Annotated in this window: 51 protein-coding genes and 1 tRNA gene; 30 read left to right on the top strand and 22 right to left on the bottom strand. The window is 73.8% G+C overall.

Annotation, left to right across the window (positions count from 1 at the left end; translation table 11 throughout):
• Window positions 1-57: 57 nt before the first annotated feature.
• Window positions 58-774, top strand: coding sequence for an alpha/beta fold hydrolase (locus tag ACGIF2_RS16700; protein ID WP_396048198.1), 717 nt, complete (start codon window positions 58-60; stop codon window positions 772-774).
• Window positions 775-888: 114 nt separating this feature from the next.
• Entirely contained in the window at window positions 889-1,617 is a 729-nt protein-coding gene (locus tag ACGIF2_RS16695; protein WP_396048196.1) for a DUF6544 family protein, read from the top strand.
• Window positions 1,618-1,698: 81 nt separating this feature from the next.
• On the opposite strand, the gene ACGIF2_RS16690 is transcribed toward ACGIF2_RS16695, so the two are convergent.
• Window positions 1,699-1,902: a DUF1918 domain-containing protein gene (locus tag ACGIF2_RS16690; RefSeq protein WP_396048194.1), complete on the bottom strand. Its 204-nt coding sequence runs from the start codon at window positions 1,900-1,902 to the stop codon at window positions 1,699-1,701.
• Between the two features lie 218 nt (window positions 1,903-2,120).
• Between ACGIF2_RS16690 and ACGIF2_RS16685 the strand changes: the two genes are divergently transcribed.
• Window positions 2,121-4,088, top strand: coding sequence for a hypothetical protein (locus ACGIF2_RS16685; protein WP_396048192.1), 1,968 nt, complete (start codon window positions 2,121-2,123; stop codon window positions 4,086-4,088).
• Window positions 4,089-4,235: 147 nt separating this feature from the next.
• Window positions 4,236-4,472 (top strand): hypothetical protein, encoded by a 237-nt coding sequence (locus ACGIF2_RS16680; RefSeq protein ID WP_396048190.1) that lies wholly within the window; start codon window positions 4,236-4,238, stop codon window positions 4,470-4,472.
• A 93-nt stretch (window positions 4,473-4,565) separates the two neighbouring features.
• Here ACGIF2_RS16680 and ACGIF2_RS16675 read toward each other — a convergent pair whose 3' ends face one another.
• The 4 genes from ACGIF2_RS16675 to ACGIF2_RS16660 all read right to left on the bottom strand — a co-directional run bounded on the left by ACGIF2_RS16675 (window position 4,566) and on the right by ACGIF2_RS16660 (window position 9,632).
• A complete protein-coding gene (locus tag ACGIF2_RS16675; protein ID WP_396048188.1) occupies window positions 4,566-6,515 on the bottom strand; it encodes a glycoside hydrolase family 127 protein in 1,950 nt (649 codons plus the stop codon).
• A 71-nt stretch (window positions 6,516-6,586) separates the two neighbouring features.
• The gene (locus ACGIF2_RS16670; protein WP_396048186.1) at window positions 6,587-7,402 is read right to left on the bottom strand and encodes a carbohydrate ABC transporter permease; all 816 of its coding nucleotides are present in this window, start codon (window positions 7,400-7,402) and stop codon (window positions 6,587-6,589) included.
• Window positions 7,399-8,319: a carbohydrate ABC transporter permease gene (locus tag ACGIF2_RS16665; protein ID WP_396048184.1), complete on the bottom strand. Its 921-nt coding sequence runs from the start codon at window positions 8,317-8,319 to the stop codon at window positions 7,399-7,401. The genes ACGIF2_RS16670 and ACGIF2_RS16665 overlap by 4 nt, the downstream gene beginning before the upstream one ends.
• A gap of 44 nt (window positions 8,320-8,363) precedes the next feature.
• On the bottom strand, window positions 8,364-9,632 hold the full coding sequence (locus ACGIF2_RS16660) for an extracellular solute-binding protein (RefSeq protein WP_396048182.1): 1,269 nt from the start codon (window positions 9,630-9,632) through the stop codon (window positions 8,364-8,366).
• 308 nt (window positions 9,633-9,940) lie between these two features.
• On the opposite strand from ACGIF2_RS16660, the gene ACGIF2_RS16655 reads away from it, so the two are divergent.
• Window positions 9,941-10,996 (top strand): LacI family DNA-binding transcriptional regulator, encoded by a 1,056-nt coding sequence (locus tag ACGIF2_RS16655; RefSeq protein WP_396048180.1) that lies wholly within the window; start codon window positions 9,941-9,943, stop codon window positions 10,994-10,996.
• 225 nt (window positions 10,997-11,221) lie between these two features.
• Here the strand turns inward: ACGIF2_RS16655 and ACGIF2_RS16650 are convergent, their stop codons facing one another.
• From ACGIF2_RS16650 to ACGIF2_RS16640, 3 genes are all read right to left on the bottom strand, one after another.
• The gene (locus ACGIF2_RS16650; protein WP_396048178.1) at window positions 11,222-11,929 is read right to left on the bottom strand and encodes a tyrosine-protein phosphatase; all 708 of its coding nucleotides are present in this window, start codon (window positions 11,927-11,929) and stop codon (window positions 11,222-11,224) included.
• A gap of 110 nt (window positions 11,930-12,039) precedes the next feature.
• Window positions 12,040-12,115: transfer RNA gene (locus ACGIF2_RS16645), tRNA-Thr, on the bottom strand.
• A gap of 116 nt (window positions 12,116-12,231) precedes the next feature.
• Window positions 12,232-13,839 (bottom strand): alpha/beta hydrolase, encoded by a 1,608-nt coding sequence (locus ACGIF2_RS16640; protein WP_396048176.1) that lies wholly within the window; start codon window positions 13,837-13,839, stop codon window positions 12,232-12,234.
• A gap of 146 nt (window positions 13,840-13,985) precedes the next feature.
• Between ACGIF2_RS16640 and ACGIF2_RS16635 the strand changes: the two genes are divergently transcribed.
• A complete protein-coding gene (locus ACGIF2_RS16635; protein WP_396048174.1) occupies window positions 13,986-14,504 on the top strand; it encodes a PadR family transcriptional regulator in 519 nt (172 codons plus the stop codon).
• Window positions 14,501-15,880 carry a DHA2 family efflux MFS transporter permease subunit gene (locus ACGIF2_RS16630; protein WP_396048172.1) on the top strand — a complete coding sequence of 460 codons (1,380 nt, stop codon included), beginning with the start codon at window positions 14,501-14,503 and terminating at the stop codon, window positions 15,878-15,880. Before ACGIF2_RS16635 ends, ACGIF2_RS16630 begins: the two co-directional genes overlap by 4 nt.
• Window positions 15,881-15,902: 22 nt before the next feature.
• On the opposite strand, the gene ACGIF2_RS16625 is transcribed toward ACGIF2_RS16630, so the two are convergent.
• Both ACGIF2_RS16625 and tmk read right to left on the bottom strand, forming a co-directional pair.
• The gene (locus tag ACGIF2_RS16625) at window positions 15,903-17,039 is read right to left on the bottom strand and encodes a DNA polymerase III subunit delta' (protein WP_396048170.1); all 1,137 of its coding nucleotides are present in this window, start codon (window positions 17,037-17,039) and stop codon (window positions 15,903-15,905) included.
• Window positions 17,036-17,686, bottom strand: a complete 651-nt coding sequence (gene tmk, locus ACGIF2_RS16620; RefSeq protein WP_396048168.1) for a dTMP kinase — start codon at window positions 17,684-17,686, stop codon at window positions 17,036-17,038. Before tmk ends, ACGIF2_RS16625 begins: the two co-directional genes overlap by 4 nt.
• Window positions 17,687-17,791: 105 nt before the next feature.
• Between tmk and ACGIF2_RS16615 the strand changes: the two genes are divergently transcribed.
• Window positions 17,792-19,561 (top strand): GAF domain-containing SpoIIE family protein phosphatase, encoded by a 1,770-nt coding sequence (locus ACGIF2_RS16615; protein ID WP_396048166.1) that lies wholly within the window; start codon window positions 17,792-17,794, stop codon window positions 19,559-19,561.
• Between the two features lie 13 nt (window positions 19,562-19,574).
• Here the strand turns inward: ACGIF2_RS16615 and ACGIF2_RS16610 are convergent, their stop codons facing one another.
• Window positions 19,575-20,579, bottom strand: coding sequence for a Gfo/Idh/MocA family protein (locus ACGIF2_RS16610; protein WP_396048164.1), 1,005 nt, complete (start codon window positions 20,577-20,579; stop codon window positions 19,575-19,577).
• A gap of 142 nt (window positions 20,580-20,721) precedes the next feature.
• Here ACGIF2_RS16610 and ACGIF2_RS16605 point away from each other — a divergent pair, with 142 nt between their 5' ends.
• On the top strand, window positions 20,722-21,867 hold the full coding sequence (locus ACGIF2_RS16605) for a glycerol dehydrogenase (protein ID WP_396048162.1): 1,146 nt from the start codon (window positions 20,722-20,724) through the stop codon (window positions 21,865-21,867).
• A gap of 67 nt (window positions 21,868-21,934) precedes the next feature.
• Here ACGIF2_RS16605 and topA read toward each other — a convergent pair whose 3' ends face one another.
• Entirely contained in the window at window positions 21,935-24,757 is a 2,823-nt protein-coding gene (gene topA / locus ACGIF2_RS16600; protein ID WP_396048160.1) for a type I DNA topoisomerase, read from the bottom strand.
• A 219-nt stretch (window positions 24,758-24,976) separates the two neighbouring features.
• The gene (locus ACGIF2_RS16595) at window positions 24,977-25,936 is read right to left on the bottom strand and encodes a phosphatase PAP2 family protein (protein ID WP_396048158.1); all 960 of its coding nucleotides are present in this window, start codon (window positions 25,934-25,936) and stop codon (window positions 24,977-24,979) included.
• A 132-nt stretch (window positions 25,937-26,068) separates the two neighbouring features.
• Here ACGIF2_RS16595 and ACGIF2_RS16590 point away from each other — a divergent pair, with 132 nt between their 5' ends.
• The 8 genes from ACGIF2_RS16590 (at window position 26,069) to ACGIF2_RS16555 (ending at window position 34,682) form a co-directional block, all read left to right on the top strand.
• Complete coding sequence (locus tag ACGIF2_RS16590; RefSeq protein WP_396048156.1) at window positions 26,069-26,818, top strand: response regulator transcription factor; 750 nt, start codon at window positions 26,069-26,071, stop codon at window positions 26,816-26,818.
• Window positions 26,815-28,428 (top strand): ATP-binding protein, encoded by a 1,614-nt coding sequence (locus ACGIF2_RS16585; RefSeq protein WP_396048154.1) that lies wholly within the window; start codon window positions 26,815-26,817, stop codon window positions 28,426-28,428. The genes ACGIF2_RS16590 and ACGIF2_RS16585 overlap by 4 nt, the downstream gene beginning before the upstream one ends.
• Window positions 28,429-28,673: 245 nt before the next feature.
• Complete coding sequence (locus ACGIF2_RS16580; protein ID WP_396048152.1) at window positions 28,674-29,273, top strand: response regulator; 600 nt, start codon at window positions 28,674-28,676, stop codon at window positions 29,271-29,273.
• 436 nt (window positions 29,274-29,709) lie between these two features.
• On the top strand, window positions 29,710-29,904 hold the full coding sequence (locus ACGIF2_RS16575) for a hypothetical protein (protein ID WP_396047886.1): 195 nt from the start codon (window positions 29,710-29,712) through the stop codon (window positions 29,902-29,904).
• Entirely contained in the window at window positions 29,901-32,138 is a 2,238-nt protein-coding gene (locus tag ACGIF2_RS16570) for a TOMM precursor leader peptide-binding protein (RefSeq protein WP_396047888.1), read from the top strand. The genes ACGIF2_RS16575 and ACGIF2_RS16570 overlap by 4 nt, the downstream gene beginning before the upstream one ends.
• A gap of 154 nt (window positions 32,139-32,292) precedes the next feature.
• Window positions 32,293-33,429 carry a sensor histidine kinase gene (locus ACGIF2_RS16565; RefSeq protein ID WP_396047890.1) on the top strand — a complete coding sequence of 379 codons (1,137 nt, stop codon included), beginning with the start codon at window positions 32,293-32,295 and terminating at the stop codon, window positions 33,427-33,429.
• A complete protein-coding gene (locus ACGIF2_RS16560; protein WP_396047892.1) occupies window positions 33,426-34,031 on the top strand; it encodes a response regulator in 606 nt (201 codons plus the stop codon). Before ACGIF2_RS16565 ends, ACGIF2_RS16560 begins: the two co-directional genes overlap by 4 nt.
• Window positions 34,032-34,133: 102 nt before the next feature.
• A complete protein-coding gene (locus ACGIF2_RS16555; RefSeq protein WP_396047894.1) occupies window positions 34,134-34,682 on the top strand; it encodes a GtrA family protein in 549 nt (182 codons plus the stop codon).
• Window positions 34,683-34,704: 22 nt separating this feature from the next.
• Here the strand turns inward: ACGIF2_RS16555 and ACGIF2_RS16550 are convergent, their stop codons facing one another.
• Both ACGIF2_RS16550 and ACGIF2_RS16545 read right to left on the bottom strand, forming a co-directional pair.
• The gene (locus tag ACGIF2_RS16550) at window positions 34,705-35,478 is read right to left on the bottom strand and encodes a hypothetical protein (protein ID WP_396047897.1); all 774 of its coding nucleotides are present in this window, start codon (window positions 35,476-35,478) and stop codon (window positions 34,705-34,707) included.
• Between the two features lie 123 nt (window positions 35,479-35,601).
• Window positions 35,602-36,150, bottom strand: a complete 549-nt coding sequence (locus ACGIF2_RS16545) for a potassium channel family protein (RefSeq protein ID WP_396047899.1) — start codon at window positions 36,148-36,150, stop codon at window positions 35,602-35,604.
• A gap of 95 nt (window positions 36,151-36,245) precedes the next feature.
• Between ACGIF2_RS16545 and radA the strand changes: the two genes are divergently transcribed.
• Window positions 36,246-37,709, top strand: a complete 1,464-nt coding sequence (gene radA, locus ACGIF2_RS16540) for a DNA repair protein RadA (protein WP_396047902.1) — start codon at window positions 36,246-36,248, stop codon at window positions 37,707-37,709.
• 134 nt (window positions 37,710-37,843) lie between these two features.
• On the top strand, window positions 37,844-38,926 hold the full coding sequence (gene disA, locus ACGIF2_RS16535; protein ID WP_396047904.1) for a DNA integrity scanning diadenylate cyclase DisA: 1,083 nt from the start codon (window positions 37,844-37,846) through the stop codon (window positions 38,924-38,926).
• 32 nt (window positions 38,927-38,958) lie between these two features.
• On the opposite strand, the gene ACGIF2_RS16530 is transcribed toward disA, so the two are convergent.
• Window positions 38,959-39,558, bottom strand: a complete 600-nt coding sequence (locus ACGIF2_RS16530; protein ID WP_396047906.1) for a hypothetical protein — start codon at window positions 39,556-39,558, stop codon at window positions 38,959-38,961.
• A gap of 140 nt (window positions 39,559-39,698) precedes the next feature.
• On the opposite strand from ACGIF2_RS16530, the gene ACGIF2_RS16525 reads away from it, so the two are divergent.
• Together ACGIF2_RS16525 and ACGIF2_RS16520 are read left to right on the top strand one after the other, a co-directional pair.
• Window positions 39,699-40,640, top strand: coding sequence for an A/G-specific adenine glycosylase (locus ACGIF2_RS16525; RefSeq protein WP_396047943.1), 942 nt, complete (start codon window positions 39,699-39,701; stop codon window positions 40,638-40,640).
• 60 nt (window positions 40,641-40,700) lie between these two features.
• A complete protein-coding gene (locus tag ACGIF2_RS16520; protein WP_396047908.1) occupies window positions 40,701-41,057 on the top strand; it encodes a cupin domain-containing protein in 357 nt (118 codons plus the stop codon).
• Between the two features lie 7 nt (window positions 41,058-41,064).
• On the opposite strand, the gene ACGIF2_RS16515 is transcribed toward ACGIF2_RS16520, so the two are convergent.
• On the bottom strand, window positions 41,065-41,574 hold the full coding sequence (locus ACGIF2_RS16515; protein WP_396047910.1) for an amino-acid N-acetyltransferase: 510 nt from the start codon (window positions 41,572-41,574) through the stop codon (window positions 41,065-41,067).
• A gap of 254 nt (window positions 41,575-41,828) precedes the next feature.
• On the opposite strand from ACGIF2_RS16515, the gene ACGIF2_RS16510 reads away from it, so the two are divergent.
• The 4 genes from ACGIF2_RS16510 (at window position 41,829) to ACGIF2_RS16495 (ending at window position 47,873) form a co-directional block, all read left to right on the top strand.
• A complete protein-coding gene (locus ACGIF2_RS16510) occupies window positions 41,829-43,664 on the top strand; it encodes a glycerol-3-phosphate dehydrogenase/oxidase (RefSeq protein ID WP_396048150.1) in 1,836 nt (611 codons plus the stop codon).
• 152 nt (window positions 43,665-43,816) lie between these two features.
• Window positions 43,817-44,554: an MIP/aquaporin family protein gene (locus tag ACGIF2_RS16505; protein WP_396047915.1), complete on the top strand. Its 738-nt coding sequence runs from the start codon at window positions 43,817-43,819 to the stop codon at window positions 44,552-44,554.
• Window positions 44,555-44,607: 53 nt separating this feature from the next.
• Window positions 44,608-46,134 carry a glycerol kinase GlpK gene (gene glpK / locus ACGIF2_RS16500; protein WP_396047917.1) on the top strand — a complete coding sequence of 509 codons (1,527 nt, stop codon included), beginning with the start codon at window positions 44,608-44,610 and terminating at the stop codon, window positions 46,132-46,134.
• A 197-nt stretch (window positions 46,135-46,331) separates the two neighbouring features.
• Window positions 46,332-47,873: a DUF222 domain-containing protein gene (locus tag ACGIF2_RS16495; RefSeq protein ID WP_396047919.1), complete on the top strand. Its 1,542-nt coding sequence runs from the start codon at window positions 46,332-46,334 to the stop codon at window positions 47,871-47,873.
• 106 nt (window positions 47,874-47,979) lie between these two features.
• Here the strand turns inward: ACGIF2_RS16495 and ACGIF2_RS16490 are convergent, their stop codons facing one another.
• The 4 genes from ACGIF2_RS16490 to ACGIF2_RS16475 form a co-directional block, all read right to left on the bottom strand.
• A complete protein-coding gene (locus ACGIF2_RS16490) occupies window positions 47,980-48,732 on the bottom strand; it encodes an SDR family NAD(P)-dependent oxidoreductase (RefSeq protein ID WP_396047921.1) in 753 nt (250 codons plus the stop codon).
• A 243-nt stretch (window positions 48,733-48,975) separates the two neighbouring features.
• The gene (locus tag ACGIF2_RS16485) at window positions 48,976-49,500 is read right to left on the bottom strand and encodes a hypothetical protein (protein ID WP_396047923.1); all 525 of its coding nucleotides are present in this window, start codon (window positions 49,498-49,500) and stop codon (window positions 48,976-48,978) included.
• Between the two features lie 199 nt (window positions 49,501-49,699).
• Window positions 49,700-50,500, bottom strand: a complete 801-nt coding sequence (locus ACGIF2_RS16480) for an ABC transporter permease (RefSeq protein WP_396047925.1) — start codon at window positions 50,498-50,500, stop codon at window positions 49,700-49,702.
• The gene (locus tag ACGIF2_RS16475; protein WP_396047927.1) at window positions 50,493-51,479 is read right to left on the bottom strand and encodes an ABC transporter ATP-binding protein; all 987 of its coding nucleotides are present in this window, start codon (window positions 51,477-51,479) and stop codon (window positions 50,493-50,495) included. The genes ACGIF2_RS16480 and ACGIF2_RS16475 overlap by 8 nt, the downstream gene beginning before the upstream one ends.
• A gap of 89 nt (window positions 51,480-51,568) precedes the next feature.
• On the opposite strand from ACGIF2_RS16475, the gene ACGIF2_RS16470 reads away from it, so the two are divergent.
• The 4 genes from ACGIF2_RS16470 (at window position 51,569) to ACGIF2_RS16455 (ending at window position 53,839) form a co-directional block, all read left to right on the top strand.
• Entirely contained in the window at window positions 51,569-52,306 is a 738-nt protein-coding gene (locus ACGIF2_RS16470; protein ID WP_396047929.1) for a TetR/AcrR family transcriptional regulator, read from the top strand.
• Window positions 52,307-52,427: 121 nt separating this feature from the next.
• Complete coding sequence (locus tag ACGIF2_RS16465) at window positions 52,428-52,739, top strand: putative quinol monooxygenase (protein WP_396047931.1); 312 nt, start codon at window positions 52,428-52,430, stop codon at window positions 52,737-52,739.
• A gap of 72 nt (window positions 52,740-52,811) precedes the next feature.
• Window positions 52,812-53,456: a DUF998 domain-containing protein gene (locus ACGIF2_RS16460; RefSeq protein WP_396047933.1), complete on the top strand. Its 645-nt coding sequence runs from the start codon at window positions 52,812-52,814 to the stop codon at window positions 53,454-53,456.
• Window positions 53,457-53,515: 59 nt separating this feature from the next.
• Entirely contained in the window at window positions 53,516-53,839 is a 324-nt protein-coding gene (locus tag ACGIF2_RS16455; RefSeq protein ID WP_396047935.1) for a PGPGW domain-containing protein, read from the top strand.
• 95 nt (window positions 53,840-53,934) lie between these two features.
• Here ACGIF2_RS16455 and ACGIF2_RS16450 read toward each other — a convergent pair whose 3' ends face one another.
• A complete protein-coding gene (locus tag ACGIF2_RS16450; RefSeq protein WP_396047937.1) occupies window positions 53,935-55,260 on the bottom strand; it encodes an MFS transporter in 1,326 nt (441 codons plus the stop codon).
• A gap of 245 nt (window positions 55,261-55,505) precedes the next feature.
• Here ACGIF2_RS16450 and recQ point away from each other — a divergent pair, with 245 nt between their 5' ends.
• Window positions 55,506-57,584 carry a DNA helicase RecQ gene (recQ, locus tag ACGIF2_RS16445; RefSeq protein WP_396047939.1) on the top strand — a complete coding sequence of 693 codons (2,079 nt, stop codon included), beginning with the start codon at window positions 55,506-55,508 and terminating at the stop codon, window positions 57,582-57,584.
• The last annotated feature ends 87 nt before the right edge of the window (window positions 57,585-57,671 follow it).

The following is a 57,671-nucleotide window of genomic DNA, read 5'->3' as shown; positions in this document are numbered from 1 at the left end:
AGCCGCGCGAGTTACGCTCCGCTCGTCCGGTCCATCGCCTGCCCGTCCACCGCGCAGGTGGTGCGGCCCGCACGAGAGGAGACCGCCATCGCTCGTTCCATAGTGTTCGTCCACGGTCTGCGGACGTCTTCCACGATCTGGGACCGCCAGGTGGCCGCGATGACGCGCTCGGGCCACCGCACCCTCGCCGTCGACCTGCCCGGCCATGGCTCCCGCACCGCTGAGCGGTTCACGCTCGAGGGTGCGCTCGAGACGGTCGACGACGCCGTCGCCTCGTGCGACGAGCCGCCGCTGCTGGTGGGGCTGTCGCTCGGGGGCTACACGTCGCTCGCGTACGCGGCCGAGCACCAGGACCGCCTGGGCGGGGTCGTCCTCGCGGGCTGCTCGACCGAGCTCCGCGGCAAGCCGATCGCGACGTACCGCCGGCTGTCGAACCACGTGAGCCGCACCTTCGGGGTCGGCGGCGCGAACTGGCACGTGGTCAGCGACATGCTCGGTTCGCTCAAGGGCTACTCGTCGCTCGGGTACCTGCGAGGGCTGCAGCTGCCCGTGTGGTTCGTCAACGGCATGCGGGACCCGCTGCGCCTCGACGAGCGGCGCTACCTCGAGGCCGTGCCGGGGGCCCGGCTGACGGTCGTGCCCGGTGCCGGGCACGACGTGAACAGCCACGCGCCGATAGCGTTCAACCGCATCCTGCTCGACGCCGCGCACCGCTGGCGGGCCGAGCGTGCCCCGTGGCCCCTCCGGGCTCCCGGGCTGCTCGCCACGGCCTGACCCCCCCGGGTCACGGCCCGCTGCGCACGGGAACCGTCCCCGCCTGCGGACGACGCGTGCGCGCGGGACCTTCTGCTCTGGTCCGGCACGGGACCGCGCGGAGACGCTCGGGGCATGGCCGACGACACGCTCCCCGCCCCCGTCCGCCGCTGGCTCGACGCCGCGTGGGCCGGCTGTCGTGACCGGCCCACCACGCTCGTGCTCGGGGGTCGCGCCCGGATGTGGCGCCCGCGCATGCCGACGATGCGGCTCGACACCCGGATCAGCGCCCGGCTGGGCCGCGACCGGGTGTCCGAGTTCGCTGTGCGCTGCGGGCCCCTGACGCTGCTGCGCGGGCTCGACGCGACGGTCGACGGCCGGAGCGCCTCACGCGTAGGACGGCAGGTCTCCGTGGGTCCCGAGGTCGACCAGGGCTCGCTGCTGTCGCTGTGGGGCGAGGCGGCCGTCTACCCCTCAGCGTGGCCGCACCTGCCCGGGCTGCGCTGGGAGCACCTCGACGGGTGGGGCGCGTGGCTGCGGCTGCCGCTGCCCACGGGCGAGGAGACGGCGCTGGTGACGTTCGACCCGCAGACGGGGTTCCCCGCCCGCTTCGAGGTCGACCGGTTCAAGGGGGCCGGCGGGCCGCGCACCCCGTGGTCGGGCGAGTACCGCGACTGGCGCACTGTCGCCGGCGTACCCGTCGCGCACCGGCTCGTGGTGCAGTGGGGCGACGAGGCGCGGCCCTGGTTCGACCTCACCGTCACGGACGTGCAGGTCGACGCGCCCGTGCAGGCGGCCCTGGCCCGCGGGCGCGCCCTGCTCGCGGGCACCCATGCGCCGGGCGGCGACGGCGCGCTGGCCTGACCGCTCGGCCGGTCCGCGCTCGGCCGTCCGGGGTCAGCTGGGCTCGGGGTCAGCTGGGCTCGGGCTCAGCTCGGTCCGCGCTCAGATCGTCCCGCCGGGGGCGACGTGCCCGTCGGGCGTGCGCAGGGTCGTGTCGGGCCCGGGGAAGACGAGCGTGCGCTCCCCCGTGTCCTCCCACTCGACGACGAACGGCGGGGTGCCGTCGTCGTGCCGCAGCTCGACCACGAGCCCTGCGCGGACGTGCCCCCCGACCACCCCCGAGCTGTTCACGATGTGGTCTCCCACGGTTGCCTTCATCGCGTTCCCCCTGTGCCGGTCATCTGCCGTCGTCTGCCGTCGTCTGCGGTCCACCCGGTGCACCTCCATCATGCGCGCGCCTCCGGGGCTCGCGCTCGACGGGGCGGCCCGCGGCGCGGTCGCACGACGCGGGGCCGCCGATCCCTCCACAAGCGCGCCGGGCGGCCGACCGGAAGGGTGACACCGTCCTCCCCGGGGAGCCCGTCATGCCGCTGCACCCTCTCCGCCGTCCGCTCGTCGTTCCCGCCGTCCTGGTGGTCGCGGCCCTGACCGTGGGCGTCGGCCCCGCGGCGCAGGCACCGACGGTGCGCGTCACGTCCGGTGGCACCGCCGGGACGGCGTCGACCGCGTCGCAGCTGCTCACGCCCGAGCACGGGATGCTGGTGGGGGCGTTCGTGCAGCCGCGCGACGGCCAGGGCTCGGAGGCGGCGGTCGCGACGTTCGAGCAGGCGACGGGGCGCAAGCTCGACCTGCAGCGCTGGTACGCCCGGTGGGACGAGCCGATGCCGCCGGCCCCGGTGGTCGCGACCCTGCGCCGCGGCCGCACGCCGGTCCTGTCGATCGAGCCGAGACGGCTCGACGGCAGCAAGGTCTCGTGGGCGTCGATCGCGTCGGGAGCGCACGACGCCGAGATCAGGGCGCAGGCCGCGGGGGTCGCGAGCCTCGTCGAGCCGGTGTTCCTGGTGCTGCACCACGAGCCCGACCAGGCGGCCGGGTACGGCACGCCCGCGGAGTTCCGGGCGGCGTGGCGGCACTACGTCGAGGTGGTGCGTGACGCCGGGGTCACGAACGTCGCGTGGACGTGGGTCGTGACGCCGGGCAGCTTCGGGTCGGCACCGTCGACCGCGGGGGCCGACGCGTTCTACCCGGGCGACGACGTGGTCGACTGGATCGCCCTCGATCCGTACAACTGGTACGGCTGCGCCCCGTCGAAGCCGCCGACGTGGCGGTCGCTCGCGGAGGTCGCGGGGCCGTTCCGCCGCTGGGCCCAGGGCCACGACAAGCCGCTGATGCTCGCGGAATGGGGCACGGTCGAGGACCCGGCCGATGCCGGTCGCAAGGCCCGGTGGTACACCGAGGCCCTCGAGACGCTCGCGACGTGGCCCGAGGTCAAGGCGGTGTCGATCTTCCACCAGCTCGGGACGTGCGCGTGGTGGGTCGACTCGTCGACCGCGTCGCTCGCGGGCTACGCGCGAGCCGTCTCGGCGGGCGTGACGCACGGGAGGGCGTCCGCGTGGCTCGTGCCGTCGACCACGCACGGCTCGGCGCCGCTCGCGGTCACGTTCGACGCCTCGGGCAGCACGGGGGCGGGCTCGCCCAGCGGCTCCGGGGTCGTGACGTGGGAGCTGGATCCGGGCGACGGGTCGCCCACCGCCCGTGGGGTCGGCACCCCGCCTGCGGCGCTCGGGCACACCTACGGCGCGGGCGGGTTCGCGGCGCGCCTGACGGTCACCGACGCGACGGGCGCGACGAGCACCGACACCGTCGCTGTCACCTCGGCCCCGGCGCCGACGGTCGCCCTGGCCGAGGGCGCGGTCGACACGACGGGGGCCGAGCTGCGCGCGTGGGTGGACCCGCGGGGCCACGCGGCCACCGTGCACCTGACGTGGGCGCCGACCGACCCGGGGACGACCGACACGGCGACGACCGACGCGGCGACGACCCAGCCCGGCGCCGGCCAGGGCGACGGCACCGGGGCCGGCGACAGCGGCGGCACCGGCGAGGTGTGGCTGACCGTCCCGGCCGTCACCTACGCCCGCGCCCTGTCGCACCGGGTCGACGACCTGCTCCCGGGCACGTCGTACACCTGGACGGTGACCGCCTCGAGCGACGCGGGGTCCACGACCCTGAGCCGCACGTTCCGCACGGCCGGGCCGCCCACCACGTCCTCGACCTGGTCGGAGGACCGCACCTCGACCTCGGTCACGCTGCGCGCCCTCGTGCACCCGAACCGGCTGCCCACGCAGGTGTGGTTCGAGTGGGGGCCGGCGGGCGAGGTGCCGGCACAGACGTCGCCCACGCTGCTCGACGCGACGTTCGAGAAGTCGGCCACGGTCACGTTGAGCCGTCTGCTGCCGGCGACGACCTACACGTTCCGGGTCGTGGCGCAGAACACGATGGGTCTGACACGCGGGCCGCTGCGGACCGTCACCACGTCGCGACAGCCGTCATGACCTGGGGAGAGGGGTGTCCGGGGGCACCCCGAAGGTGGCATGCGGCGCCCGACGGCGGCCGAACAGGGCGTCCACGGAGCGTTCCGCGACGGTCCACTTCCCGACGGCAGTCGTCCGCGGGGGCGTTCATGGTGGAAGATCAGGGGGATGCCCTACCGACCAGCCGGGAAACCGCGCCCCCTCGCGAACAGTCCCTTCAACGCCGCCCGTGAGGCGGCACTCGCTGCGATCGTGCCGTTGCCTGTCGGCACGCGCGTCTCGCACGAGCGACACGGCCTCGGCCGGGTCGTCGCGCTCGACGGCGATGCGGCAGTCATCGTCGACTTCGGCAACGGCGAACGTCGCCGCGTCGCGCTCAACAGCCCCAAGATCGAACGCCTCTGACCCTGCGGGGTCAGAGGCGTCCTGGTGTGCCGGGCATTCGGCGCCAGAGCGCTGGCTGTGGGGTCGGTGTCGCACCGCCCCCACGCCGATCGGTCAGCCGACGGGCATCCACACGCGCATGGTCGACGGTCCCCGGTTGGCCCACGCGTGGTACGGCACGAGCGGTGTGAGCCGCGATGCGCCGGCATGCGGCCGCGGCGCGTCACCATACGGCCACACGCCGTCCTCGGGCTCGTACGTCGCGACGGGCACGAGCACAGCTCCGTCACGCTCGACGGGCGCCGCGTCGGTGCGCACCACGACGGTGTTGACGCCCGCCCCGAGGTCGGTGGACTCGAGCGCCATGACGACGGGTCCGCGCTCGACGGCCACCGCGCCGCGCAGCGCGTCGACCCGCGGGTCGGCGGTGGTCCAGCGAGCCACCACCGGCAGGTCGAGCTCGACCACGTCACCCGCGGCGAAGGCCCCCGTGACGGCCGCGTAGCCCGGTTCGGCCTCCCGGCGCTCGCCGTCGACCGTGAGCACGGCGCCGGTCGCCCAGTCGGGCACCCGCAGCCGCAGCGTCCACGGCACGGTCGCGTCCTCGAGCACGGTGACGCGCACGCGCCCGTCGGCCGGGTACGCCGTCTCGACGCGTACGGCCACCTCACGGCCGTCGTCGAGCCGGGTGCGGATCTCGGCCGGTGCGTACTGGTGCAGCTGCAGGCCGTCGGCGTCGGCGGTGGCGAGGTAGCTGCCGAGAGAGGCGAACGTGCGGGCCACGTTGGTGGGGCAGCACGAGACCTCGAACCAGGGCGCGCGCAGGCTCGAGGACGCCCGCGGGCTCGCCTGCGTCACGTCCGGCACGCTGCCGGGTACCCGCTGGTGCAGGGTGTTGGTGTAGAAGAACGCCCGGCCGTCCTGCGCGGGTGAGGCCGCGACGACGTTGAAGAGCGTGCGTTCGACCGCGTCGGCGTGCACAGCGTCGCCCGTGGCCAGCAGCAGCCGGTGGTTGACCATGATCGAGGCCACGCCGGCGCACGTCTCGGAGTACGCCCGGTCGGACGGCAGCTCGTGGTCGTGCCCGAACGACTCGCCCTCGTGGTGCGCGCCCATGCCGCCCGTCAGGTAGGTGCGCCGGGCGAGCGTCGTCAGCGTCTGGCGGCGCACCGCCTCGAGCAGCTCGGCGTCGCGCTGCTCGACCGCGATGTCCACGGCCCCCGCGGCCAGGTACAGCGCCCGCACCGAGTGCCCGGCCATAACCGTGGTCTCCCGCACCGGGACGTCGTCCTGGAAGTAGCTGCGACCGAACTCGATGTCACCGAGGCGGCCGTGCCCCCGGCGCTCCACGAACAGGGCCGCCTGGTCCAGGTACCGCTGCTCGCCCGTGTACCGGCCGAGCTCGGCGAGAGCCACCTCGATCTCGGGGTGCCCGCACACGTTGTCGATGCCGTCCGGGCCGAAGGTCTCGCACACGTGGTCGGCCACGCGGATCGCGATGTCGACCAGCAGGTCGCGTCCCGTCGTGCGTCCGCGGGCCACCCCCGCCTGGATGAGGTGCCCGTAGCAGTACAGCTCGTGGCCCCACTGCAGGTCGGAGTAGCGCGCGCCCTGGCCGGGACGGCCGTAGTGGGTGTGCAGGTAGCCGTCGGGCTCCTGCACGCGGGCGATGCGCTCGACGAGCGCCCGCAGCCGGGCGTCCATCGCTGCGTCTCCCGTGCGGCCGATCTCCCACGCCATGGCCTCGATGAGCTTGTACACGTCGGAGTCGGCGAACTCCCGGCCGCGGCGGTCCTGGGGCAGGCGCCCCTCGACGGCGGCGTCGAAGTTGCCGGTCCAGCCCATGCGCTCGACCCACGCCTCGCAGTGCTCGATGATCGCCGTCGCGTTGAGCCGCTGGCGCTCGCCCCAGAAGCCGCCGTCGATGCGCACCTCGCCGAGGCCGAGCGGGCGCAGCGCGCCGTTCGACGGGGCGACGGGCAGACCCCGGTCGGGCCGGTCGGCGATCTCGGGGGCGAGGCCGGGGGCGAGCGAGGGCAGGGCGGAGCGAGCCGAGAGAGGCATGGGTGATCCAGCTTCCGGGTGGTGGGCGAACGAGAGCGAGCGGGTGGACGGGCGCGGGAGGCGCCGCGCGACTACTTGACGGCGCCGACGGTCAGACCGTCGCGCAGCTGCTTGTAGGTGCTCATGAACACGATGAGGATCGGCACCGAGGTGATGACGGCCAGCGCCATCAGGCCGGGCCAGTCGATGCCGAACGCGGAGACCTGCTGCGCGAGCAGCGCGCTGAGCGGGTACCTGCCCGGCGTGAGGAAGAAGTTCACCGAGTAGAGGAACTCGCCCCACGAGAGCAAGAAGACGAGCGTGCCGGTCGTCGCGACGCCGTTGCGGGCGATGGGCAGCACGATCGACAGGAACGTGCGCGGGATCGAGGCGCCGTCGATCGAGGCGGCCTCCTCGAGCGCCATCGGCACCCCACGGAAGAACGGTCGCAGCAGCAGCACAGCAAACGGGATGAGCAGGGCGGTGTCGCCGAGGATGACAGCGAAGGTCCTGTCGAGCAGGCCCCACGAGCTGAACACCTGGAACATCGGGATGACCGAGGCCGTCTGCGGCACCATCTGCAGCACGATCAGCAGACCCAGGGCGATGGTGGTGAACCAGCCGCCGAGCCGGGCCAGGCCGTACGCCGCGGGGATCGCGACGAGGAGCACGAGCGCGGTGGTGCTGGTCGCGATGATGACGGACTGCTTCATCGCGAGGAACAGGTCACCGTCGAACGCGTTGACGTAGGCCGCTGTCGTCGGGCGGAAGAACCAGGTGCTCTGGGTCGAGAAGACGTCGGCGGACGTCTTGAAGGAGGTGAGCACGATCCACAGGAGCGGCACCCCGTACATGAGGGTCAGCAGCGCGCGGACGGCGATGTTGACCGGGCCGGCCTTCTTGTTCACGACTCCGACTCCTCTCGGCGGATGCTGCGGGCGTAGATGACGGCCATGACGAGCACGAGCAGCACGGTCACGACCGAGGTCGCGGCGCCGAGGCCGAAGTCGTAGCGGACGAAGGCCTGGATGTATCCGAGGAACGGCAGCGTGTTGGTCGCCGTCCCGGGCCCGCCGTAGGTCATGACGTAGATGAAGTCGAAGCTGCGGAACGCGTAGACGACGGTCAGCACGGTGAGGACGAGGAGCGTGGGCCGGGCGGCCGGCATCATGATGTGCCGGATCTCCTGCCACGGCCGGGCCCCGTCGAGCTGCGCGGCCTCGAAGACCTCGGTCGGGATGGTGAGGATCGCGGCGCGGAACACCAGGGCGTTGAACGGGATCACGGCCCAGGAGTTCACGAAGGCGACCGACATCAGCGCCCAGCTCTGGTCGTACAGGAACGGGACGGTGTCCAGCCCCAGGCCGGTGATGACCGTGTTGAACAGGCCCGCGTCACCGAGCAGGAACTTCCAGACGCTGCCGTTGACGACCGGCGGCAGGGCCCAGACGAACACCATCAGGGCCAGCAGCACGGTGGACCACCTGCCGGTGCCCCGCAGCGCGATCGCGGCCGCCAGACCCCCGACGAGGCCCAGGACGGTGACCACGACCACGAAGATCGCGGTCCGCCAGAGTGCCGAGGGCATGTCGCCCTCGAGGCCCTTGCGGAGGTTCTCGAGCCCGGTGAACACCCACTCGGAGTTCAGCGTGATCGAGGTGACCTTGCTGACGCTCATGCGCACGAGCTGCAGCAAGGGGTAGAACGAGAAGACGGCGAGGAACACCACCGCGGGGGCGATGAAGTACAGCCGGTTGCGCCCCCGGTTCTTGTCGCGCCTGAGCGCTGGTGCCGACGGCACCTTCCTGGTCGGTCGATCGTCCATGGTCAGTGCCATCGGTACCAGCGCCCCTCGGTCTTGGCGGGTCGTTACTTCTGCAGCAGCGACGGCAGCGCGGCCATCACGCTCTCGGCTGCCTTCGCCGGGGTCTGCTGGCCGCCGATCGCGGCGCTCCATGCCTGGCCCACGGTGATCTGCAGGTCGGCCACGCTCGCGGCGGGGACGACGTTGTCGGGGTAGTTCGCCCCGGCGCTGGACAGCGAGTCGGCGAACGGCTTGAGCAGTGGGTTCCCGGTGACGGCCTCGTCGGCCGAGGCGTCGGCCCGCGACGGCAGGCTGCCGACGTTGGTCACGGCGAGCAGCTGGCCCGCGGCGTCGAGGTACGTCTCCTGCAGGTACTCCCACGCGAGCTCGGGGTTCTTGGCGTGCGCGCCGATGCCCTCGCCCTCGCCGCCCAGGTAGACCTTGCCCGAGTCGCCCACGGGCAGCGGCACGACGCCGTACTCGAAGCTCGCGTCCGCCTCAGCGGTGCCCATCTGCCAGTTGCCGTTCGCGGCGAACGCGTAGCCACCGGCGGTGAACTGCTGGAACGGGACGGTCTGGTCCCACGTGACGGACTCCTGCGAGAGCCAGCCGTTGTCGACCCACCCGCGCACCATGGAGAAGCCGGCCTCGAGGTCGGAGGCCTGCGGGTCGGTGTAGTCGAAGCCCTGGCTCGTGAGCCACGGGTACGCCTGCCACTCGCCCTGCGACTGCGGCAGGCCCGAGAGCGTGATGCCACCCTTGCCGGCGTCCTTCGCGGCGGCCATGGCCGTCTCGAGCTCGTCGATCGTGGTGGGCGGCTCGACGCCGATCTCACCGAGCAGGTCGGCGTTGTACCAGAGGCCGAGCAGGTTCACGTAGCCCTGCACCGCGTAGATCGAGTCGTCGACCTGGTGGATGACCGAGTCGGGGAACTGGTCGGCGTCGGCGTACGACCCCCACTGCTCGTCGAGCGGTGCGAGCGCGCCCGCGAGGGCGAGCGTCGAGGCGTCGGCGCCGTTGAAGACGACGACGTCGGGGCCGTTCTTGGCGCCCGCCGCGGCGATGAGCTTGGAGTTGAGCTGGTCGTACGGGACGAAGACGTTCTTGACCTCGACGCCGTCGTGCGTGGCCTCGAACTTGTCGGCGTAGTCGTCCATGAGCTTGACCTGGTTGTCGGCGCTGAAGTAGTGCCAGACGGTCAGCTCGGAGGCGCTGCTGCCCGACGACGCGCCGTCGTCGGAGGCGTCAGTGCTGGAGCAGCCGGTGAGGGCGAGGGCCCCCGTCGCGGCGATGGCGGCCAGGGCGAAGACGCCCTTCCTGTCCTTGATGTTCAACGGATCTCCTCTTTGAGTCCATGCATCCGAGGCCGAGACCCTCGTCGGCCTCGTCCCGCTGCCGTTCCGCTGGTGCGGTACCGGCACGATCCGGCGCAATCTGCGAAACTGGCCGAAACGCTTTTCGGGACGCTAGCATCGGGGCTGCAGCACGGTCAACCTGCCCCGGCGCCGCCCAGCCACGCATCGACGCGTCGGCGGGGCGAGGCCACAGGCACAGGCACAGGCACAGGCACAGGCACAGGGCGCATCGTCGACGACGAGCCGCGCACCAGCACGCACGAGCCGCAGCACCAGGGAGTGACGACGTGGACGCACGCACCAGCGAGACCGAGGACGCCGCGGCCGCGCAGCACGCGCGACCGCGCACCCCCACGCTCAAGGACGTCGCACGCCTGGCCGGCGTCTCGATCGCGACCGCCTCCAAGGCGCTCAACGGCCGCGACAACGTCCACCCCGACACGCGGCGCCGCGTCGTCGAGACCGCCGAGCGCATCTCGTTCACCCCGAACTCGTTGGCCCAGAGCCTGCTCGCCGGGCAGACCGGCACGGTCGGGCTGCTGACCAACGACCTGGAAGGACGCTTCTCGATCCCGGTCCTGATGGGCGCCGAGGACGCGTTCGGCGCCGGCAAGATGTCGGTCTTCCTGTGCGACGCCCGCGAGGACGCGATCCGGGAGCAGTACCACCTGCACGCCCTGCTCGGCCGACGCATCGACGGGCTCATCGTGGTGGGCAGCCGCACCGACCCCCGCCCCTCGCTCGGCGACCTGGCCGTGCCCGTGGTCTACGCCTACGCCCCGTCCGACGACCCAGCAGACTGCTCGCTGGTGCCCGACAACGTCCACGCGGGGCACCTCGCGGTCGAGCACCTCGTCGCCACCGGCCGCACCCGCATCGCCCACATCGGCGGCGACCGCACCTACGACGCCGCCCGGGCCCGCGACACCGGCATCCGCGAGGCACTGGCCGCCGCAGGGCTGGGGCTGACAGGCGGCGAAACCCTCTTCGGCAGCTGGAGCGAACAGTGGGGCCGCGCCGCGACGCAGAGCCTCCTCGACCGGCAGCCCGACCTCGACGCGATCATCTGCGGCAGCGACCAGATCGCCCGCGGCGCCCTCGACACCCTGCGCGAGCGCGGCGTCCAGGTGCCCCGCCAGGTAGCCGTCGCGAGCTTCGACAACTGGCAGATCCTCGCGACCGGCTCACGCCCGCAGCTCACGAGCATCGACATGTGCTTCGAGGCCCTCGGCCGGGCCGCCGCCGATCGACTGGTCCAGGCCATCGACGGCCGACGGACCCACGGCGTCGAGGCCCTCCCCTGCCGGCTCGAGGTGCGCGGCTCGACCGTCGAGGGCGCCTGACCGCCCGCCCACGACGAGGCCCTCCCCGGTCCGTCCTCGGAGCCGGCGAGAGGATCGAGGGATCTCGTCCGGTGTCTATCTCCGCACGGCCGGACGCTCGGGCGAGGAGTGGTCTATCCGAACCCGCCAGAGCCCCCGGCCGACGGCCACCGCGCCGGAGCCAGGTCGTAGGGTCCGAGCCACCGAGCGCTGCGACGAGCGCCTGCCGGCGTCGTCGCGCACCCTTCACAGCAGGCGCTCACGCGCTGCGCTCAGGGTGTCCGGTGTCACCCCGGCACCGATGAGCAGCCCGGCGACGTCGGTCTCGGCGAGGGTCTGCAGGAGCACGTCGCGGGTCGTGACCCCGCGTCGGCGCATCAGACGCTCGATCGCAGGCGCCTCGTCGGGTCGGCCGAGCTCGGCGAACAGGGGGCCGAGCCGCGACGACGAGAGGGAGTAGTCCTCGACGATCGCCTCGGGCTCGACACCGGCGAGGGCGAGCAGCAGGAGCGCGACGATGCCCGTGCGGTCGCGGCCCGCGGCGCAGTGGATGATCACGCCACCCGGTCTCGCAGCGGCCACCGCCGCGACGACGGTGGCGCACCGATCGGCCTTGCGCTCGAGGAACGGGCGGACGTAGAGCGGCGTGCCGTCGATGCCCTGCGCGCGGACGTCCGACCAGAACGCGGTGTCGCCGGAGTCGTCGAGGGGCACCAGGAGCCGGTCGAAGCGGTCTGCCGGCCCGGGTGCCGTCGACGTCGGACCGTCCCGCAGGTCGATGACCGTCCGGAACCCGTCCTCCCACGCGTTCGCCCAGCCGACGTCGGTCACGGCGTCCACCGACGCAGACCGGACGACAGCCCCCGACCGGGTCAGACCACCACCGCGCAGCGGGAGGCCACCGAGGTCCCGCGCGTTGCGGAACCCGCCCCACCTCGTGTCACGATCGAGCACGGGACGACGGTGGCGGAGGGAACGCGGCGGGTCAACCGCGGGGAGGGGGCGCGCACCGGACCGCAGATACGGCAAAGGCCCCCGAAGGGGCCTCTGACCTGCTGTCTTGCTGGAGCCGCCTAACAGAATCGAACTGTTGACCTTCTCATTACGAGTGAGACGCTCTACCGACTGAGCTAAGGCGGCATCGTCGTTCTCCGGGGAGCACGGCGAGCGCGCCTACTGTACCCATCGGAGGGCCCAGGTACCAAAGCGGCCGGTCCGAGCGTCCCGACGGCCCTGGTCAGGGCGCTGCGGACCTGTCAGCAGCGGGTGCCCTCCGCGGGCACCGTGCCGGTCAGCAGGTACTCGTCGACGGCCCCGTCGAGGCACTCGTTCGAGCGGCCGTAGGCGGTGTGCCCCTCGCCCTCGTAGGTGAGCAGCACGGCCGACGAGAGCAGCTTCGAGAGCGACTCGGCCCACTCGTAGGGCGTCGCGGGGTCGTTCGTGGTGCCGACCACCAGGATGGGCGCGGCGCCCTCGGCGGCGTACGAGTCGAGCGAGCCGACCTCGGGCACGGGCCAGTGCGCGCACACGACGCCGCCGTAGGCGAAGAAGTAGCCGACGGTCGGTGCGGCGGCCTCGATGTCGGCGGCAGTGGCCCGCATCGTCTCGATGTCGGTCGGTGCGCGGTCGTCGAGGCAGCCGATCGACCAGAACGCCTCGGTCGAGTTCGACGCGTAGGTGCCGTCGTCCTGCCGGTCGTAGTAGAAGTCGGCGAGGAACAGCAGCGTCGAGCCGTCGTTGCTCTTCAGGGCGCCCTGCAGGCCCTTGGTGAGCCACGGCCACAGCTCCTGGGCGTACAGGCTCTGCGCGATGCCCGAGAACGCGAGGCTCGCGGTGAGCGGCCGGTCGGGGTCGTCGGTGGGCAGGGGGCTGGTGCGGGCGCGCGTGAGCAGCTTCTTGATCTGCGCCATGCCGTCGTCGACCGAGCCGGTGAGCGGGCAGTCGGCGCCGCTGCGGCAGTCCTCGACGTAGGCACGCAGGGCGTTCTCGAAGCCGACGGCCTGGCCCTCGGCGAGCTCGTCGGAGCTGAGCGTCGGGTCGAGCGCGCCGTCGAGCACGAGGCGCCCGACGTTCTCGGGGTACAGCGCGGCGTAGGTCGCGCCGAGCTGCGTGCCGTACGAGTAGCCGAGGTACGTGAGCTTCTCGTCGCCGAGCACAGCGCGGAGCACGTCCATGTCCCGGGCCGCGCTGATCGTGTCGACGTGGCCCAGCAGGTCGCCGGTGTTCTGCAGGCACGCGGCACCCAGGTCCGCGAAGCGCTGCTCGGCGGCGGCCACGCCGGCCTCGGTGGTGTAGTCCGGGTCGACCGAGACGAGCTCGTCCATCTGCGGCCCGTCGATGCAGGTCACGGGCTGCGAGCGGGCCACACCGCGCGGGTCGAAGCCGACGATGTCGTAGGCCTGGCGGATGCCGCTGCCGACACGGTCGAGCGCGACGCCCTCGAGCGCGTCGACGCCCGATCCGCCGGGCCCGCCGGGGTTGATGAGCAGCGATCCGATCGGGTCGTCGCCGGTGGCCCGTGAGCGGTTCACGGCGAGCTCGACCACGTCGCCCGCAGGCTCGTCCCAGTCGAGCGGGACGTCGACCGTGGCGCACTCGAACGCGCCGCACGTGGTCCACTCGGGCGTCTGCTCGTAGAACCGCGCGAGCTCGGTCGGGACGCCGTCCGTGACGGGAGGCCGGGTCGTCGGGTCGGACTGGTGCTTGGACGCGGTGCAGCCGGCGAGCGCGAGGGCGGCGGCGGTGAGCACGGCGGCGGCGCGCAGCACCGTGCGGCGCGCACGGACGCCGGGGGTGGGTCCCGCACCGGCGGCCTGCAGGTCGGGGGTCACGGAAGGGCGCAGGCGACGGCGAGCGAGAGGCACCGCACCACCCTAGGCGTCAGAGCCCGGGGCGCCACGTCGGTCCACCGCCGTCGTGACGACCCTGCACGGTTCCCTCACGTCGACGCCGGCATCGTCCAGCCGCCGAAGTCGTCATCGTCCAGTCGTACATAGGTTACGGTGGACGAATGACGGTGGAGATCTACGCACTGAGCGTCCTGCGGAGCGGCCCTGTCCACGGGTACGAGCTCAAGAGCCGGATACGTCGCCCGTCCATCGCGCCCGTGAACAACAACTCGTTGTACCCGGCGCTGAGACGGCTCGAGCGCGACGGCGCGGTGACCAAGTCCGTGGAGCAGCAGGAGGGTCGTCCTGCGCGCAACGTCTACACCATCACGGAGGTCGGTCGCAGGCTCCTGCTGGACCTGGTGTCGACGCTCCCCCGCGAGCTGGCGGACGACGACGAGGAGTTCCTGCTGCGTGTCAGCTTCTTCGACGAGCTCCCGGTCCCGTCGCGGCTCGATGTCCTTCGCGTGCGACGCGAGACCGTGGAGCAGGCGCTCGCGCAGGTGCAGCGCCTGCTCGCCGAGCCGGCACAGGCGCCGGCCCGGCCGTGGCGGCGTCGCGCGCAGGAGCAGCTCGTCGACCGCCTCGTGCAGGAGCTGCAGTGGCTCGACGAGCTGCGCACCGAGGCAGAACGGCCGTGACCGTCCACGGCGAGGACACGCGCACCACCGTCCAGACGCTCAGCACGGTCGCGCGCTACGGGCTGCTCGTCGGCCCCGCGCTGAGCATGCTCGACTCGAGCATCGTCAACGTCGCGGTCCCGGACATCGCCCACGACCTCACCGTCGGGCTCGACACCGTCCAGTGGGTCGTGTCGGGGTACCTGCTGTCGCTCGCCGTGGCGCTCGCCCTCACCGCCTACGCCTCGCGCCGCTTCGGCACCATGCGCGTCTACCTGATCAGCATGGCGTCGTTCGTCGTCGCGTCGGCGGTGTGCGCCCTCGCCCCGACCATCGAGCTGCTGGTCGCCGCCCGGGTCGTGCAGGGCTTCGTCGGCGCCCCCCTCGTCCCGCTCGCGCTGAGCATCCTGCTCGGCAAGGACGGCCTCGGCGGCGGCAAGGTCCCGGTGTCGGCCGCCGTGGTGCTGTTCCTGGCCCCCGCCCTCGGTCCCTCGCTCGGCGGTCTCCTGATCGGCGCCGGCGGATGGCGGTGGGTGTTCCTGGTCAACGTGCCGGTAGGGGCCGTCGGGTTGCTGCTCACCCTCCGGCTGCGGGGCGTCGGGGAACGCGCCCGCGTCGGCACGCGGTTCGATCCGATCGGGTTCGTCCTGCTCTCGGGTGGCCTGGTCACCACGCTCCTCGGGGCGACCCGTGGCGCCGCCGCCGGGTGGAGCCGTGCCGCACCCCTGACCCTGGTCGTCATCGGTGTCCTCCTGCTCGCCTCGTACGTCCGGTGGGCGGCTCGGCGGGAGTGTCCCGCGGTGCGGCTCGATGTCGTTCGCGGCGGCCAGTCGCTCCTCGCCCTGGCGCTCCAGGTCCTCACCTCGGTCATCGCCTTCGGCACCGTGTTCCTGATGCCCGTGTTCACCCAGCAGGTGCAGGGCCACTCCGCGCTGTCCACAGGGCTCGCCCTGCTCCCCCAGGGCGTCGTCATGGGCCTGGGGACCGCACTCGGCCAGCGCCTGTCGGCGCACATGCCGCTGCGGACCCTCGTCATGCTCGGGTTCACGGTGCTGGCCGCGTCGAGCTGTGTCGTGCTGCTGCTCACGCAGGACACACCGCTGTGGGCCACCGCGATCATGCTCTGCGGACGCGCCCTCGCCGCAGGGTTCGTCACGACTCCCCTGCTCACCGCGTTCCTCGCACCCCTCGACGAGCACGAGCTCGCTGACGGCAACACCCTGTACAACATCGTTCAGCGGCTCGGCGGTTCGGTCGGGGTGAGCGTCCTCGGCTCGATCGCCGCGACGGGCGGCGACGGGGCGGCGGCGCTCGCCGCGTTCCACCACGTGGGAGCCGTCCTCGTCGGGCTCGCCGTCGCAGCGGGCGTCCTCTCCCGCTCGTTGTCGCGAGCGTGAGCACGGCCGGACGGCGGTGCGCTCAGCCCTGGGGTCGCAGCGCGATCGTCATGGCCTCGACGGCCAGGAGCGGGGCGACGTTGCCCGCGAGCCGTGTCCGGGCCTGCCCGATGGCGTCCATGCGGCGCACAGTCTGCTCGGGAGTGCTGGTCTCGGCGAGCGTGCGCACAGCCTCCTCGTGCTCGACGTTGACGAGCTCGACCCCGGCCCGCAGCTGGACCACGAGCACGTCGCGGTACAGCGACAGCAGGTCGGTCATCGCGCGGTCGAGCACGTCACGCTGGGCGCGGGTCGCACGCCGCTTCTGCTCCTCCTCGAGCTGACGCACCTGGGCGCGCAGCGCGGGCGGGACGGTCGCGGCCCCCTCGGCACCCATCGAGCGCAGCAGCGCTGTGCGCTCGGTCGCGTCGCGGTCCTCGGTCGCGGCCTTCGCGTCGGCCTGCGCGGTCTCGACGAGCTCCCCGGCGGCGAGCACAGCGTCGCCCACGCCGCGCACCCGCGGGGGGATCGAGAGCACCCGCGCGCGTCGGGCACGGGCGTCGGGGTCGCGCGCGAGGCGTCGGGCGATGCCGATGTGGCTCTGGGCAGCACGGGCCGCGACCGCGGCGACGGCCGGGTCGACGCCGTCGCGCCGCACGAGCAGGTCCGCGACCGCCTCGACCGACGGCACCCGCAGGGCCACCGACCGGCTGCGCGAGCGCAGGGTCACCAGGACGTCCTGCGGGCTGGGGGCGCACAGCAGCCACACCGTGCGCTCGGGCGGCTCCTCGATGGCCTTGAGCAGCACGTTCCCGCTGGTCTCGTTGAGCCGGTCGGCGTCCTCGATGATGATGACGCGCCAGCGACCCTGCGACGGGGACCGCTGCGCGAGCTCGACGAGCGGGCGCACGGTGTCGGCGCGGATCTGCACACCCTCGGTCGCCACGACCGTCACGTCGGGGTGCGTGCCGTGCAGCACGGTGGCGCACGCGTGCGACGTCACGTCACCGGACGGGTCCTGCAGGGCCGCGGCGAACGCGCGCGCGGCGTTCGAGCGACCCGATCCCGGGGGCCCGGTGAGCAGCCACGCGTGGGTCATCTGGCTGGGGTCGAGCGCCGCGCCGCGCAGCACGGCGACGGCGGGCTCCTGCCCGACGACGTCGTCCCAGACGGTCGTCACGCCGTCAGGCCCAGCAGCGGTGCGAGCCGGGCGCGGGTCGCCGCGGCGATCTCCTCGACCGGTGCGGTCGCGTCCAGCACGAGCCACCGGCCGGGGTCGGCCGCCGCGCGGTCGAGGAACGCCTGCCGGGTGCGCCGGTGGAAGTCGTCGCCGGCCCGCTCGAGCCGGTCGGGGTCGCCCGTGAGGCGCGAGCGCCCGAGCACCGGGTCCAGGTCGAGCAGCACGGTCAGCACGGGCATCAGCCCACGGGTGGCCCACACCGAGAGCTGCTCGACCTCGTCTGCACCCAGGTCGCGGCCGCTGCCCTGGTAGGCCACAGACGAGTCGAGGTAGCGGTCGGTGATGACGACCGCGCCACGGTCGAGCGCGGGCCGCACGAGCGACGCGACGTGGTGCGCGCGGTCGGCCGCGTACAGGAGGGCCTCGGTGCGGGCGTCGACGTGGTCGCCGTGCAGCACGGCGTCCCGCAGCACCTGCCCGAGCGCGGTGCCCCCGGGCTCCCGCGTCAGGACGACCTCGCGTCCGAGCCCCTCGACCCACGCCCCCAGCAGGCGCGACTGGGTGGACTTCCCGGCACCGTCGCCGCCCTCGAAGGAGACGAGCACCCCGGGGGTGGTCACGGGCGCTGCAGGTCCGGTCGAGGTCACGTGCGTCAGGGTAGCCGCCCACCCTGACGTCGCCCGCCAGCCGTCCCGGCCGACCCGAGCACCGTGGGTGGCCCCGACCCGATGCGTCACCTGCGACACTGCAGCATGACCACCTCGCCGCAGATCGACGACGGCCCGGTGCTGCCCGCGACCACCGCGCTCCCCGCCGTCGCCGACGAGGCCTTCGAGCGGTTCTCCCGGCTCGCGCAGCGCCACCTCGGGGTCCCGGTCGCGCTGGTGTCTTTGGTCTCGCGCGACGGGCAGGTCATCCCGGGAGGCGCGGGGCTGCCCGCGGACCTCGACGCCACCCGCACCGCCCCCCTGAGCCACTCGTTCTGCCAGCACGTCGTCGCCGACCGGCGACCGCTCGTGGTCGCGGACGCACGGCTCGACCCGCGCGTCCACGACAACGCGGCGATCGAGGACCTCGGGGTCATCGCCTACGCCGGGTACCCGATCGTCGACGAGCAGGACCGTGTGGTCGGCTCGATGTGCGCGATCGACCACGTGCCGCACGAATGGACCCCGGACGAGCTCGCGGTGCTGGCCGACCTCGCGGCGGCGTGCAGCTCGGAGCTGCGGCTGCGCGGCGAGCGCGAACGGGCCCGCCGCGCCCAGCACCAGGCGACGCGCTCGTACCGGCAGAGCGGCCTGCTCCTGCTGCTGAGCGACGCGTTCCAGGACGCGCTCACGGTGCGCGACGTGGCCCGGACCGCGGCACGGGTCGCCGCGACGGGCCTGGGTGCGTCCTTCACGGGCCTGGTCGCGGTCGAGCGCGACGAACGCACCCTCTCGTACGTCTCGATGGAGGCGTTCGGCGAGGACCGCGACGCGGAGCAGTGGCGCCGGGTCCGGCTGACCGACGACCGGCCGATCGCGCACGTCGCCCGCACCCGGCAGCCGCTCTTCTACGGCAGCCGTGAGGCGATCCTCGCGGACTTCCCGCTCGTCGGCCAGATGCCCTACCTGGGCGAGTCGCGCGCGTTCCTGCCGCTCGTCTCACGCAACCGGCTGCTCGGCGTGCTGGGCATCGGCTGGCAGGCGAAGCGCAACTTCGACGACGACAACCGGACCATCAAGAACGCGCTCGCGGCGTACACCGCCCAGGCCCTCGAACGCGCGCAGCTGCTCGAGGAGCGCCGCGACGTGGCCCGCACGCTCCAGGACGCGATGCTGACGGCTCTCCCCCAGCCGCCGCACCTGCGGATGGCGTCGCTTTACCTGCCCGCGGGGCGCACCGACCGGGTCGGCGGCGACTGGTACGACGCGGTCGAGCTGCCGGGTGGCTCGGTGGCCGTCATGGTCGGCGACGTCACGGGGCACGACATGGACGCCGCGGCCCGGATGGGCCAGCTGCGCTCGACGCTGCGCGCGTTCGCCTGGGACCACCCCGACCTGCCGTCCTCGTGGCTGTCGCGGCTCGACCGCGCGAACGCGGGGCTCGGGCTCGACAGCATCGCGACGGCGCTCGCGGGCCGCATCGACGCCACCCCGGCGGGGTACCGGCTGCAGTGGTCGAGCGCGGGCCACCCGCCACCGGTCCTGATCCATCGGGACGGCGGGGCACGCTCGCTGGGCGTCCGCTCGGGCAACGACCTGCTGCTGGGCGTCGACCCGTCACGTCCGCGGCGCAACCACCTGCAGGACCTGGCTCCCGGCGACACGCTCCTGCTGTACACCGACGGCCTGGTCGAACGGCGTGGGCGGCAGCTCCAGGACAGCCTCGAGGCCCTGACCCTCGCCGCGGGGAACCTCGCGCACCTCGCGCCCGACGAGCTCGTCCACGCCCTCGCCGACGACCTGGTCGGCGGTCACCCCGCCGACGACGTCGCCCTCCTCGCCGTCCAGATCCGCACCCCCACGACCGCCCCCTGACGACGGGGGCGGGTCACTCGCCGGGGTAGGTGACGCCGATCTGGGAGCGGATCGTGTCGAGGGTGCGCATGACCGCGAGGGTGTCGTCCCAGGTGAGCAGCGGGCTCTCGGTGTCGCCGGCCGCGACCCGGCGGGCGACCTCGGCGGCCTCGTACTGCAGGCCCTGCGTCGCGGGCAGGTCGAACGTCCACACCCGGCCGTCGTTCCGCTGCACCCGGAACGAGGTCGGCGTGTAGAAGCTGCCCGCGACCTCGACGTACCCCTCGGTGCCGGAGATCGACGCGGTCGTGGGCGTCTTGGCCCACAGCGTCGTGGTGAGCGTGGCCTGGGCTCCGCCCGGGTAGGTCAGGGCCATCGAGACCTGGCCGTCGACCCCGGTCTCGGTCAGCGCTCCCGTGGCGTGCACCGACTCGGGCACCCCGAGGAAGTCGTGCGCGAACGACACCGGGTACACGCCCAGGTCGAGCAGCGCGCCGCCCGCGAGCGCGGGGTCGAACAGCCGGCTCGTGGGGTTGAACGCGAAGTGCTGGCCGTGGTCGGCGGTGAGGTTGATGATGTCGCCGAGCTCGCCGGCGTCGACCACCTGGTGCAGCGCGGCGACGTGCGGCAGGAACCGCGTCCACATCGCCTCCATGACGAAGACCCCGGCCGCGCGGGCCGCCGCGAAGACCTGCTCGGCCTCGCCGGCGTTGCGCGTGAACGACTTCTCGACGAGCACGTGCTTGCCGGCCGCGATGGCCAGCAGCGCGTTCTCGAGGTGCTCGGAGTGCGGGGTCGCGACGTACACGGCGTCGACCTGCGGGTCGTCGACCAGGTCCCGGTAGCCCACGTGCGTGGTGGGGATGCCGTGCCGGGTCGCGAACCGCTCGGCGCGGTCGCGGTTGCGCGAGCCGACGGCCACGAGCTGCGCCCGGGTGTGGCCGTTCACGGCCTCGGCGAAGGTGCCGGCGATGCCACCAGCCCCCAGGATGCCCCAGCGGATGGGAGGTGCGGTGCGCGGGTCCTCGGTGCGTGCCATGCCGACCAACCTAGGCCCTGCGACCCTGCGACAGGCGGCGGGCGCGCCTACCGTGGACATGTCGCCGGCTCGCCGTCGACCGCGGCGCGACCGTGGTCACCGGGGCTCCGACGACGTCCTTGTCCGACCGTCTGGAGGACCCATGTCCGCGCAGTCGCCCGTCCGCACGTTCATCAGCCCCGCGCGCTACAGCCAGGGCCGCGGTGCGATCACCACGCTCGGCGCCCAGCTCGCGCCGATCGGCAGCACCCCGCTCGTGGTCGCCGACGACGACGTGTGGGGCCTGGTCTCCGACCTCGTCACCGGGTCGTTGCAGGCCGCCGACCTGCCCGTGCAGCGGGAGACGTTCGGCCGGTTCGCGACCGCCGCCGCCGTGGACCACCTGGCCGAGCGCATCCGTGCGGTCGGGGCCGACGTGGTGGTGGGCGTGGGCGGCGGGAGCACGATCGACGCGGTCAAGGCCGCGGGGCACCTGGCCGGCATCCGCTGGGTGAGCGTGCCGACCATCGCCTCGACCGACGCGCCCTGCTCGGCCCTGTCCGTCATCTACACCGAGGACGGCGCGTTCGAGGAGTACCGCTTCTTCCCGCACAACCCGGACCTGGTGCTGGTCGACACCCAGCTCGTGGCGAACGCCCCCGCCCGGTTCCTCGTCGCCGGCATCGGGGACGCGCTGGCCACCTGGATCGAGGCCCGGGCCGTGGCCGAGGCGCGCTCGACGACGATGGCCGGGGGTCAGCCGACCACCACCGGCACCGCGCTCGCCCGGCTCTCGTGGGACGTGCTGTGGGAGAACGCGCTGCCCGCGGTGTGGGCCGTGCGCCAGCACCTGGTGACGCCCGCGGTCGACAAGGTCGTCGAGGCGAACACCCTGCTCTCGGGCGTGGGGTTCGAGTCGGGCGGCCTCGCGGCGGCGCACGCGATCCACAACGGGCTGACGGCAGCGCCCCAGACGCACGGGCTCATGCACGGGCAGAAGGTCAACATCGGCTCGGTCACGCAGCTCGTGCTCGAGGGCGCGACGCAGGAGGCCCGCGACTTCGTGGAGTTCACCACGCGGGTGGGGCTGCCCAACACCCTGACCGAGATCGGCCTGTCGACCGACGACGTCGACGACCTGACCCGCGTCGCCGAGCTCGCGCTCGCCGAGGGCGAGACGATCCACGCGATGCCGTTCACCATCACCGTGCCCGAGCTCGTCGACGCGCTGCGCTCGATCGAGGGCTTCTCGCGCGAGGTCCGGGCCGCGGCGGGTCTGCCCGAACCGGTGCCCTACCGCGCCCACTGACGGGCCCGGACGCACGCGTGCCCCGCACGGCACCAGGCCGTCCGGGGCACGCGAGCGCGGTGCAGGGTCAGGACTTCGCCGACGACGCCTTCTTCGCGGGGGCCTTCTTGGCCGCGGGCTTCTTGGCTGCGGGCTTGCGGGCGGGCTTCTTGGCCGGGCCCTTGGCGCGCTTCTCGGCGAGCAGCTCGGCCGCCCGCTCGAGGGTCACCGACTCGACCGCGTCCTCCTTGCGGAGCGTCGCGTTGGTCTCGCCGTCGGTCACGTACGGGCCGAAGCGACCCTCCTTGACCACGACCGGCTTCTTCGAGACGGGGTCCTCGCCGAGCTCGCGCAGCGGCGCCGCGGCGCTCGCCCCGCGTCCCCGCTTGGGCTGCGCGTAGATCGCGAGCGCCTCCTCGAGGGTGATGGTGAACATCGCCTCCTCGGTCGGCAGCGTGCGCGAGTCCGTGCCCTTCTTCAGGTACGGGCCGTAGCGGCCGTTCTGCGCCGTGATCTCCTCGCCCGACTCGGGGTCGGTGCCGACCACGCGCGGCAGCGACAGCAGCTGCAGCGCCTCGTCGAGCGTGAGCGTCGCGAGCTGCATCGACTTGAGCAGCGAGGCGGTGCGGGGCTTGGGGGCCGCCGCGAGCGCACGCTTCTTGGCCGCGGCCGACAGCCCCGGGTCGAGCTCGGGCTCGGGCAGCAGCTCGGTCACGTACGGACCGAACCGACCCTTCTTCGCCACGATCGTGGTCCCCGTCGCGGGGTCCTCGCCGAGCACCAGGTCACCCTCGGGCTGCGTCTCGATGAGCTCGCGGGCCTTGGCGACGGTGAGCTCGTCGGGCGCCAGGTCGTCGGGCACCGATGCCCGCTTGGGCTCGCCGCCCTCGGCCGTCGCGGCCGCGTCCTCGAGGTACGGGCCGTACCGCCCGACGCGCAGCGTGATGCCGTCGCCGATCTCGATCGAGTTGACCTCGCGCGCGTCGATGTCGCCCAGGTTCGCCACGAGCCCGCGCAGGCCGCCCACGTCCTCGCCCACCGCCGCGACGACACCCTGCTGCGGCGCGTCGTGACCGAAGTAGAACGTGGTCAGCCACGCGACGCGGTCCTTGGTGCCCGCCGCGATCGCGTCGAGGTCCTCCTCCATCGCGGCCGTGAAGTCGTAGTCCACGAGCCGGTCGAAGTTCTCCTCGAGCAGCCGGGTCACGGCGAACGCGAGCCAGCTCGGCACCAGGGCCTGGCCGCGGCTCGTGACGTAGCCACGGTCCTGGATCACGGAGATGGTCGCCGCGTAGGTCGAGGGTCGCCCGATCCCGCGCTCCTCGAGGGCCTTGATCAGGCTCGCCTCGGTGAAGCGCGGCGGCGGGGACGTCCGGTGCCCGTCGGCCTCGAGCTCGCGGGCCGTGAGCTCGTCGCCCTCGGTCATCTGCGGCAGCCGCGCCTCGGCGTCGGCTCCCTTGCTCTTGCCGTCCTTGGCGTCGTCGTCGTAGCGGTCGGTGTCCCGGCCCTCCTCGTACGCGGCCATGAAGCCACGGAACGTGATGACGGTGCCCGATGCGCCGAACACGGCCTCGACGTCGCGCCCCGCGAACCCGGCGACCTCGGCGGAGGCCGGGACCGCCACGGTCGCCGCGAGCCGCACCGACGCGGTCGACCCGCGCGAGTCGGCCATCTGCGAGGCGACGGTGCGCTTCCAGATCAGCTCGTACAGGCGGAACTGGTCGCCCGACAGCTCGCGTGCCACCTGCGCGGGCGTGCGGAAGTGGTCACCGGCGGGGCGGATGGCCTCGTGGGCCTCCTGCGCACCCTTGCTCTTGGACGTGTAGATGCGCGGGGCGTCCGGCACGTACTCCGCGCCGTACAGCTCGGCGGCCTGACGGCGCGCGGCGTCGATGGCCTGCGTCGACAGCGCCGGGGAGTCCGTACGCATGTAGGTGATGTAGCCGTTCTCGTACAGCGACTGCGCGGTGCGCATCGCCTGCCGCGAGCCCATGCGGAGCTTGCGGCCCGCCTCCTGCTGGAGGGTCGAGGTGGTGAACGGGGCCGCCGGGCGGCGCGTGTACGGCTTGGTCTCGAGGCTGCGCACCGCGAACGACGCGTCGACCAGCCCGGTCGCGAGCACGGTCGCGAACGTCTCGTCGAGCTGGACGGTGCCCTCCGAGGACGCCCCGGAGCGAAGCCGTCCGCGGTCGTCGAAGTCGCGGCCCGACGCCACCCGCCGCCCGTCGACCTGCACCAGGCGTGCACCGAACTCCGGCTCGCTCGCGTCCGCCACCGCGAACGTCCCGGTCACGTCCCAGTACTCGGCCGGGACGAACGCCATGCGCTCCCGCTCACGCTCGACCACGAGCCGCGTCGCGACCGACTGCACGCGTCCGGCGGACAGCCCCTGACGGACCTTGCGCCACAGCACCGGGGAGATCTCGTAGCCGTACAGGCGGTCGAGGATGCGGCGGGTCTCCTGCGCGTCGACGAGGCGCTCGTCGAGCTCACGGGTGTTCTCGAGCGCCCGCTCGATGGCCTCGCGGGTGATCTCGTGGAAGACCATGCGCTTGACGGGGACCTTGGGCTTGAGCTCCTGGAGCAGGTGCCACGCGATGGCCTCGCCCTCGCGGTCCTCATCGGTCGCGAGGAAGAGCTCGTCGGCGTCCTTGAGCAGCCGCTTGAGCTCGGCGACCTTCTTCTTCTTGTCCTGGTCCACCACGTAGTACGGCTCGAAACCGTTGTCCACGTCGACCGCGAACTTGCCGAACGGGCCCTTCTTCATGTCCGCGGGCAGCTCGCTCGGCTGCGGGAGGTCCCGGATGTGGCCGACGCTCGCCTCGACCTCGTACTCGGAGCCGAGGTAGCCGGCGATCGTGCGTGCCTTCGCGGGGGACTCCACGATGACGAGCTTGCGACCTGCGGACATGCGTTCCTGCTTCCTCGATGGACTGGGGGCTCGGACATGCCGGAGCAGACCCCCCGTGCGCGGAGGCACCTTGCCGGCCCTGGGGCCGACGGTGCACGACCGTCGTCCGGGCACTCTACGACGTCCGGTCAAGGTGCACCGTTCACACCGGCCGTCCGACGCGGGGGCCGCGTCACGACCGGGGCAACGCTACGCGCCCGACACGAGGCCGGTGCGGGATCAGCCGGTCCGGACCGTGCGCGCCGTCGCCGCGTCCCGCAGCACGAGCAGCACGGCGAAGCCCGCACAGCTCGCCGCCACGACCCCGAGCACCCCACCGCCGTAGGCCACCAGCAGGTCGCCCCGGGTCTCGAGCGGCACCGTGGCCCACGACCGGCGCAGCGTCACGAGCGCGGGCACCGCGGCCACGACCGCGACGACGCCGAGCACCAGCGCCGTGGTCCGCGAGCCCGGCACCGTGCGGCGCCCGCCCTGCGCGAGCGCGAGCTCGGCGGTCGGGGTGCCCCCCGCCGGGCGCCCGGGGTGACGGGCCACGAGCGCGCACGCGAGCGCACCCCAGGCGACGACCACGAGCACGGCGGCGACCACGTCGGACGGCCGGTGCCACTGCCCCACGAGCGTCGAGACGCCCGTCGCCGCGGTGTAGGCCGCCCCGAGCACAGCGGCCCAGGGACGCGCCCGTGCGGGCACCACGAGCAGCAGCACGGCCGAGATCGACGCGGCGGCGGTCGTGTGTCCGCTCGGCAGCGTGTTGCCCCACGTGCCGGCCACCCCCAGGTCGGGGCGGTCGAGCAGCACGCCCTTGACCACCCGGGTGGTCACGTTGGCCCCGACCATCAGCACCGCGACCTGCACCGCGAGCGACCACCGGCGGCGCACGAGCGCGATCAGCACGGCCGCGACCAGCACGACGGCGATGAACCCGACCGAGACCACGTCGAGCACCCGCTCGGCGACGCTCCACAGCTGGGACTGCCCGTAGCGCGCGCCCTGCAGCGCCGCCCACTCGACGCGCTGCCCGGCCCAGGTGTCGACGAACACGCGCCAGCACAGCCAGATCCCCGCGGCCGAGACCGCGGCCACGAGCAGCGCGGCGACGAGCACCCCGCGGGCAGGTGCGGGTGCCGCTCGCCCCGGGTCCCGCGGGGAGAGCACACGGGAAGGGCTCGCGCTCGTCACCCCCCAACGGTAGGTGACGACGGGACCCCGCGTGCGCCGACCGGGCGTCGCGGCACCCCCAGCCCACCCCCCACAGGAGGCTCACAGGATTCGATCAGAGGTGACACAGGCGCACGGCGCACCATGGGGACCATGAGCACCCCCGGAACCTCGCGCGACACGCTGGCCAGGGCCGACGGGACCCCGGTGCGCGCCCTCGTCGTGGACGACGAGCCGACGCTCGCCGAGCTGCTGTCGACCGCGCTGCGCTACGAGGGCTGGCAGGTCGAGCACGCGCTCACCGGCCACGCCGCGATCAAGCTCGCGAAGTCCTTCGACCCCGACGTGATCCTGCTCGACATCATGCTGCCGGACATGTCGGGCCTCGACGTGCTGCGCCGGATCCGCGCGAACGACCCGCTCGTCCCGGTCCTGTTCCTCACGGCCAAGGACGCAGTCGAGGACCGCATCGCCGGCCTGACCGCGGGCGGCGACGACTACGTGACCAAGCCGTTCAGCCTCGAGGAGGTCGTGGCCCGGCTGCGCGCCCTGCTGCGCCGGGTCGGCGTGGTCAGCGAGCGCGAGGAGGCCGTGCTCGTGGTCGGCGACCTGCGCATGGACGAGGACAGCCACGAGGTGTGGCGCGGCGACCAGGAGATCCGCCTGACGGCCACCGAGTTCGAGCTGCTGCGCTACTTCATGCGCAACCCGCGCCGGGTGCTCTCGAAGGCGCAGATCCTCGACCGGGTGTGGCAGTACGACTTCGGCGGCCAGGCGAACATCGTCGAGCTCTACGTGTCCTACCTGCGGCGCAAGATCGACGCGGGCCGCGCCCCGATGATCCACACGCTGCGCGGCGTCGGCTACGTGCTCAAGCCCGCCGAGACCACGGACGCCGAGTGACGTCGTCCGCTCCCCCACCCCCGGCCGCCGGCGCCGACGGCCTGGACGGGTCCGGTGCGACGCCGCGCGCGGGCCGGCGCCGCTGGACGCTGCGTCGCCGGCTCATCGCTGTGCTGCTCGTGCTCATCGGCACCCTCGCGGCCGCGATGGGGCTCGTCTCGACCCTCGCGCTGCGGGGCTCGCTGGTGGGCCAGGTCGACGACCGGCTCGTGGCCGCGACCGCCCGCAACATCCGTGAGGCCGAGCGCTTCGCCGACCTGCCGGAGGGTGCGCTGGAGGGCGTGCCCCGCGACGAGGTGCCCGACGGTGAGCTCCCGCCCGGCCTGCAGCGCCCCGGCCAGCAGGACGTCGGCTCGATCAACTACTTCGCGCAGCCCGGCGTGGGCGCCCGAGGCGGCTACTACGACGACTCGGGCGACTTCCACCCGCTCACCGACGCGCAGCTCGAGGTGCTCGCCGACGTCGAGCGCACCGGCGAGCCCCGCTCGGTCACGCTGCCCGACCTCGGCGACTACCGGGTCATCGCGACCACCACCGCGACAGGCGACGTGGTCGTCACGGGCCTGTCCACGTCGGACGTGGCGACGACCGTCGAGCGGTACGTGCTCGTCGAGATCGCCGTCGCCGTGCTCGGCCTGCTCGTCGCGGGGTACGCCGGTACGTGGCTCGTGCGCCGCGAGCTGCGGCCGCTCAACCGCGTCGCCGCGACCGCGACCCGCGTCGCCGAGCTGCCCCTGGCCCGCGGCGAGGTCACGCTCGCCGACCGCGTGCCCGAGGCCGACACCGACCCCTCGACCGAGGTCGGCCGGGTCGGTGCCGCGCTCAACCAGATGCTGGGGCACGTCGAGTCTGCGCTCGCCGCGCGCCACGAGTCCGAGACGCAGGTGCGGCAGTTCGTGGCCGACGCGAGCCACGAGCTGCGCACCCCGCTCGCCTCGATCCGCGGCTACGCCGAGCTGGTGCGCCGGCTGCCCGACGAGCTGCCCCCCGATGCGCTGCGTGCCATGAGCCGTGTCGAGTCCGAGTCGCGCCGCATGACCACGCTCGTCGAGGACATGCTGCTGCTGGCCCGGCTCGACGCCGGCCGCGACCTGGACCAGGCCGACGTGGATGTCGCGGCCCTCGCTGTCGACGCGATCTCCGACGCGCACGCCTCCGGGCGCGGGCACGTGTGGCAGCTGGACCTCGACGAGACCGAGGACACCGCCCCGCCGGTGGTGCGCGGCGACGAGCACCGGCTGCGCCAGGTCTTCGCCAACCTGCTGACCAACGCACGTGAGCACACCCCGTCGGGCACCACCGTCGTCCTGGGGGTGCACACCGACGGCGACCAGGTGCGCATCACCGTGCGCGACGACGGGCCGGGCATCCCCGAGCCGCTGCGCTCACGGCTGTTCCAGCGCTTCACGCGCGGGGACGCCTCGCGCAACCACGCGGCGGGGTCGACGGGCCTGGGGCTCGCGATCGTGCACGCCGTCGTGGTGGCGCACGGCGGGACGATCACCGCCGACGGGACGCCCGGCGCGACCACGTTCACCGTCACGCTGCCGGCTGCGCCCGCCGCTCCCAGCGGGCCGACCGGGCCGATCGGGCCGACCGGCACCGCCTGACCTGCGCGGACAGGCCACCTGCGACCGCCGCCCCCATCCGGGGGTGACGGTCGCATGTGTTTCGCACCTCCAGGTGGTGCGGGACGACCTCGCCGCAGCGGCCCCCCGGTCTGGACACTCAGGGGGGTGCCGGAGCCGCTCTCCGACGCCGGGGGGAGCCATCGCATGCCGTCCGCACACCCGACCTCGCACCCCGTGGGCACCCCGGGCCGTGCCGGGGCGCGCTGCCCGTGATCCGCGTCCTGGTGGCCGACGAGAGCACCCTCGTCCGCACCACCCTCGCCGCGCTCCTCGAGACCGAGAACGACATCGCCACCGTCGGGGAGGTCGACAGCTGCGTCGGGCTGCTCGACGCCGCGGCCGCCGCACGTCCGCACCTCGTCGTGCTCGACCTCGACCTGGTCGACGCGACCGGCGCGCACGCGGGCCACCTCGCCGCGGCGCTGCGCGAGCAGGAGCCGCCCGTGCACCTGCTGCTCCTGACCACGCTCGGTCGCCCCACCTCGGTGCTGCCCGTGCTCGTCGCGCACGCCGGCAGCATGCTGCTCAAGAACGCCCCGGCCCGCCAGATGATCGACGCCGTGCGTCGCACCGCCGCCGGCGAGCACGTGCTCGGCGCCGAGCTCGAGACGACCGCTGACCGGCTGCGCTCGACCCCGCTGACCGAGACCGAGACGGCCGTGCTCGACCGGATGGCGTGCGGCTGCACGCTCGCCGACGCGGCAGTCCAGCTGTCGCTGTCCCCGGACGAGGCGACGCGGCTCCTGCGCTCGGTGCTGCGCAAGGTCGGTGGCCGGGACGCCGTCGAGGCCGGTCGGATCGCGCGCGCCAACGGCTGGGTCTGAGACCAGCCGACGTCGCGACCTCCCGGACGCTGTCGAGGCGGGTACCCGTGGGTACCCGCCTCGACATCCCCCTGCGCGTCCGACTGCCGGTGACTCGGTGCCGCTCCGGGCTGACGGTCCCCCTGACGACCAGCCCGGCGGCGCCCCCCCGCCAGGACATCGACGTCCCCCGGCGTCGAGTGCCTGATGATCGGCTGCACGCGGCCAACGTAACGCCCTCGGGCAGGGGTGGAAGCACCTCGGCGCAGAAAGTGAGAAACGCACACCGACCACGCGCGTCCGCCACGCGCCCGGACCGCCACGGCCGCCGTGACCTGCGCGCAAGGGGCGAAACCCACCGAACCTCTGTGCACATCGCACTACGCCCGCCCCCGGGGCGTCGAGCACAGTGGGGCGCGAGACGCCGCCCCGGCGTCCGACGAGAGGGGATCTCGACATGACGACGACCATCAGCCCGGAAGCAACCCTCGACGAGCTCTACACGATGCTCGAGCGCACCGATGCAGCCGTGGAGCCCCGCACCGCGACGCCCGCGACCGGCATCGCCCACGTGGAGGACTTCGAGTCCTTCTACTGGTTCACGCTGCGCGTGCCCGGCAGCTTTTACCCCGGGGAGACCGCCCCGCGGTGACGGTTCCACCCGAGGAACGCCCCAGGGCGGCGACCCTCGTGCCCGTCGGTGTCACGCGCGACTCGCTCGTGCGGCTGGCCGACGGCACGGGGGTCGCGCTGCGTCCGGGCAGCGCCCGGCTGGTGCACGGCTCACGGCGCGAGACCCTCACGTCGCTGCCGGCCCGGGCCCTGCTGGGTGCGCTCGACCCGGACGGCGCCCCGCGCCCGCTGCACGCGGTGCTGGCCGACGCGCTGGCCGACCACGCGAGCACCTCGCCCGGCGGGGCCACCCGCACGATCCCCGCGGCCGGGTGGATGGCAGCCCTCGCGTCGCTCGTGGCCCGCGGCACAGTGCTGGTCGACCCACCCGGTGCGGGACTCGTCGCACCGCACCCCCTGCGCGGCTTCCTCGGCGCACCCACCACCTCCCTCGCGGCCGGGCCGATGCCCGTCGAGGTGGACGTGGTGGGTGCGACGCGCGGCGCGACGGGCGCGGCCGTACGTGCTGCGCTCGCCGCGTGCGGGTTCGCGGCCGAGATCGGCGCAGCGACATCCACGGCTCCCCCGGCGGCCCGCGTGGTGCTCACCGCGGACCTCACGAGCGGCGCCGCGCGCGCCGCGTACGACTCGGCCCTCGCGGCCGGCGTGCCCGTGCTCCCGGTGGGGCTCGGGCAGCGCACCGTGCTGCTGGCCCCGGTGCTCGGGCCGCAGGGCACCTGCCCCGCGTGCCTGGTGCGCTCGCTCGCTCCGGGCGCCGAGCACGACCCGCCCGACGACGTGCCGCTCGGCTGGTCGCCCGCGGTCGAGGCGGTCGCGGGCGGGCTCGTCGCGGGGTGCCTGGCCCAGCACCTGAGCGGCCGCCCGGCGCCGGCGTGGGAGCTCGTGGCGCTCGACGTGGCCGACGCGTCCACCCGCCGTCACCGTCTCATCCGGTTCACGACGTGCGGCCGGTGCGGACGGCCCCCGGCGCCTCGCCGCACGGCGACGGCCCCGACGCCGGTGCGGGCCGCGGACGGCTACCGCTCGACGGGTGCGGCCGAGTTCGTCGCGCGGGTCGATGCGCTGGTCGACCCCCTCACGGGTGTGGTGACCGAGGTGTCGGACGCCGAGCAGGTGGCGGGGGGCTGGGTCGTGCGCGCCCGGCACCGGGTGCGCACGGGAGCGGGGTGGACGACGATGCCCGCGCTGGGTCGCGGTCCGGACCCGTTGGCGGCGCGCGCGTCGGCGCTCGGCGAGGCGGTCGAGCGGTACTCGGTGTCCTGGCACGGCGACGAGGTGCATCGCACGGCGACCCTGGCGAGCCTGGGGCACGACGGGCTCGACCCGGCCGAGTGGCTGCTGTTCGCCCCGGGTCAGGTCAGCGAATCGGGTCCGGTGCCGCGCCGGCTCGATCCCGACGAGGTCGTCGACCTGCTGCCCCTCACGTCCATCACCTCGGGCCGCACCCGCTGGGCCCCGGCCTCGACCCTGCTCTTCGGCCACCCGGGCCCGCACGACGTCGGCACGCCCGACTCGAACGGGTGCGCCGCCGCGGCGACGTGGTCCGAGGCCGTGCTGCACGGCCTGCTCGAGCTCGTCGAGCGGGACGCCGCGAGCCTGTGGTGGTACCCCCGCGCGCACCGTCCCGCGGTCGACCCGCAGGTGCTGGACGCGCGCACCCGCGCCGCGACCGACGCCCGCCTGCAGGCCGTGGGCCGCCGGTGGTGGCTGCTCGACCTGACGCACGACCTGGGGGTGCCGGTGGTCGCGGCCGTGAGCGCCCGCACCGCTCCCGAGGGCTCGGGCGAGGGCGAGGCGGTCGTGCTGGGCCTCGGCGCACACCTCGACGTGGCACGCGCGGCCCGGCGGGCGCTCGGCGAGCTCGACCAGATGCTCGCCCTGGGCCCCGACACCGACCCCGATGCGCACCCGCCGGTGGCACGCGAGTTCTGGGCCACGGCGCGCACGTCGACGCACTCGTACCTGCACCCCGACCCGGACGCGGTGCGGTGCCCGGCCCGGGTGGCGCCGTCGGGGGACGCCGCGACCGACGTCCGTGCGCTCGTGGACGTGCTGGCCGCGCACCGCGTGGAGGTGCTCGTGCACGACGCCTCCCGGCCCGAGACCGGGGTCCCGGTCGCGCGCGTCCTCGCCCCCGGGCTCCGGCACCTCGACCGCAGGCTCGCCCCGGGACGCCTGCACGACGTGCCGGCGCGGCTGGGCTGGGTCGAGCCGGGGCCGCGCGAGCTCAACCCCGTGTGGCTCTTCGTGTGACGTGCGGTGACACGGTATGCGCCGTCCTGTCACAGAACGCCCCCGGCTCACTAGACTCTCGCGCGGGTCGCCGACGCACGAGGGGGTCGTCTTGGTTCCCGTCCTGTCGGTCGCATGGCGTTCCCGCGTCGCGCTGTGGCGACGTTGGCCTGCCGTGCGCGCGCTCGACGCGGTCACCGCGTGCCTCAGCCTCATGCCCGCGCTGTCGGTCGTGGGGGCCGGGCACGGCTCGGGCGTGGTCGGCGTCCTGGTGTGGCTCCTGTCCGTGCCGCTGGCCGTGCTCGTCGTCCACCACCTCACGCTGCCGCTCGCGACCCACACCCCGGTGCGCGCCGAGTGGTCCCTCGGGGCGCTGGCGGCCGTCTGCTACCTGCCGATGCTGCTCGCCGGGCGCCCGTGGGGGGCGTCCGCCGGCCTGCTGGCCGCGTGCGCGCTCGCCGCGCTGCCGTGGCGCCGTTCGCTCGTGGTGGTGCTCGTGGTCGTGGCGCTCGACGCGTCCGGCTCGCTGCTCGTCTTCGGGCAGCGACCCATGGACACCGTCTACGGCACCCTCCAGGTGCTGCTCACCGCGGCCGTCCTCGCGGCGCTCGCGTGGACGGTGCGGATCACCCTCGAGCTCAACCAGCTGCGGATCGAGCTCGTGAGCACCGCGGTGCTGCGCGAGCGGCTGCGCATGTCGCGCGACCTGCACGACGTGCTGGGGCGCGGGCTCGCGGCCATCTCGCTCAAGGCCGAGCTCGCGCGCCGCTACCAGGAGCGCGGCCTCGACGCCGAGACGGCGGCCGAGCTCGACCAGATCTCGAACGTCGCTGCGCAGTGCGGCGACGACCTGCGCGCGCTCGTCACGGGCTATCGGAACCTGTCGCTCGAGAGCGAGATCGACGTGGGTCTCGAGCTGCTCGAGGAGGCCGGGATCGAGTGCCAGGTGCGGGTCGACGCCCACCTCGCGGCACCCACGGCGGTGAGCGACACGCTGGCGTGGGTCGTGCGCGAGGGCGTCACGAACGTGCTCAAGCACAGCCGCGCGACGCGGTGCCGGCTCACGGCCGAGCGCCGCGAGGGGCACCTCGTCGTCACGGTCCACAACGACGGCGCCGACCTCGCGCAGGACGGCGCCGCCGTGCCCGATCCCCGCCCGGCCCCGGGCAACGGCCTGCGGGGCCTGCACGAGCGCGTCGCCGCATCGGGCGGGACGGTCTCGGCCGCGGCCGGGCCCGACGGCACGTGGACGCTCGTGGTCGCGCTGCCGACGACCGACGACCCGGCTCTGACCCAGGAGGTCCCTGCGTGATCCGACTGCTCGTCGCCGAAGACATGCACGTGGTGCGCTCGGCCCTCGTCGCCCTGCTGGGCATGGAGGAGGACTTCGAGGTGGTCGCCGAGGTGGGTCGCGGCGACCTCGTGCTCGCCGCCGTCGAGCGCACGCGGCCCGACGTGGCCCTGCTCGACCTCGACATGCCCGGCCAGAACGGCATCGCCGTCGCGGGCGAGCTGGCCCGCGCGTGGCCGCAGGTCCGGGTGGTCATCCTCACCGGCGTCGGGCGCCCCGGCTCGGTCAAGGCCGCGCTCGAGGCCGGTGCACGGGGCTTCGTGCTGAAGACCGCCTCGGCACGGGCGCTCGTCGAGGGGGTCCGGACCGTCGCGGAGGGCGGTCAGGTGCTCGACGCGAGCCTCGCCGCCGCGGCCCTGCGGCTCGGCGCCAACCCGCTGCGCCCACGCGAGCAGGAGCTGCTCGACCTCGTCGCGAGCGGGTGCTCGGTGCGGGAGTCCGCGCAGCGCCTCTTCCTCTCGGAGGGCACCGTGCGGAACTACCTCTCCGCGATCGTCGACAAGCTGGGCGCTCGCGGGCGGGTGGACGCCATCCGCATCGCCCAGGAGAACGGCTGGATGTAATCTCTCGCCCCGGTGTCGCGGTGGCCCGCTGGCGGCACGTCTCACAGCCGACGCACAGGGAGCGGTTAGCAGATGCCGGTGGTCGTAGCGCACAGTGGTGCGGTGGACACGACCGTCGAGATCGGCCCGCTCGGCGACGGGTGGACAACGCTGCCAGCCGACCCCCCACGACCCACCCTCAGCGTCGCCCGTTACGTGCCGCGCACCCCGCTGGGTCGACGGGCGGTCGCCCGCCTCCGCCGCACCGAGCTGCTCGACCAGCTCGTGCGGTTCGGGCTCGTCGGCGCGGTGATGACCGCGTCCTACATCGTGATCTACCTCGCACTGACCGCCCCGATCGGGGCCCAGACCGCCAACTTCGTGGCCCTGTTCGCCACGGCCGTCGCGAACACCGCCGTGAACCGGCGGGTGACGTTCGGCGTCCGCGGGCGCAGGCGGGCCGCGGCGCAGCACGGCCAGGGGCTGCTGATCTTCGCCCTCTCGTGGGCCCTGACGTCAGGGTCGCTCGCTGTGCTCGACGCGCTCGCCCCCGGCGCGCCGCACACCGTCGAGCTCGCGGCGCTCGTGGTGTCGAACCTCGGGGCGACGCTCGTGCGGTTCGTGCTGCTGCGCCAGTGGGTGTTCCGCCCAGCTCGGTCTCACGACGCCTGAGCGCGGGCGACAGCCCGCAGGATCAGAGCGGGAAGGCCAGGTAGAAGTCGCGGATGCTCGCGGCGGGCCCGGTCGCCCGGAAGGCCGTCGTCCCGTTGGACCACACCACGACGCCCTCGGCGCCGGACGGCACGATCGTGAACGAGCCGACCACGGCACCGGCCACCGTCACGTCGCCCGACTCGGCGACCAGCGCGTCCGGGGCGGCCGACGGGTCGGCGCTCGAGTCGGCGCTCGCGTCGGCGCCCGCGACCGGGAGCGCCGCGACGACGGCGCGCACGTGGGCGTCGGCCTCGGCCGCCGTCTCCCACTGCCCGGCCTGCACGACGACCTGGCCCGTGCCGCCGTCGGTGAACGTCTCGGTGTACGCCTCGATCGCCCCCGCCGCGAACCACTCCGGGTCGTCGGCCGAGGAGGCGAGCGCGAACTGCAGGACGGTCGTGGGCAGCGCGCTCGCGAACGCCGAAGTGGCCGTGCGCGCGACCGGCTCGACGGTCGGCGTGGGCGTCGGCAGGAAGACGGTCGCGGCGGCGGCCGCGGGCACGACGTCGTCGTCGCCGCTCAGCACCAGCGCGGTCGTGATGCCACCGACCACGAGCACGGCCGCGGCGATCCCGCCCACGAGCAGCACACGGCGGCGTCGTCCACCGCCGGCGGGGTCCTCGTCGACCGGGGGCTGCGTGGTGGACGGCGGCGTGGTCGTCACGCCCGCCGAGCCCTGCGGCCACAGCACCGAGGAGACGGGCTGCTGGCCCGGGAACTGTCCAGGCTGCTCACCCGGTCGGCTGTCACTCATGGTGTCTCCCTGGCTGCGTGTCGTCCGGCAGGCGGCAGCCGGGCGTTCCCGCAGGAAGCCTAGTGGCCAGGGTGCGCGACAGACCTGAGCGACACCGCCGTGGCGCCGCCCGTCCGCGCGTCCTCAGTCCGACGGCGGCTCGCCGTCGGACGGCAGGACGCCGCGGCCACCGAAGGTCTGGATGCGGTAGGTCACGACCGACACGAGCAGCCCGAGCGCGAACAGGTCGAACAGGATCTGCACCGTCGTCACGATGCGCGCCACCTGCCCCACCGCGTGCACGTCCCCGAACCCCACGGTGCCGAGCGTCACGACCGTGTAGTAGAGCGCATCGGTGCGCGTCGCGATCCCGACCATCTCGTTCGCGCTGCGGGTCGCGAGCAGGTAGTAGGTCAGCGCGAAGAACACCACCACGGTGTAGACCACCGTCAGCACGCTGAGCAGCCGGACGGCCGGGTCTGCCCGGGCCTGGACCTGGCGGCGCACCTGGCGGACGACGAGGACGATGAGCGCGAGCACCCCGAGCGCGAACACGACCGAGCGCGTGAGGCGGGGCAGCGCGTCCTCCTCGAGGTCGAGCGGGACGGCGTAGTAGATGACGACCGCGGCCGTGAGCGTCGCGAGCGAGCGCAGCACCGCCCCGCGGCGGACGGCGCGGCGCTCCGAGACCATGAGGCCATCATCCGAGCACCGGCCGACCGGTGCCCGGCGAACCACGGCGCGGGCGGGCGTCGGGGCGTGTGGGTCGAGGCGGCTACCGTGCGAGCGTGACCTCGACGACCGGCGCCCGGCGCGCCGAACCCCGCAGCCGCACCGTCCGAGCGGGCTTCCGCTGCGGCGAGTGCGGCTGGACCACACCCAAGTGGGTCGGCCGCTGCGGCGAGTGCCAGGCGTGGGGCTCGGTGCTCGAGGACACGGGCCCCGGTGGCACCGCACCGCGCACAGCGACCGTCACCCCCACACGCAGCCCCGCCCGCCCGATCGCGGAGATCGACGTCGAGGCGGCCCGCGCCCGCTCGACCGGCGTCGACGAGCTCGACAGGGTGCTCGGCGGCGGACTGGTCCCGGGCGCCGTCGTGCTGCTCGCGGGCGAGCCCGGGGTGGGCAAGTCGACCCTGCTGCTCGACGTCGCGAGCCGTGCCGCACGTGCGGGCCGCGACCCGCTCGACGCCGCGTTCCGGCCCGACTCCCCCGAGGGGCGACGGGTCCTGTACGTGACCGGCGAGGAGTCCGCCGGCCAGGTGCGGCTGCGTGCCGAGCGCATCGGGGCGCTCGACCCGCACCTGCTGCTCGCGGCCGAGACCGACCTCGGCACGCTCCTCGGGCACGTCGAGCAGGTCGACCCGGACCTGCTCGTGGTCGACTCGGTGCAGACCATCGCGTCCGCGGCGATCGACGGCACCGCGGGCGGCGTCAGCCAGGTGCGCGAGGTCGCGAGTGCGCTCATCGCGGTCGCCAAGGAGCGCGACATGCCCGTCGTGCTGGTCGGCCACGTGACCAAGGACGGCTCGGTCGCGGGTCCCCGCACGCTCGAGCACCTGGTGGACGTCGTGTGCCAGTTCGAGGGTGAGCGGCACTCGCGGCTGCGGCTGCTGCGCGCGACGAAGAACCGCTACGGCCCCACCGACGAGGTCGGCTGCTTCGACCTGACCGAGACGGGCATCGAGGGCCTGACCGACCCGAGCGGGCTGTTCGTCTCGCACGCGCTGCACCACGTGCCGGGCACGTGCGTGACGGTCACGCTCGAGGGTCGCCGGCCGCTCGCGACCGAGGTCCAGGCCCTCGTGGCGCCGAGCATGCTGGCCAACCCGCGCCGCACCACGAGCGGCGTCGACGCGAGCCGGCTCGCGATGGTCCTCGCTGTGCTCCAGCGCCGCGTCGGCGCGCGCCTCGCCGACCAGGACGTCTACGTCTCGACAGTGGGTGGCGCGCGGGTCGTCGAGCCGTCCGCCGACCTGGCGCTGGCCCTCGCGACCGCGAGCTCGCGCGAGAACGTCGCCCTGCCGCGCGGTCTCGTCGCGATGGGCGAGGTGGGCCTCGCGGGCGAGATCCGCGTCGTCACGGGCATCCACCGACGGCTGGCGGAGGCCGCCCGGCTCGGGTTCGTCCGTGCCGTGGTGCCCGCCGGATCGATCGACGCGGGCAGCGGCCCCGCGGGCATGGAGCTCATCGAGGTCGCGGACCTCGCCGAGGCCGTGCGCGCCGTGGGCGTGGCCGGCGACCACACCTGAGACCCACGGCTGCGACGTCCGACGCCGCACCGGCTCCCGACGGGTGCCCGGTGGTGCGGACCAGTGATGTCGCGTGCCCCCGGGGCGCGTGTCTACCCCCCGGCCCGGCCCCCGGTCCCGCGTAGGATCACCGTGTGCCGACCACCCCGCTGCCTGACGACCTGCTGCGCTCGACGCTGGCTGCCGTCGCACCCGGTGGCGAGCTCCGCGACGGCCTGGAGCGCATCCTGCGCGGACGCACGGGCGCACTGATCGTCCTGGGGCACGACAGCACCGTCGAGTCGATCTGCTCGGGCGGCTTCGTGCTCGACGTCGAGTTCTCGGCGACGCGCCTGCGCGAGCTCGCGAAGATGGACGGTGCCGTGGTCGTCGACCGCGACGTCCGGCGCATCCTGCGGGCCGCCGTCCAGCTGCTGCCCGATCCGACCATCGAGACCACCGAGTCCGGCACCCGGCACCGCACCGCGGAGCGCGTCGCCAAGCAGACCGGCTTCCCGGTGATCTCGGTGTCCGCGTCGATGCGGATCGTGGCGCTGTACGTCGGCGGCGTGCGGCACGTCCTCGAGGACTCCGACACGATCCTGTCGCGCGCCAACCAGGCGCTCGCGACGCTCGAGCGGTACAAGTCGCGGCTCGACGAGGTGAGCGGCACGCTGTCGGCGCTCGAGATCGAGGACCTCGTCACCGTGCGCGACGTCACGGCGGTCGTGCAGCGCCTCGAGATGGTGCGCCGCATCTCGGAGGAGATCGCCGGCTACGTCGTCGAGCTCGGCACCGACGGCCGCCTGCTGTCGCTCCAGCTCGACGAGCTCACGGGCGGCATCAGCTCGGACCGCGAGCTCGTGATCCGCGACTACGTGGACAGCTCGCGCAAGGAGCGCGACGCGACTGCCGTGCAGGCCGCGCTCGCCGAGCTCGACAGCACCGAGCTCATCGACATCACGCACTTCGCCCGCGTGCTCGGCCTGCCGGGCGGGGGCGACGCCCTGGACGCCGCGGCGGGTCCGCGCGGCTACCGCCTGCTCTCGAAGGTCCCCCGGCTGCCCGCCGCGATCGTCGACCGGCTCGTCGAGCACTTCGGCGGTCTGCAGAAGCTGCTCGCCGCGAGCATCGAGGACCTCATGGCTGTCGACGGCGTCGGGGAGCAGCGCGCCCGGGCCGTCCGCGAGGGCCTGTCGCGCCTCGCCGAGTCGAGCATCCTCGAGCGCTACGTCTGACGGTCCCCCGCCACTCGAGGACGAAGACCTGCCTACTCGAGGACGAAGACCTGCGGCGCTGAGGACGCGCCCGCGAGCGTGAGCGTCGTGGAGTAGGTGCCGGGCTTGGCGGCCGGGAGGTCTTTCGGGCAGCCGGCGGCCGAGCGGGCCCGCGTCCACTGCACCTGGGTCACGTCCGACTTCCCCGCGGCCAGCAGCAGCGGGCGCTCGACGGGGTCGGCGGGGCAGTCCTGGCTCGCCCAGATGCGGTCGTCGCCCGAGGTGATCACGATCCCGAGCTGCCCCGAGCCCGCGTCGACGAGGCAGTCGACAGCGCCCGAGTTGGCGATCGTCACCGTGAACATGGGCTGCGCCGACGCCCCGTAGGACGCCGCGTCGGCCGCGAGGGTCAGGGCCAGCGACTCGGGCGCGCACGCCTGGGGGGTCGCGGACCCCGGCGACGACTCGGCGGGCAACGGGTCGGAGACCTGCTCGACGTCGCCCCCCGCGCCGTCGACCGTGTCGTCGCCGCCGCGCCCGGCGACGGCCCACACCACGAGCGCGACCACGAGCAGGGGCAGCCCGAGGACGACGAGGCGGCGCACCCAGTACACGCGGGACGGCAGAGGTCCGGCAGGTCGCAGCACACCCATCAGGCACCGTCCTCACGTCCGCCGCACGAGGCGGCCAGTCACCCGTTCAGCCGTAACGTACCGGTCACCGACGGCCCGCCGGCGGCCACCGCGCCGGTGGGGGCACGACCTGTGTCGGGAGAGGATGTCCTGTGCCTGCGATGCCTGACGCCCCGACGCCGCGCGAGGTGGGTCCGGACGCCCCGGCACCCGGCGGCCCCGGGCTGCGCGCGGCTGTGCTCGAGTGGTTCGACGAGAACGCCCGCGACCTGCCGTGGCGCGCCCCCGACCGCACCCCGTGGGGGGTGCTGGTCAGCGAGGTGATGCTGCAGCAGACGCCCGTGGTGCGGGTCGAGCCCGCGTGGCGCGCCTGGATGGCGCGCTGGCCCGAACCCGCCGACCTGGCGGCGGCCGGCACCGCGGACGTGCTGCGGGCGTGGGACCGGCTGGGCTACCCGCGCCGTGCGCTGCGCCTGCAGGAGTGCGCGCGCGTCGTCGTCGAGCGGCACGACGGCACCGTGCCCCGGACCACCGAGGAGCTGCTCGCGCTGCCCGGCGTGGGCGCGTACACCGCGGCCGCCGTCCAGGCGTTCGCGTTCGGGCTGCGCTCGGTGGTGCTCGACACCAACGTGCGGCGCGTGCTGGCCCGGTCCGTGGGCGGCACCGCCCTGCCGGCCCCGAGCCAGACGACCGCCGAGGTGCGGCTCGCCGCGTCGTACGTGCCCGACGACGACGCGACCGCTGCCCGCTGGTCCGCAGCGTCGATGGAGCTCGGCGCGCTGGTCTGCACGGCCCGCAGCCCACGGTGCGAGGAGTGCCCGGTCGCCGGTCTGTGCGCGTGGCGGGCAGCGGGCCGGCCGGACGACGAGCACGCCGCCCGGCGCCGCACGCAGGCGTGGGCCGGCACCGACCGTCAGGTGCGCGGTCGCGTCATGGCCCTGCTCCGCGAGGCGCTGGAGCCTGTGCCCGCCCACGCGCTCGACGCGGTGTGGCCCGATCGGACCCAGCGCGAGCGCTGCGTCGCGGGCCTGCTCGCCGACGGCCTCGTGGTGCGGGTGCCCGGCCCCTCCGACGACGACCCGCCGACCTACCGGCTGCCCTGACGGACCCCTACGCTCGCGAGCACCCGTCCTGATCCCCGCCCCGATCCCCCGGAGACCCCCGTGCGCCTGTTCACCCTGCCCCGCCACGACGTCGACGCCTTCAGCAGCTCGGGCGTCGTGATGGACTTCCTGCCGCACGTCGGCCCGGCCGACGAGACCCGCGTGCACGTCGCGCACCTCGCCGCGGGCGGGACGCTCGGGCGGCACCCGGCCACCCTGCGGCAGGCGTTCGCGGTGGTCGAGGGCGAGGGCGAGGTCGCGGCGGACGACGGTGAGCGCCGCGCGGTCGGCCCCGGCGTCCTCGTGGTGTGGGAGCCGGGCGAGGTGCACCAGACCTGGGCGACGACAGCGCTCACCGCGGTGATCGTCGAGACGGTCGGCGACCTGGACCTCGCGGAGCACTTCGCCGGGGTGTGAGCCCGCGCTACAGCTCGATGAGCATGCGCGTGTTGCCGAGGGTGTTCGGCTTGACGCGTGCGAGGTCCAGGAACTCGGCCACGCCGTCGTCGTGCGAGCGCAGCAGCTCCGCGTAGACCTCGGGGGTCACGGGCGTCCCGTCGATGGGCGCGAACCCGTGCGCGGCGAAGAAGTCGACCTCGAACGTCAGGCAGAAGACGCGGCGCAGGCCGAGCTCGCGCGCGCGGTCGAGCAGCGCGTCGAGCAGCAGGTGCCCCACGCCGCGCCCGCGCCAGGCCGGGTCGACAGCGAGCGTGCGCACCTCGGCGAGGTCCTGCCACATGACGTGCAGCGCCCCGCAGCCCACCACCCGCGGGTCGGCCGACTCGGCCACCAGGAACTCCTGGACCGCCTCGTAGTAGCCCACCCACTCCTTGGCGAGCAGGATGCGCTCGGTCGCGTACGGCTGCACGAGGTCACGGATGGTGCGCACGTCGGCCGGCAGGGCCGGGCGCACGCGGGGGCTGGCTGTGCTCACGGGATCACGGTACCCAGGTGCGCGGGACGGCCCGCAGCATGCCCACCTGCGGTTGCGTCCGGCCGCACACCGGGCCGCACGGTGGGACGATTCATCCCGTCTTCACCCTGCAGCGGTTGCGCGGCTGCTCCCGACGTGGTGACGTAGCGGCCAGGCGAGGACGCACGTGCGGGCTCGCGGCGGCGCTGGACCGCTCCCCTGCCGTGCGTGCCCCGTCATGGCACCAGCAGGCGAGGACCGACGGGGAGCGAACCATGAGGACAGCGGCACTGACGGCACGCCTGCGGGGCGACGCCCTCGAGGCGATGCGCAGGAGCACCGAGCCCGGCCGCGAGCTCGACATCCTCGTGATCGGCGGCGGGGTCACGGGCGCCGGGATCGCGCTCGACGCCGTGACGCGCGGCCTGTCGACGGCTGTCATCGAGGCGCAGGACTGGGCGAGCGGCACGTCGAGCCGGTCGAGCAAGCTCGTGCACGGCGGCCTGCGCTACCTGCAGATGCTCGACTTCCACCTGGTCCGCGAAGCCCTGACCGAGCGTGACCTGCTCATGAGCCGCATCGCGCCGCACCTGGTCAAGCCGGTGTCGTTCCTCTACCCGCTCGAGAACCGCGTGGTCGAGCGGGCGTACGTCGGGGCGGGCGTCGCGCTGTACGACACGCTCGCGACGGTCTCGGGCTCCAAGCGCGCGATGCCCATCCACCGGCACCTGACACGCAAGGGCATGGAGCGGCAGTTCCCGGACCTGCGGCACGACGCGGCGATCGGCGCTGTGCAGTACTGGGACGCGACGGTCGACGACGCACGGCTCGTCTCGACGCTCATCCGCACCGCTGTGTCCTACGGGGCGCACGCGACCTCACGCACCGAGCTCGTGCAGATGCAGACGACCACGGGCGGTGCGATCACGGGCGCCGAGATCGTCGACCTCGAGACCGGTGAGCACATCGACGTGCGGGCCCGGCACGTGATCAACGCGACGGGCGTGTGGACCGAGCAGACCGAGACCCTCGCGGGCACCGACGGCGGGCTGCGGGTGCTCGCGAGCAAGGGCATCCACATCGTCGTGCCGCGCAGCCGCATCGCGGGCACCTCGGGGCTGATCCTGCAGACCGAGAAGAGCGTCCTGTTCATCATCCCGTGGTCGCGCTACTGGGTGATCGGCACCACCGACACCCCGTGGGAGCAGGAGCTCGTGCACCCGGTCGCGAACTCGGCGGACATCGACTACCTCATCGCGCACGCGAACACGGTGCTGTCGCGCCCCATCTCCCGCGAGGACGTGATCGGGACGTGGGCCGGCCTGCGCCCGCTGCTGCAGCCCGGCACCAAGGAGGGCACGTCGTCGGCCAAGGTCTCGCGCGAGCACACGGTCGCGAGCCCCACCCCGGGCCTGACCGTCATCGCGGGCGGCAAGCTCACGACGTACCGCGTCATGGCCAAGGACGCCGTCGACTTCGCGATCGGGTCGCGCGCCACGACGCTGCCCTCGATCACGGCGCGGATCCCCCTGGTGGGCGCCGAAGGGCTCGAGGCGCTCCAGCGGCAGGCCCGCTCGATCGCGAAGCGGTACGGCTGGGACCGGTTCCGCATGGACCACCTGCTGCACCGCTACGGGTCGCTCCTCTCCGAGCTGCTCGACCTGGTGGACGCCGATCCGTCGCTCGCCAAGCCGCTCGCGCACGCCCCCGCGTACCTGCGGGTCGAGGCCGTGTACGCCGCGAGCCACGAGGGCGCGTTGCACCTCGACGACGTGCTCATGCACCGCACGCGTCTCAACTACGAGCAGGTCGACAAGGGTGTCGGTGCGCTCGAGGAGATCGCCGATCTGGTCGCGCCGGTGCTGGGCTGGGGCGTCGAGCAGCGGGCCGCGGAGATCGCCGCGTACCGCGAGCGCGCCGCCGCCGAGGAGGCCGCCGCTCTCGAGCCCGACGACGCGACCGCCGAGCGGGTGCGCCTCAACGCGCCGGACCTCGTCCCGCTCGTGCCCGTGGGCGGTCTCGAGGAGGACGAGCCGCCGCGGGCGACGCCCGGGCGCAAGCCGGGCGCCGAGGCGGACAGCCCTGCCTCACCCGGACCCGTGGGCACCTGACCCTCACTTGGGGACAGTAGCTGTCGGCCCCATCGCAGACCGCCTCGGCGGTCTGACCTCGCGGGGCCGACGGCGCCCGCTCCGCACCAGGCCTCCGGGGATACCGCACTTCCCCCGGACGACACCGACGTCGCTCAGGAAAGAGGTCGCACATGGACGTGTACAGCAATTGGGAGATCTTCGCGTCGGAGGCATTCGGGACAGGGCTGCTGACGCTGCTCGGCACCGGCGTGGTCGCCAACGTCCTGCTGCCGAAGTCGAAAGGCTTCAACGGCGGCTGGCTGCTCATCAACTTCGGGTGGGGCTTCGCGGTGCTCGCCGGCGTGTACGCAGCCTTCCGGTCGGGCGCTCACATCAACCCCGCAGTGACTCTCGGCATCTGGGCGAACGGCTCGGAGGACTTCGCGCCGGGCATCGAGGTGACGGCCTGGCACGGCGTCGTCTACGTCACCGGGCAGATGTTCGGCGCCGCGCTCGGTGCCCTGGTCAGCTACCTGGCCTACAAGAAGCATTTCGACGAGGACCTGGACCCGGCCTCCAAGCTGGCCGTCTTCGCCACCGGCCCGGCGATCCGCTCTTACGGATGGAACTTCGTCACCGAGGTCATCGCCACCTTCGTCCTGGTGTTCGTCGTCCTGATGTTCGCCAACGACCCCGCCAAGCTCGGGGCGCTGCCGGTCTCGTTGCTGGTCGTCGGCATCGGCGCCAGCCTCGGTGGCCCCACGGGGTACGCCATCAACCCGGCGCGTGACCTGGGCCCCCGCATCGCCCACGCGCTCCTGCCCATCAGGGGCAAGGGCTCGAGCGACTGGTCGTACGCGTGGGTCCCGGTGCTCGGCCCGGCCGTCGGCGGCCTCATCGGCGGGCTCGCCGCCTCCTGGTTCGTCTGACCCGCAACCTCCCGCGCCTCCCGCACAGCGATCCCTCGATGGAGAGGAACACCATGCCTGACAGCGAGCAGTACGTTCTGGCGATCGACCAGGGCACCACCAGCACCCGCGCGATCGTCTTCGACCACGGCGGCACGATCGTGGAGACCGGCCAGATCGAGCACGAGCAGATCTTCCCGCGCGCCGGGTGGGTCGAGCACGACGCCGAGGAGATCTGGCGGAACACCCGCGAGGTCGTCGGCATCGCGCTGACACGGGCGAACATCACGCACCACGACCTCGTGGCGGTCGGCATCACCAACCAGCGCGAGACCACCGTGGTGTGGGACCGCCGCACCGGCAAGCCCGTCTACCACGCGATCGTCTGGCAGGACACGCGCACCCAGAAGATCGCCGACCAGCTCGCTGCGCTGGGCGGCGGCGCCGACCGGTACAAGTCGCGCGTGGGTCTGCCGCTCGCCACCTACTTCTCGGGACCCAAGATCCGATGGATCCTGGACAACGTCGAAGGGGCTCGGGAGAAGGCCGAGCAGGGCTTCCTCGCGTTCGGCAACACCGACTCGTGGGTGCTGTGGAACATGACGGGCGGCCCGAACGGCGGGGTGCACGTGACCGACGTGACCAACGCGTCGCGCACCATGCTGATGAACCTCGACACGCTGACGTGGAACGAGGAGATCGCGGCCGAGATGGGGATCCCCCTGTCGATGCTGCCGGAGATCCGCTCGTCGTCCGAGGTCTACGGCACCGGACGCAAGGGGGGCTTCGTCCCCGGCGTGCCGATCTCGGGCATCCTGGGCGACCAGCAGGCCGCGACGTTCGGGCAGGCCTGCTTCGAGGTCGGGTCGGCGAAGAACACCTACGGGACGGGCAACTTCCTGCTGCTCAACACCGGGAACGAGCTGGTCCCGTCCGAGAACGGGCTGCTCACGACCGTCGCCTACAAGATCGGCGACAAGGACCCGGTGTACGCGCTCGAGGGGTCGATCGCCGTCACCGGCTCGCTCGTGCAGTGGCTGCGCGACAACCTGGGCATCATCAAGGCCGCGCCCGACATCGAGAAGCTGGCGGCGAGCGTGCCCGACAGCGGCGGCGCGTACTTCGTGCCCGCGTTCTCGGGGCTGTTCGCGCCCTACTGGCGTGCGGAGGCCCGCGGCGCGCTCGTGGGCCTGACCCGGTACGTCAACAAGGGGCACATCGCGCGCGCCGCGCTCGAGGCCACGGCGTTCCAGACCCGCGAGGTCGTCGACGCCATGAACGCGGACTCGGGCGTGACCCTGACCGAGCTCAAGGTCGACGGCGGCATGGTGCGCAACGACATGCTCATGCAGTTCCAGGCCGACGTGCTCGACGTCCCGGTCATCCGCCCCCAGGTCGCCGAGACGACAGCGCTCGGGGCCGCCTACGCCGCAGGCATCGCGGTGGGGTTCTGGTCGGGCGAGCAGGACGTGATCGACAACTGGGCCGAGGACAAGCGCTGGGAGCCGTCCATGGAGACCGGCGAGCGCGAACGGCAGTACCGGCTGTGGAAGAAGGCCGTGACCCGGACCTTCGACTGGGTGGACGACGACGTGGAGTGACGTCGGACCGGCTGCCGCGCGAGCGGGAGCCTGCGGTGCGACGACGGCCGGTCACCCTTGGGGTGGCCGGCCGTCGTGCTGGTTGTCGGCTGCGGGTGTCGGCAGCGGGTGTGTCGACCGCGAGGCATGCGCTCGAGGTTGTCCACAGATCGCGCGACATCTCCCCACGAAGGGGATGCATCGGTAGAATCGAACACATGTTCGATATTCCCGACGCGGTGCCCGACCCGGTGCTCGACCAGCACCTCGAACCGCCCCTCGCGACTCAGCGGCCCGGGGTGCGGCTCGCGGCCCGGCTCGACGCCCTCGAGGTCGCCCGTGCCACCGACTTCGCGCTCGTCGAGGTGGTCGCCGCGTGGCAACGGGTCGCCTCGTGGGCCGCAGCCCAGGCCGCAGCCGCTGCCGCCGAGCTCGCCGGCCGCGACTCGATGAACCCGAGGTGGCCCGTCAGCGCCACCGACGCGCGCCACTCGTGCGTCGCCGCCGACGAGCTCGCCATGCGGCTGGCGTGCTCACGCCGCGCCGCGCGGCTGCTGGTCCGGGACGGGCTGGCCTTCGCGGGGCCGCTGACCTGGACCGGTGAGGCGCTGGCCCGCGGCGAGATCGACGCGGTGAAGGCCCGCATGATCGCGGACCGTCTCGAGGGTGCGTCGATGGAGGTCGCGCTGGCGGTCCAGGACGCGATCCTCGGCGACGCGCACGCGTGCACACCCACGCAGCTCGGGCGCACCCTCACCCGCGCCCTGATCGAGGTCGACCCCGCCGATGCGGCCCTGCGCCACGACCGAGCCACGACCACCCGGCACGTCGACCGACCACGTCTGCTGCCCGACGGGATGGCGGGCCTGTGGGCCGTCCTGCCTGCCGAGGATGCCGCCCGCATCGACATGACGCTGGACACCTCGGCCCGATCGGCGCGCGCGACCGGCGATCCGCGCACCCTCGACCAGCTCCGCGCCGACCTCCTCGTCGACCTGGCCACCGCGCCGCCGAGCCGGCACGCGAGTCCGGGCACCACGACCTGCGCCGCGTCGACCGCTCGGCTCGCGACCCCGGCCACCGGCACCACCGGCACCACCGGCACTCGCACTGGCACCAGCAGCGGCAGCGGCAGCGGCAGCGGCACTCCGTCGTCCCGGGCGCTGGATGCCCTGCCCCGTCCGCGCGGCCCGGCGGCACAGATCCGGGTCACGGTCAGCGCCTCGACCCTCATGGGCCTGGACGACCAGCCGGCCGAGCTCGACGGGTACGGCGCGATCACTGCGGTCCAGGCGCGCGCCCTCGCCGCCGGCGGCGTGTGGCGACGGTTGGTGACCGATCCGCTGTCCGGGACGGTCCTCGACGTCGGCCGCACCCGGTACCGACCTCCCGCCGACCTCGCCGAGCTGGTCGTCGCCCGCGACCGGTACTGCGCCGCTCCGGGCTGCTCGGCACGAGCAGAGTCGTGCGACCTCGACCACACCGTCGAGTTCCACCGCACGGCGCCCGACGGCAACCAGGGAACCACCTCGGCCCACAACCTCGGTCCACTGTGTCGACGGCACCACCAGATCAAGACCGACGGCGGGTTCCGGCTCTCGCAGCCGACGCCCGGCACCTTCGAGTGGACCAGCCCGACCGGACACCAGTACCGGGTCCGCCCTGGAGCGACCCCACCGCCACCGGCGACGCCGAACTGCACCCACCGCGACACAGCGCCTGCCGGTGAGACCGTCGCTCACCCCGACGACCCTCCCTGACGGTGCACGCCGAGCCGTCCCGAGCTGAGCGACCGCCGCCTCGGCACGTGCGCTAGCGAGCCCTTTCGCGCGCGGGGACACGGCCGGGTCAGTGGAGACGGCCGGCTCAGTGGAAGTACGCGCCGCCGTTGACGTCGAGCACGGTGCCGGTCACGTAGCCCGCGCCGGCCGACGCGAGGTAGACGACGGCCGCGGCGACGTCCTCGGGGGTGCCGGCGCGCTTGAGCGGGGTGCCGGCGACCGCGGCCTGCTGGGCGGGCTCGGGGGTGTGCAGCGCGTGGAACGGGGTGCCGCCGATGAACCCGGGCGCGACCGAGTTCACGGTGATCGACCGTGGTCCGAGCTCTCGGGCGAGCGCCCGGGTGAACCCGTCGAGCGCAGCCTTGGCCGTCGCGTACGCAACGGCTCCGGTGCCCCCACCGTTCTGGCCGGCGAGGGAGCTGATGGTGATGATGCGGCCCCCGTCGGGCATGACGGGCAGCACTGCACGGGTCGCGTAGAACGCGCTCGAGACGTTGAGGTCGAGAACGTGGTGCCAGTGCTGGTCGTCCATCCCGGTCACGGACTGCCGCCCGCCCAGGCCTCCGGCGTTGTTGACCAGGATGTCGATCCCGCCACCGAGCTCCGCGGCGGCCTGCACGACGACCCGGTCGACGTCCCAGCTCTGGCGCGCGTCGAGCTCGTACGCGACGACCTTGCGGCCGAGGCTCTCGATGTCGGCGATGACCGTCTCGGGCTCGTGCGTCAGGTACGTGAACGCCACATCGGCGCCCGCCTGCGCGAGGGCGTAGGCGGTGGCCCGTCCGATGCCCGTCGCTGCGCCGGTGACGAGTGCGCGGCGTCCTTCGAGCCTGTTCATGACCACTCCTTGCTTGGGCGATTCCGGCGAACGTAGTTCACGCGGCGGCAGCGGTCTACACCCCGAACGGGTGCCTCTCCCGCCGCGCGACGCCGGGTTCGACCCCGCGGCGCACGATCTGCCTTGCGTCTCCGGAAGGCTCGGCCCTCGCGCTTGAACGGGGGCGCATCTCGCGCCTGCGTGCGTGCAGGCCAGAGGCACGCAGCCCGGCGCCAGCACGCGCACGCGCACCGGCGGGGATGGTCACTGCGCGGCAGGGACCAGCGTGTCGGTGCCGTTGATCCGCACGGTGAACTCGGTCGCGGGCAGGTCGTCCACAGCGACGACGCTCGTGGTCGGCACGTAGTCGCGCGTGCACGGCGTCTCGGCCTGACCGTTCTCGAACGCGGCACGGACGGTCAGCACCGTGCGGTCGGCGTCCCACTCCGCGCTCACGGGCAGGTCGGGGCACGACGAGCTGCCCCACGTCGTCACCAGCAGGCGCCCGGGGCTCGCGTCACGTGCCGCCGGGGCCACGTCGGCGGCGTCGTTGCGGGCATACGACTCGGCGATCGTGGTCGGTGAGGGGATCGGTGCGGGCGGCGACGCGTCGTCGACGTGGCTCGCCGAGCCGGACGCCGCAGCATCGGTCGGCGACCCGTCACCACCTGCGGTCGTCGCCGTCGCGCACGCACTGAGGCAGAGCACCGCGACCCCGACCAGCGCGGCCGACCGGAGCCCCGGCGCTCGCCTGCGGGCCGACGTCCGTGCGGCGTCCATGGCAGTCATCTCGGGTCCCCTCGACTCACGTGTCGGCGCCCGCTCCCCCGGCCGGACGCCGTCACCCGCGAGTCTTCTCCTGAACCGCGCGCGCGGCCAGCACGCCCACGAGGTCGACCAGGTATCGGCGGGGTCGGCGCGCTCCGTGTCGCTGCGCACCGACGCGCTGCGCACGGACTCGCTGCGCACCGACTCGCCGGCCCGCGGCTCAGGTCCGTCGCACGAGGGCCCTGACGCTGAACGCCACACCGACCGCGCACCAGACCACGAGGACCACCAGGTCACGCATGCTCGCGTCGTAGGTGCCCGAGGCCAGACCAGCGCGCAGCAGGTCGGCAGCCGGGCGCATCGGCAGCACGTCGTGCAGCGACTGGAACCACTCGGGGAGCTGGCTCGCAGCGAACGTGATGGGCGAGAAGAGCATCACGAAGAACACGAGGATCTGGCTGAGCATCTGGGCGACCATCGGCGAGAAGGTCACAGCGATGGCGTAGCCCACGGCTGTCGCGGTGACAGTGACCAGCACCGACGCGGCGATCAGCAGCGGCCAGTCGAACGCGAGCGCCAGGTCGTAGCGCAGCTCGGCCACGAGCACGGCGACCACCACGCTCGGCAGCGCGACGAGCAGCCACACGGTCAGGTCGGCCAGCAGCAGGAGCGGGCGTGCCAGAGGCAGCGAACGCATGTAGGTGAACGTGCCGCTGGTGCGGGCCTGGGTGACCGCCTGGGGAACGATCGTCAGACCCACGATCAGGAGCAGCACGGTGGGGGTGCCGGTCGAGAGGAACATCGCAGCGTCGGGCGTGATGTCGGGGATCAGGAACCCGAAGCCGACCACGACCCCGGCGGCGATCAGCGCCTGCACCACCACGTAGAGCGGCAGCTCGCCGCCGATCTGCGCGAACTGCCAGCGCAGCAGCGTGCGGTAGCTGCTCCACAGCCCCGCACCTCCGGGCTCGGGCGCGGTCGGGTGCGCCACGGGGCGGTCGGTGGTGATGGTCTCAGGCACGGGACGGCTCCTCGGTGGCTGCCTCGTCGGAGGCTTCGGACGTGGTGACGGCGAGGTAGGCGTCCTCGAGCGTCGCGGGGGCGAGCGCGTAGCCGTCGAGGTGACCCTGCTCGCGCAGGCCCGTGGCCCAGGCGACGACCGCGGCGGCCTGCGACGCGGGCACGGTCAGGAGCACGCGGCGGCCGGTGCGGACGCGGCGCGTGACGGGCACGGGGACGGCGTCGAGCGGGTCGGACGGGTCGGGGCCGCCCGGCTGGAGCTGCAGCTCGAGACGCAGGTCGGTGTCCTGGCTGCCCCGCAGGGACGCCGGGGTGCCGGCCGCGACGACCTTGCCGCGGTCGAGCACCACGAGCTCGTCGACCACCCGCTCGGCCTCGACCACGTTGTGGGTCACGAGCAGCACACCCGCGCCCTGGTCGCCGATGCGCCGCACCGCGTCCCACAGCCGACGGCGCCGCGAGGCGTCGATGTCGTTCGTGGGCTCGTCGAGCACCACGAGCGGGGTCGGGGCGACCACCGTCATCGCGAACGAGGTGAGGCGCCGGACGCCACCCGAGAGGCCTCCCCCGTCGGGCAGGGCCTTCTGGTCGAGCCACGGCTCGATGTCGAGCTCGGCCGCGAGCTCCGCGGCCGCCGCGCGCGCCTGCCGGGTGCTCAGGCCGCGGATCCGCCCCGCGAGCTCGATGGCCGTGCGGGGGGTGAGGCCGTTGATCGGGGCCTGCGCCTGGGCCTGGAGCGCGACGCGGCGGCGCGCGCCGGCCGGGTCGGTGACCGCGTCGACCTCGGCCACGTGGATGGTCCCCGCGTCGGGCCGCAGCAGGCCGACGACCTGCGAGACGAGCGTCGTCTTGCCGGCGCCGTTGTGGCCCAGCAGGCCGACGACCTCCCCGGCCCGCACCCGTAGGGTCACGCCGTCGTTGGCGACCACGGCGCCGTAGCGCTTCGTGATCCCGTCGACAGCCAGCACGTCCGCACCCACAGCAGCACTCTCCTCATCCGGAATACCTCGAGTATTCGGATACTAGCGGTATCTCGGTACCGCCGGTAGCCCGACGTACGATCGGGGGCATGACGACCTCGGGACCCACCGCCCCGCGCGCCGCCCGCGACCACTCCACCGTCCCACCGCAGGCACCCCCGACACGCGGAGAACGGCAGCAGCAGACCCGGATGGCCCTGCTCGCCGCAGCCCGCACGGTGTTCGCCCGTGACGGCTACCACGGGGCCCGGCTCGAGGCCATCGCCCACGAGGCCGGGTACTCCAAGGGCGCCGTCTACTCCAACTTCGACGGCAAGGGGGCGCTGTTCCTCGCGGTCGTCGACGCCGACCTGAACGACGCCGACACCGAGCTCGCCCGCGACGGCGTCGACCCGTGGAACCTCTGCGATGCCGCCGCCGCGCCCACCGGCGAGCCGGGCGCCGACACCGCCCCCGCGCGGACAGCCACCCAGGCCGAGATCGACACCGCCCGTGGCTTCGCCCGCGCCAGCCTCGAGTTCATCGCCATCGCCGGCCGTGACCCTGCACTCGCCCCCGAGCTCGAGGCCCGTATGCATCGCATGCTCGCGATGTACACCGACGCCGCCGTCGCGAACAGCCCCGCCCCCGCCGACGACCCGCTGCCCACGACCGACCTCGGCCTGCTGCTCGCCGCGTTCGAGCAGGGCAGCGCCCTGCTGGCCCTCGGCGGCATCGCCCCGCTGCCCGACGCGCTGGTCCGCGAGGGCATGCTCCGCCTCCTCGCACCGCGGCCGTCGCAGCCCACGACTGATCAGGCCCCACAGCCCCCGGACGCCCGCGCCTGATCACCGCCGCGCTCCCCTGCCCCGGGCGCTGATGTCGGCACCGCTCGCTACGTTCGGACGACCAGGTGGTGCCCGACCTCGAGGCACCGCCGCCGCTCACGCTTCGGAAGCAGGACCAGCCATGTCGTACGGCTACATCGGGTCCATGAAGACCCGCCCCGGACACCGCGACGAGGTCGTCGCGATCCTCACCCGCGGCGCACCCGCCCTGCGCGACATCGGCTGCCACGCCTACATCGTCGCCACGGCCACCACCGACGACCAGACGATCTGGGTCACCGAGGTCTGGGAGTCCGCCACGCACCACGACGACTCCCTCCAGCTGCCCGAGGTCCGCGCAGCGATCGCCGAAGCCATGCCCCTGCTCACCGGCGAGTTCTCCAGCCAGGTGTGCGAGGTCGTCGGCGGAATCGGTGCGTGGACCGGCGCCTGAGGGCACGGGGCCGACGGCAGCCCTGATCCCGCTCGACGTTCGGTATGCCGCGAGCCGACTTACAGTCGGTTGATGGGGTCGAACGACGACTCAGGTGTTCCGCGGTGGGCGGTGGTGTCGGCCGCGCTGGCTCCGGTTGCGATGATCGGGAGCTGGACGATCTCTGCGGCGATGCAGGACGAGTACGACCCGGTGCGGGAGACGATCAGCTGGTTGGCGACGAGCGCGGCGGTGGCGCCCGCGGTCGGGGCCTTCGGGTTCGCGGTGACGGGGATCGCGCACGTGGTGACCGCGGCGGGGCTGCGGGCGGCTCCGCGGATGGGGCGCGTGCTGCTCGGGGTCGGCGGCCTGGCGACCGTGGGGGTCGCGCTGGCGCCGGCGGACCGCGCACCGCGGGCGCACTGGGCTGCGGCGACCGTCGCGCTCATGTCGATGGCGACCTGGCCGCTGGCTGCGTGGGGCGCCGACGGGGTCGGGACGCTGGCTCCACGCGCTGGGCTCGCTGCGACGGCGGGACTGATGGGGATGCTGGCCTGGTTCACGCTCGAGCTGCAGCACGTCACGCCCGATGACGGGGCCACGACCGGGCTCGCCGAACGCGCCGCCCTGTGCGCGCAGGCGCTGTGGCCGCTCGTCGTGGTGGTGGCCGCTCGCACGTCCGCGACGTCGGGCACGGCGCCGACAGGCCGTTCGCGGTCGTGGTGGTCCTGGTGGTGAGTTGCGGGGATTCGGCGACGTCGCTGGGCGTCGCCGGGTCGGCCTGGCACGATCAGGGGGTGAACTCCACCCACCACGAGCCGGAGAACGGCCTGCCCGCCCGGATCAGGACCGCGCTCAGCGCGCTGCCCAAGCCCATCCGGTGGGTCGCCGTCGCCGTGGTCGGGTCGGCACTCGTCCTGGCCGGCATCGCGATGCTGGTGCTCCCTGGGCCAGGGTGGCTCGCCATCTTCGCCGGGCTGGCGGTCCTCGCCGCCGAGTTCACGTGGGCAGCGACGCTCCTCGGGCGGATGCGTTCGGTGGCGACGCGCCTGTGGACCACGGTGCGCGGGTGGATCCCGCGTCGAACGACGGGCAGCGCCGAGCCCGACCAGGCGCCCTGAGCCGGACCAGGCACCCTGACGGCGTGAACCGCCTGAGGGCCTGAGGGCCCGAGAGCCTGCGGGCGCCAGCGGCACTCGGCCCCAGCGCTCAGCGGTCAGCGCTCGGGAATCGTGACCTCGATGCCCGCCTCGGCTGCCGCCAGCACCCCTGCCGACTCCGCTGCGCGCCGTCCCAACGCGGTCCACACGGTGGCGCACACCACGAGCACGAGCGGGAAGACGGCCGCACCCAGCAGCCCGACGCGCAGGCCGGTGCCGCCGTCGTCGGGAAGCGCGGCGGCGAGCGAGCCGAGGAGCCCGGTCGACGCCGCGGTCAGGTCGGCGACGGCGCCGGTGAGCCAGGGGCCGACGGCGCCGCCGAGGTCGCCCATGACGGCCAGCACCGCGAACATCGCGGCACCGCCGAGCGGGAACCGGGCGGCGGCGAGGCTGAAGGTGCCGGGCCACATGATGCTGACGGCGAGCCCGCACAGCGCGCACGCGGCGAGGCTGACGACGGGGCTCGGCGACAGGGTCGCCACGAGGTAGCAGACCACGGAGAGCGACCCGGCGCCGATCATCGTCGGCGCGAGCGGGATGCGCGCGCCCCACAGCCCGTAGACGATCCGCCCGACGCCCATCAGCGCGGCGAACAGCCCCGGTCCAGCGAGGTCGCCCCAGGTCTTCGCGACCCCCAGCGACGTCTCGGCGAAGAACGAGGACCACTGCGACATGGTCAGCTCGGCCGCGCCGGCGGTCATCATCAGCACCAGCGCGCACACGAACGCGGGCGCGCCGAACAGCGAGCGCAGCGACAGCCGGTGCTCGTCGGGCACGGTGGGTGGCAGCGGCACCCGGAGGAAGACGACGAGATTCACGGCGGGCACCACGGCCCAGAGCAGCGGCAGCACCTGCCACGACCCGAAGCCGGTCATCGCGAGCACGGCGGTCGTGCCGCCGACGACGGCCACCTGACCCCAGCAGTAGAACGAGTGCAGCAGGCTCATCGCCGCGGCCTTGCCCTCCTGCGGGCTGGGCAGCGACTCGACCACGGGGCTGACCATCACCTCGAGGAGTCCCCCGCCGATGGCGTACACGATCACGGCGACGCACAGGCCGACGTACGGCGTGGGGGCGACGGCCGGCGCGACCGCGAGCAGCACGAGACCGAGGACGGCGAGCGCGTGGGCGAGCACCAGCGGGATGCGGTAGCCGGTCCGGTCGGCGAACCGCACCGCGGCCAGGTCGGTGAGGAGCTGGACGCCGAAGTTCAGCAGCACGAGCCGTCCGAGCATCTCCACCGGCACGTCGTAGGACGTCTGGAAGACGATGAACAGCAGCGGCGCGAGGTTGTTGACCACCGCCTGGGTGACGAACCCGGTGTAGCAGGCGCGGCGGGTCGCGGTGTAGGTCAGCGCCGGCCGGCCGGTGCCGCCCCTCACGCGCGCGACGGGACGAGGGCGGCGGCGGCAGGCATGGGCTGGATGCTACCGAGCGGTCGGCGAACCGATGCGTCCGCAGCGCCACGGTCCGCCACGGCCTCCTCGTCGTCGAGCAGGAGCGGCGGCAGCGGCCGCAGGTGGCGGAGCGGCCGATGCGCACGTCCGGCCGCACGCTGCGCTGAGCGTGGGCACCGCCACTGTGGAGGGCGCCGATCGTGGGGGTGGCGCCTTCTACAGTGGAACCCATGACCTCCCCCCACGCGGTGCCCTCGTCCGGCGCGGACGTCGGAGTCCAGGACGCGTGGCCCACGGCCGAGACGTACCCGTTCTTCGACGAGGAGCCGCCGCCGGACGACGAGCCCCCGTACCCGTCGGACGACCCCTTCGACGGCCCCCCGGCCGACCACCGCGCGCCGACGTCCGCGGCTCCGCCCGCCGCGCGTCGCGCCCGCCCGGCCGCCCGGGTCGCCGCCGCACCCGCGGGTCCGGCGCGCGAGCCGCTCGAGGTGCTGCACACGGTCTTCGGCTACGACGCGTTCCGCGGCGAGCAGGCCGAGATCATCGACACGGTGGTGCGCGGCGGTGACGCGCTCGTGCTCATGCCCACCGGTGGCGGCAAGTCGCTCTGCTACCAGATCCCCGCCCTGGTGCGCCCCGGCACCGGCGTGGTGATCTCCCCCCTGATCGCGCTGATGCAGGACCAGGTCGACGCGCTGTCGGCCCTCGGTGCCCGCGCCGGGTTCCTCAACTCGACCCAGGACGCGGCGCAGCGCCGGGCGGTCGAGGACGCGTTCCTCGCGGGCGAGCTCGACCTGCTGTACCTGGCCCCCGAGCGGCTCAAGGTGCCCTCGGCCGTGGACCTGCTGGACCGCGGCGAGATCAGCCTGTTCGCGATCGACGAGGCGCACTGCGTGTCCCAGTGGGGGCACGACTTCCGCCCCGACTACCTGCAGCTCTCGGTGCTGCACGAGCGCTGGCCCACGGTCCCCCGCATCGCGCTGACGGCCACCGCGACCCGCGCCACGCACGCGGAGATCGCCACGCGCCTGCAGCTCGAGGACGCCCGGCACTTCGTGGCGTCGTTCGACCGGCCCAACATCCAGTACCGCATCGTCGCGAAGTCGAGCCCCCAGCAGCAGCTCCTCGAGCTGCTGCGCACCGAGCACCCGGGCGACGCGGGCATCGTCTACTGCCTCTCGCGCGCGTCGGTCGAGAAGACCGCCGACTTCCTGGTCAAGCAGGGCATCCCCGCGCTGCCGTACCACGCGGGCCTCGACGCCCGGGTGCGGGCCGCGAACCAGTCCCGGTTCCTGCGCGAGGACGGGATCGTCATGGTCGCGACCATCGCGTTCGGCATGGGCATCGACAAGCCCGACGTGCGGTTCGTGGCGCACCTCGACCTGCCCAAGTCGGTCGAGGGCTACTACCAGGAGACGGGCCGTGCGGGCCGTGACGGTCTGCCGTCGACGGCCTGGCTCGCGTACGGCCTGCAGGACGTGGTCCAGCAGCGCCGGATGATCGACACGTCCGAGGGCGACGCCGCGCACCGCTGGCGGCTCGGCCAGCACCTCGACGCGATGCTCGCGCTGTGCGAGACGATCGAGTGCCGCCGCGTGCAGCTCCTCGCGTACTTCGGCCAGACGAGCACCCCGTGCGGCAACTGCGACACGTGCCTGGCCCCGCCCGAGGGCTGGGACGGCACCCGCCCCGCGCAGATGCTGCTCTCGACGGTGCTGCGCCTCGACCGCGAGCGCCGTCAGCGCTTCGGCGCGGGCCACGTGGTCGACATCCTGCTCGGCAAGCAGACCCCGCGCGTGGCCCAGCACGGGCACGACGCGATGAGCGTGTTCGGCATCGGCACCGAGCTGTCCGAGGCCGAGTGGCGCGGCGTGGTCCGCCAGCTGCTCGCGCAGGGGCTGCTCGGCGTCACGAGCGACGGCTACGGCACCCTGGTGCTGACCGACGCGAGCGCGGACGTGCTCGGCGGCACGCGGCAGGTCCGCCTGCGCCGCGAGACGGCCCGTGTCAAGCCCTCCCGCTCGTCGTCCCGCACCGGCCGGACGGGCCGCACGGCCGCCGCCGCGGCGGACCTCGCCCCGCAGGACGTCGCGACGTTCGAGAAGCTGCGGGCGTGGCGCTCGGCCGCGGCGAAGGAGGCCGGGGTGCCCGCGTACGTGATCTTCCACGACGCGACGCTGCGCGAGATCGCGACCCGTCGCCCGACGACGCCCGGCGAGCTCGGCACGATCTCGGGCATCGGCGCCGCGAAGCTCGAGCGCTACGGCGAGCAGGTCATCGCGGCGCTCGAGGCCGACCCCGACTGAGCCCGGCGGCGCAGGCCGGGCCGCGCCGTGCACGGGCATGACGCCCGCGAGGGCCCTGGCGGTCGCCGTCCCCACGGCGACCGCCGG

It is taken from the genome of Cellulomonas sp. P22, from assembly GCF_044392165.1.
The sequence above is the reverse complement of the archived record's forward strand: the minus strand, read 5'-3'. Positions and strand labels throughout refer to the sequence as shown.

Coding starts and splice junctions, on each gene's coding strand:
- ACGIF2_RS16695 (WP_396048196.1), top strand. CDS start 889: ATGGCCGACGACACGCTCCCCGCCCCCGTCCGCCGCTGGCTCGACGCC.
- ACGIF2_RS16605 (WP_396048162.1), top strand. CDS start 20,722: ATGTCCGCGCAGTCGCCCGTCCGCACGTTCATCAGCCCCGCGCGCTAC.
- ACGIF2_RS16485 (WP_396047923.1), bottom strand. CDS start 49,500: ATGACTGCCATGGACGCCGCACGGACGTCGGCCCGCAGGCGAGCGCCG.
- ACGIF2_RS16610 (WP_396048164.1), bottom strand. CDS start 20,579: ATGGCACGCACCGAGGACCCGCGCACCGCACCTCCCATCCGCTGGGGC.
- ACGIF2_RS16510 (WP_396048150.1), top strand. CDS start 41,829: ATGAGGACAGCGGCACTGACGGCACGCCTGCGGGGCGACGCCCTCGAG.
- ACGIF2_RS16665 (WP_396048184.1), bottom strand. CDS start 8,319: ATGGACGATCGACCGACCAGGAAGGTGCCGTCGGCACCAGCGCTCAGG.
- ACGIF2_RS16530 (WP_396047906.1), bottom strand. CDS start 39,558: ATGGGTGTGCTGCGACCTGCCGGACCTCTGCCGTCCCGCGTGTACTGG.
- ACGIF2_RS16550 (WP_396047897.1), bottom strand. CDS start 35,478: ATGAGTGACAGCCGACCGGGTGAGCAGCCTGGACAGTTCCCGGGCCAG.
- ACGIF2_RS16675 (WP_396048188.1), bottom strand. CDS start 6,515: ATGCCTCTCTCGGCTCGCTCCGCCCTGCCCTCGCTCGCCCCCGGCCTC.
- ACGIF2_RS16615 (WP_396048166.1), top strand. CDS start 17,792: ATGACCACCTCGCCGCAGATCGACGACGGCCCGGTGCTGCCCGCGACC.
- ACGIF2_RS16590 (WP_396048156.1), top strand. CDS start 26,069: ATGAGCACCCCCGGAACCTCGCGCGACACGCTGGCCAGGGCCGACGGG.
- ACGIF2_RS16465 (WP_396047931.1), top strand. CDS start 52,428: ATGTCGTACGGCTACATCGGGTCCATGAAGACCCGCCCCGGACACCGC.
- topA (WP_396048160.1), bottom strand. CDS start 24,757: ATGTCCGCAGGTCGCAAGCTCGTCATCGTGGAGTCCCCCGCGAAGGCA.
- ACGIF2_RS16545 (WP_396047899.1), bottom strand. CDS start 36,150: ATGGTCTCGGAGCGCCGCGCCGTCCGCCGCGGGGCGGTGCTGCGCTCG.
- ACGIF2_RS16505 (WP_396047915.1), top strand. CDS start 43,817: ATGGACGTGTACAGCAATTGGGAGATCTTCGCGTCGGAGGCATTCGGG.
- ACGIF2_RS16495 (WP_396047919.1), top strand. CDS start 46,332: ATGTTCGATATTCCCGACGCGGTGCCCGACCCGGTGCTCGACCAGCAC.
- ACGIF2_RS16490 (WP_396047921.1), bottom strand. CDS start 48,732: ATGAACAGGCTCGAAGGACGCCGCGCACTCGTCACCGGCGCAGCGACG.
- glpK (WP_396047917.1), top strand. CDS start 44,608: ATGCCTGACAGCGAGCAGTACGTTCTGGCGATCGACCAGGGCACCACC.
- ACGIF2_RS16575 (WP_396047886.1), top strand. CDS start 29,710: ATGACGACGACCATCAGCCCGGAAGCAACCCTCGACGAGCTCTACACG.
- ACGIF2_RS16680 (WP_396048190.1), top strand. CDS start 4,236: ATGCCCTACCGACCAGCCGGGAAACCGCGCCCCCTCGCGAACAGTCCC.
- recQ (WP_396047939.1), top strand. CDS start 55,506: ATGACCTCCCCCCACGCGGTGCCCTCGTCCGGCGCGGACGTCGGAGTC.
- ACGIF2_RS16525 (WP_396047943.1), top strand. CDS start 39,699: ATGCCTGACGCCCCGACGCCGCGCGAGGTGGGTCCGGACGCCCCGGCA.
- ACGIF2_RS16685 (WP_396048192.1), top strand. CDS start 2,121: ATGCCGCTGCACCCTCTCCGCCGTCCGCTCGTCGTTCCCGCCGTCCTG.
- ACGIF2_RS16635 (WP_396048174.1), top strand. CDS start 13,986: ATGACGGTGGAGATCTACGCACTGAGCGTCCTGCGGAGCGGCCCTGTC.
- ACGIF2_RS16470 (WP_396047929.1), top strand. CDS start 51,569: ATGACGACCTCGGGACCCACCGCCCCGCGCGCCGCCCGCGACCACTCC.
- ACGIF2_RS16460 (WP_396047933.1), top strand. CDS start 52,812: ATGGGGTCGAACGACGACTCAGGTGTTCCGCGGTGGGCGGTGGTGTCG.